Genomic DNA, 57,671 nt, shown 5'->3' with positions numbered 1-57,671 from the left:
CTTCTCGTGGTTCTCGCAAGGAGACTGACGTGTCCATTTCCGAAGCGTTGGCGAATCGGTTGACCGTTCCGTTGATCGCCGCCCCGATGACGGAGGTATCCGGCCCCGACCTGGTCATCGCGGCGTGCCGTGAAGGCGTCGTGGGATCCGTGCCCACCCACAATGCGGCCACCACCGGCGAACTCGACCACTGGCTCACCCGCATCGAGACGGCCCTGAGCGAGGTTCCGAGGGCTGCGCCCTTTGCGCCGAACCTCGTGGTGCACCGATCGAACCGGCGACTGCGCGAAGACCTCGCGTGCCTGGTGGATCACGGCGTAGAACTCGTCATCACCAGTGTCGGGTCCCCCGAGCCCGTCATTGCCCCACTGCGCGCGATCGGATGCCAGGTCTACGCCGACGTCGCGACGTTGCAGCATGCGGAGCGGGCCATCGCCTTGGGCGTGGACGGGTTGGTGCTCCTGACCGCGGGTGCCGGCGGCCAGACGGGCTGGGCAAACCCGTTCTCCTTCGTCCGCGCCGTCCGCGAGCGCTTCGACGGCACCATCGTTCTGGCCGGCGGTATCAGTGACGGCGTGGCGTTGCATGCCGCCCAGGTTCTCGGCGCCGACCTCGGGTACATGGGAACGAAGTTCATCGCCACCGAAGAAAGTCAGGCCGACAACGCCTATCGGCGCGCGCTGGTCGAGGCGAGCCTCGACGACGTCGTGCTCTCGACCCAGGTAGGTGGCATTCCGGCGAGCCTGCTCAAGTGCTGGGTCGATCGGCAGGCCGGAGACGCTGCCGCGGCCGAGCATCCCGCATCCGAGGGTTTCCGCCAGGACCGATTGCTCAGCAACCGCACGGCGTGGAGTGGTGGGCACAGCGTGTCCGGGGTGGACGCGGTCCTCTCGGTCGCCACGCTCATCGAGAAGACCGCCCGGGAATACGAGGAATCCCGCGCCAGATCGGTGGCGCGGGATAGCTCCGCCGTAAAGGCCGTCAGGTAAGCAGTTCTCGCGCCATCAGTTTCCACTCGTGCAGGTGCGGGTCGGTGGCGGGATCGCGCGGATCGAGCGCATAGGTCAGTGCGGCACCCCGCATCGAGGTGTTGAGTTGTTCGCGTACCAACTCGTAGCGCGGGCGTGCGCACAACTCACTGCCGAAGAAGGCGTCGGTCGTTGCTCTCACGAGGTGGCCCAGCCGGCGCTCCTCCGGTAGCAGCGCTTCGCGTAACTTGTCGTTGGCGCGGGAGGCGAGCCACAACTCGGTCGCGGCCCAGAAATACGGCTGGTGGAAGGTGGGCCACATGATCTCGATTGCCCAGTCGATGCGCTCTGTGGGGTCGTGAGGCCAATCTTCGCGATGCCGCATGTCCTCCATCCGCGCCGTCGCGAGATGCTGGACGGCGGCGACGAGCAGCGCTTCGCGGGAGGGAAATTGTTGTAAGAGACGGCCACGGGACACCCCCGCCTCGTGTTGGATCCGCAACGTGGTGGCGGCGGAGTAGCCGTCCCGGAACAACACCGCAACGGCGGCGTCGAGTATCTGCCTGCGTGTGATCGCCCGCCGTTCTTGCTGGGTGCGCTTGACCGAGGCGTCACTGATCGACACCGACATCAGCTCCATCCGTTCGGAGAAAAGCCCTCAACGGGGTTGGCGCCACTACCCACAGTGGTGCCAACCCCGATCGTAAATGACGCCGTTACTCGTAGGTCTCTCCGCGCTCGGCCTTGGCCACCAGTGAGGCGGGCGGCTCGAAGCGAGTGCCGTACCGGGCGGCAAGTACGCGTGCCCGCTCGACGAACGCCGCGATCCCACCCGGGTAGCCGTTGATGTACTGGAGGACGCCGCCGGTCCACGCAGGGAACCCGATCCCGAGCAGGGATCCGACGTTGGCGTCGGCGACCGAGGTCAGGACCCCTTCGTCGAGGCAGCGCACCGTCTCGAGGGACTCCGCGAAAAGCATCCGTTCCTTGAGGTCGTCGAACGGGATCTCGGTGCTCCCCGACTGGAATGCGTCGCGCAGTCCCGGCCACAGGCCCACGCGGCTGCCCGACTCGTCGTACTCGTAGAAGCCGCCACCGGTCGACCGACCTCGACGATCGAGTTCCTCGACCAGCCGGTCGAGGACGGCCTCCGATCCGTGCTCGACCCAGACGCCGCCGTCCGCCTCGACTGCCGCACGGGCTTCCTGACGAATCTTGCGTGGCAGGGTCAACGTCAGCTCGTCGAGCAGCTGCAGCGGGGGTGCGGGATAGCCGGCCTGGGCCCCCGCTTGCTCGATGATCACCGGTTCGATTCCCTCACCGACCGCTGCAGCGGCCTCGTCGAGGAATTTCGTGATCACGCGGCTGGTGAAGAAGCCGCGGCTGTCGTTGACCACGATCGGGGTCTTCTTGATCTGCTGCGCGAAGTCGAACGCCTTCGCCAATGTTGCCGGTGCGGTGTGTGCGCCGACGATGATCTCGACCAACGGCATCCGTTCGACCGGGGAGAAGAAGTGCACACCGATGAAGTCTTCCTTACGGTCGACGCCTTCGGCCAGCGTGGTGATCGGCAGCGTCGACGTATTCGAGCCCAGCACGGCGTCGGGGGCGACGACGTCCTGGATCGACTTGAAGACCGCCTGTTTGACCTCCACACTTTCGAAGACCGCCTCGACGACGAAATCGACATTCGCGAAGTCGGCCGGATTGTCGGTCGCGGTGATACGGGCGAGCAGCGCGGCGGACTTCTCCTCGGTCGTTGTTCCACGAGCGAGGGCCTTGGCCTCCAGCTTTTCGGCGTAGGCCTTCCCTTTTCGCGCCGACTCGATCGAGACGTCCTGTAGCACGACGTCGATTCCCGCCTTGGCCGAGACGTAGGCCACCGCGGCACCCATCATCCCGGCGCCGATCACGCCGACCTTCTGCGCCGCGAACCTGGGATGCCCCTCCGGTCGGCTTCCGCCGGCTTTGATGCTCTGCAGATCGAAAAACTGCGCCTTGATCATGTTCGTCGACACCTGACCGGTGACGAGACCGACGAAGTAGCGTGTCTCGATCTGCGCCGCCGTGTCGAGGTCGACCAACGCACCCTCGGCGGCGGCGGCGAGGATGGCCCGCGGCGCCTCGAGGGGTGCCCCTGCCACGGTGCGGCGCAGGTTCGCCGTCACCGCCGGATTGAGCGCGGTGCCGCCGGGGATCCGGAATCCCTTCCGGTCCCACGGCTGTACACCGCCCTCGGGGTTGTCCTTGATCCACTTCTTGGCGGCGGGAACGAGTTCGTCGGCGCTGGTCACCAGGTCGTCGACGAGGCCGAGCGTCTTCGCGGCCGCGGGGCTCAACGTCTTCCCGGTCAGCAGCAGGCTCGTCAGTGCCTTCTCGAGCCCCAACATCCGAACGGTCCGGGTGATTCCGCCGACACCGGGGAGCAACCCGAGAGTGACTTCGGGCAGTCCGAAGATCACCGATCTCGAATCGACCGCGATGCGGTGGTGGGTGGCCAGGGTGATCTCGAGGCCACCGCCGAGGGCGGCACCGTTGACCGCCGCCACCACCGGACGGCCCAGGGTCTCGAGACGTCGGAACTGGGCCTTGATCCCATTCGCGAAGTCCGTGAACTTGACCGCATCCTGCGCGGTGGCACGGACCAGGTCGTTGAGGTCACCGCCCGCGAAAAAGGTCTTCTTCGCCGACGTGATCACGACACCGGTGACAGAGTCACGCTCGGCCTCGAGCCGGTCGAGTACGTTGCCCATGGACTCGACGTAATGCGAGTTCATGGTGTTGGCGGACTGGGCCGGGTCGTCGAGGGTCAGCAGCACGATTCCGTCCGAATCCTGCGACCACGTGATGGTTGATGTTGCACTCATGTTGTTGCCGTTGCCTTTCAGACTCGCTCGATGATGGCCGCGATACCCATGCCGCCACCGACGCACAGGTTGATCAATGCGCGCCGGTCGCCGCGCCGCTCCAACTCGTCGATCACCGTTCCGACGAGCATCGCGCCGGTCGCTCCCAAGGGGTGGCCCATGGCGATCGCGCCGCCGTTCACGTTGAGTTTCTCGTCCGGAATGGCCAGATCCTTCTGGAATTTCAGGACCACCGACGCAAACGCCTCGTTCAGTTCGAACAGATCGATGTCGTCGACGGTGAGTCCGGCGACATCGAGTGCCTTCAGCGCCACCGGGGTGGGGGCGGTGAGCATGATCGTGGGGTCGGCCCCGGTGACAGCGGTGGCGATAATCCGGGCGCGGGGTGTGAGGCCGAACTGCTTGCCGGCCTTTTCGTTGCCGATCAGGACCAGCGCCGCGCCGTCCACGATGCCGGAACTGTTACCCCCGTGATGGACGTGGTTGATCCGCTCCACCGACGTATACTTCTGCAGCGCAACAGCATCGAAGCCGCCCTGTTCGCCAAGTGCCGCAAAGGAAGGCTTCAGTGAGGCCAGCGATTCGACGGTGGTGCCCGGGCGTCGGTGTTCGTCGTGATCGAGCAGCGGGACACCGTTGAAATCCTTGACCGGAACGACCGACTTGGCGAAGTATCCACCCGACCAGGCGGCCTCGGCGCGGGCCTGCGACCGCGCAGCGTAGGCATCGACGTCTTCGCGGCTGAAACCTTCGATCGTGGCGATCAGGTCCGCACCGATTCCCTGGGGAGCGAAGTGGAGGTCGTATGCGGTCGTCGGGTCGTTGAAGAGGGCACCTCCGTCGCTGCCCAGCGGCACCCGCGACATGGACTCGACGCCACCGGCGATCACCAGGTTCTCGAAGCCCGACCGTACTTTTTGGGCGGCGAGATTCGTCGCCTCGAGTCCGGATGCGCAGAACCGGTTGATCTGCAGTCCGGCCACGGTCAGTGGCAGGCCCGCCACCAGCGCCGCGGCCCGGGCGATATCACCACCTTGTTCGCCGACCGGGGAGACGACACCCAGCACGATGTCGTCGATGTAGCCCGGGTCCAGGTCCGGAAACCGTGCGCGCAGTTCATCGATCAGGCCCACCACGAGGTCGATCGGTTTGACCGAGTGCAGACTTCCGTTCTTGCCCTTACCGCGAGGCGTGCGAATGGCCTCGTATACAAATGCCTCTTCAGACAAGGCAACTCTCCTCGGATCGTGAACGAATCCCCTGGGGACGCGATCTTCGAGATGCGCAGAGCCACAGAGGACGAAGTGAAGAACCTGCGGTCGAACCACTGTCGCCGACCGTTCGCTCACGGTATCGTCGAACCAACATCCAGTCAACCCTGACTGGATGTTGGAGGGTAGGGAGTTCGGATGCTGATCGACGGCAACATAGGCGGATCCATCGACGGGACGGGAGGGGCGAACCTCCACGAGATACACGAGCAAGTGGGACTTGCGGAGCGGGCCGGCTTCGACGGGGTGTGGTCGACCGAAGTCAGTCGCGACCCCTTCCTGCCGCTTCTGCTCGCGGCGGAGAACGCACCCCAACTCCACGTGGGCACCGCGATCGCCGTGGCATTCGCACGCAACCCCATGACTCTCGCCACGGTCGCCAACGACATGCAGTCCTTCAGCTCCGGCAGATTCACGCTCGGACTGGGATCACAGATCAAGCCGCACATCGAGCGCCGGTTCAGTATGCCGTGGTCCGCGCCGGCGCCGAGGATGCGGGAATTCGTCAAGGCACTCCATGCCATCTGGGAGAGCTGGCAAAACCAGACCGCCCTCGACTTCCGCGGGGATTACTACAGCCACACCCTGATGACACCGATGTTCCGACCTCCGCGTAACGAATTCGGGCCTCCCCAAGTGATGATCGCCGCCGTGGGCCCGCAGATGACATCTGTCGCCGCCGAGGTCGCGGACGGGATGCTCGTCCACGGCTTCACCACCGAACGATACCTCCGGGAAGTGACCGTCCCACAGATCAAATCGGCCCTCGCCAAGGCCGGAAAGACCTTCGAGGACTTCACCTTGTCCTATCCCGGACTCGTCGTCACCGGGTCAGATGAACGGCAATTCGAGGAAGCGGCAGCCGCCGTGCGCAAACAGATCGCCTTCTACGGGTCCACACCGGCGTACCGGGCGGTCCTCGACCTCCATGGCTGGGGTGACCTGCAGACCGAGCTCCATCGGCTGTCCAAGCTCGACGACTGGGAATCCATGTCCCGGCTGATCGACGACACCATCCTGCGCACCTTCGCGGTCGTCGGCGAGCCCGACGCGGCCGCCGCCGAGATATCACGCAGGTTCGGCGACATCATCGACCGATTCACCCTGTACACGCCGTACGGCCTCGACGCGGCGACCCAGAGCACGGTTGTCTCCGGAGTGCACAACCGACCCACAACTCCCTGATCCGCGAAGCCGGCGGCCGACCGCCCCCGGCGAGGTCGACGACGTTATCGGCGAGTTCGATTCGAGAAGGCGCACCTCGCCCGCCGGCGAAGTATCGACACGGACACCCCGCGAATCTCTCTAAAGGTGGACCCTAATCCCCAAATGGTGTGAGGAACATGACCGCCCAGTGGGCGAGACTTGGATCACATCAGAAGTGTTCACATGGTTGGGTCATAGTACGGGAGGAAGTAGATGTCGGTCGATCCTTCGGCGATCATCGTCGCAGTCGCCACAGCGCTCGGCGGCGCGATACACGGATCGGAGGCGCCTCCGGCATTGAAAGACTATGGCACCCAACAGGTACAACAGATCACAGATGCCGCACCCGCGATCGGGCAACAGGTGGATGACGCCGTCGAACTACTACCGCCCGAGGCGCAAGGTGCAGCACAGCAGGCAATCACCGATACCGCGGATGCAGTCCAGGATGCGATAGAAACCTACGCCCCACCACCCGAGAGTGCCTCTCCCCCAACTAGCGGCGGCGACACCACGGGCGAAATTCCTGCCACCGAGCCTGAACCCGAACCCGACGGGACAATCACCGAATTCGGTGACACCGTTGGACAATTCGACTCGATGCCACTTGCCGTCTCCGAGATCTCCCACCTGCCCACCGTGTCCGACGCCTCTCCCGGGGCAGCCTCACAGCTGGGGGCGATCGCAGTATTCGTCCCCTGGTTCCAGAAGGCGGGAAGTATCTGCGACGGCATCAAGGCCCCTGTCCTGGCGGCCTTGTACTCGGCGGAGAACAACTTCCGATACGGCGCCTCGGCGCCCGTGTCTCCGGATGGCGCCCGTGGTCCCGGCCAGTTCATGCCCGGCACCTGGGCAAAATACGGGCGCGACGCCGATGGCGACGGAAAGGCGGACGTACTTGCCGTCGGCGACTCGGTCATGGCATCGGGGCATCTGCTCTGCGACATGTACGAGGAGATCGATTCGTGGAAGCAGGCCGGCATCGTCTCAGGTGACGTGCTGGACCTGACGCTCGCCGGATACAATGCCGGCGTGGGAGCGGTCCGCCGATCGGGCGGAATGCCCTCGGGGCTCCCCGACTACGAGAATCAGACAAAGCCCTACGTGGCGAAGATCCGCGCAGCCGAATCCCGGTTCACGTCGATCCTCGATCCTGGGTCCGGCGACTGGGGAGGGGTCGGCGGCAGGATCGTCGAGGCTGCCCTACGTTATCTCGGCCTTCCCTACGTGTGGGGCGGCGGCAACGTGAGCGGGCCCTCCGGTGGCGGTTTCGACTGCTCCGGACTCACCTCGTACGCCGTCCACGCCGCAACAACAGAGAACGTATCCCTACCCCGGACGTCGGAAACTCAGTGGAACATCGGTATCGAGATTCCCCTCGCCGACGCGAGACCCGGTGACCTGCTGTTCGGCAACTGGGGTCAAGCCGGCCCCGGGCACGTGGCGATCTACATCGGCAACGGCAAAATGGTGCACGCGCCCACCACCGGTGACGTGGTTCGCATCGCGCCCGTGTTCGACGGGATGAAGGTTCGGCGAGTGGTGTGAGACAGCATCCACCAGCGCTGTGCGGCGGCCCGACCCGGACGGACACACCAACACCGCACCAGGGACCCTCCGAACCGGGCCCGACCACCACCCTGGGTGTGCCCCTGCCGAAACGCGGAGCCGGCGCGATCATCGCTTCGGTGAGAACGGACGTAGCAGACGATCTCGACGGGCACTGCAACGTCGCACGGGCGCACTGGGAAGGACCGTAACTCATGACGCCCGCCCACCCCACTCAGCGGCCCGGCCGACCCGGCTATGACCTCGACTCCCTCCTCGCCGTCACCGTGAAGGTCTTCAACGACAAGGGTTACGAGGGCACCAGCATGGAGGCCTTAGCCCAGCGGCTGGGAATCACGAAGTCGTCGATCTACCACCACGTGTCGGGCAAGCCCGAACTGCTGGAGCGAGCGTTGTCGCGAGCGCTCAACGCACTCTTCGCCGTCACCACCGAACGGCAAGCCACTAGCGGCCGACACATCGACCGCCTCGAGTATCTCGTCCGGCGCACCGCCGAGATCCTCGTCGCAGAACTGCCCTACGTCACCCTCCTGCTGCGCGTTCGCGGGAACACTCCCGTGGAACGCCGCGCCATCGCCCGCCGACGGGAATTCGATGTCTTTGTGCGTGACCTGGTCGTCGGGGCCGCCGAGGAGGGAGACCTCCGGCCGGGTATCAATCCCGCGCTCACCGGCCGCCTCGTGTTCGGCATGCTCAACTCGCTCATCGAGTGGTACCAACCGCGAACCGAAGGATCATCCGAGGATCTCGCCGACGCAGTCCTACGCCTGACCTTCGAGGGCATGCGTCGTCAGTAGCGGCTGTCCAGATCAGGATCTGCCGCCGCCCCACCCTGCGGTCAACGCTCGGACTTGGCCACAGCACCGAATCGCACTGCGCTAGCATGTGAGTTGGATCACACTAGTTGGAGGTGCGTATGAGCCGCTCGCGGCGGACTTTGCCCCGAACGTGGAACATCCTCTGACCTGCCACAAAGAGGTAGAAGTACATAGAGGATTGAGCCACCGATGGACGAGTCCGACGAAGTCGACCTGCCGAATACTCAGCGTGATCTGAGCCGCGATATCGCTACCGAGTTGGACATGGCCGGGCTCGAGAATGCGGAGGAGGTCGGACGCGGAGGATTCGGGGTGGTCTATCGCTGCACAGAGCGTTCCCTCGATCGAACAGTCGCCGTCAAAGTGCTGACCTCCGATGTCGGACCCGACGACCGCACCCGCTTCGTACGAGAACAACGCGCCATGGGCAAACTCTCCAGCCATCCCCACATCGTCCAAATTCTCCACGTCGGCGTCACCGCGAACGGGTCCCTCTTCCTCGTGATGCCCTACCACGAACACGGTTCTCTCCAAACCCTGCTTCGGCAGAAAGGCCCCCTCCCGTTGCCCGCCGTGCTCGGGATCGGAGTGAAACTGGCCGGGGCTCTGTCGGCCGCTCACCGCGAGGGCATCCTCCACCGTGACATCAAACCTGCCAACATCCTGATCACGGGATACGGCGAGCCGCAACTGACCGACTTCGGCATCGCCCGGATCGGGGGCGATTTCGAAACATCCGCGGGCAGCGTCGTCGGCACCCCGGCCTTCACCGCCCCCGAGGTGCTCAAGGGCCAACCTCCGAGTCCCGCGTCCGATGTATACGGTCTCGGCGCGACACTGTTTTGCCTGATGACTGGACACGCCGCCTTCGAGCGCCGCACCCGGGAAGGTGTGGTTGCACAGTTCGTGCGGGTCACCAACCAACCGATCCCGGACCTGCGTGAGCACGGCATTCCCGACGACGTCTGCACCGCTATCGAACACGCCATGGCGGGCGATCCCGCCGATCGACCAGCATCGGCTGACGCATTCGGAAACGAGCTTCGAACGGTCCAACTCCTGCACGGGCTGCAAATGGACGCGATGGCAATGCCCGCCGATCCGTTCCGAGCCACATCGCCCCCGCCCAGACCGGGCGGGGCTCCCGCGTCGAGGACGCCGGCAGCAATGCCGAACACCCCACCCACCGCCGCCACCAAGTTCCGTCCCCCGACCTCGGCACGGCCGTTGGTCGAGCGCCGACGACTCCTCGAGACCTTGCACGCCGGCGCTGGACGGCGCCTGACAGTGATCCACGCCCCCGCAGGTTTCGGTAAGAGCACCCTGGCCTCCCAATGGCGGCACGCTCTCATAGCCGACGGAATGCCCGTCGCCTGGCTCACCATCGACCGCGATGACAACAACGTCGCCTGGTTTCTGTCCCACCTGGTGAAGGCGATCCACACCGCGCTGCCCACGACCGCGCCCGACCTCGAGCGCATCCTCGAAGATCACTACGAAGATGCCGCGCGATACGTGCTGCCCTCGTTGATCAACGACATCCACGACGGTGGCCGCGCGATCGCCATTGTGATCGACGACTGGCACCGGGTAACCTCTTCCGACACTGTGGCGGCAATGGACTTCCTGCTCGAGAACGGATGTCATCACGTCCAGGTCATCGTCGCGACACGATCCCAATCCGGTCTTCCGCTGAGCCTCATGCGAGTACGCGATGAACTCGTCGAGATCGGGCCGACGGCAATGCGTTTCGACGGCGCGGAATCCAGGGCCTTTCTGGTCGATGTCAACGGACTCACACTCGACGACCAGGAAGTGAGCAGCCTTCGAAGCTCGACCGACGGGTGGGTCGCGGCGCTGCAATTGGCGTCCCTGTCGCTACGCGGGCGCAGCGATCGCATGGACTTCATCGCGCATCTTTCCGGTGGCCACCATGCCATCCACGAATACCTGGTGGAGAACGTCCTGAGCACGCTCGAACCGACGATCCTCGAGTTCCTCCTGTCCACCGCCATCACGGAGAAGATCTGCGGTGACCTCGCCGGCATGCTGACACACGTTCCATCCGGCCAAGAGATGCTCGAGGAAATCGAACGCCGAGACCTGTTTCTGCAAAGCATCGATGACGACAGGGAATGGTTCAGGTATCACCACCTGTTCGCCGATCTCCTCCATCGCCGCCTCGAACGCCTCCATCCGGGCCGTCGTGAAGACCTCCACCGGATCGCAGCGCACTGGTTTGCCGACCACAACATGCTCAGCGAGGCTGTCGACAACGCTCTTGCCGCCGGCGACACCGACCACGCCCTTCGATTGGTCGAGGACGGCGGCATGACACTCATCGAGGACTCGCGGATGACAACCCTCCTCGGCCTGGTCGCGAAACTTCCCCCGAACCTTGCTGTTACAAGTGCCCGACTCCAATTGAACATCGCGTGGGCGAACATACTGATGCAGCGTCCACGACAGATGCGAGCTGCACTCGATCTCTTCGATGCCGCACTCACTAACACCGAGGTAGACGAGGCCGCAATTCACGCCCTTCGGGTCGAAGCCGCCGTTGTCCAAGCATCCGGCAAACTCTTCGCCGATGAGATTGCAGGAGTACAGGACCTCGTCACCGATTGCTTGCACCACCCGGACGCGGTGCGGCCCTTCCTCGCGTCGGGCGCCGGCAGCATCGCTTCCTTCGTGGCCCTCTACACATTCGACTTCGATGCAGCGCGCCGTTGGCAGGACTGGGCCGCCGCATATCACGCGCAAACCAGCGGCCCCTTCAGTGTGATGTACGGATATTGTCTGGCCGGCGCAGCGGCGTACGAACAACTCGACATTCCTGCGGCAGAAAACTACTTCCGATCCGCCGTAGCGATGACCGGGAAATCTGGGGTCCACGCCCATGCAGCTCGACTCGCCGGGGCCCTGCTCGGAGCGCTCCTCTACGAGATGGGCAAGATCGCAGAGGCCGAACAGCTGCTGGACGAAAGCTACAAACTCGGTTCCGAGGGCGGCGGCCTCGTGGAATTCATGCTCGCCACCTACGGCACCGGATCACGGGTCAAAGCCTCACTCCGACATTATGCGGAGGCCGAAAATCGGCTCGACGAGGGCGCCAGAATTGCCGAATCGCTGCGGCTGCCACGTCTGGCCGCACGGATGGTCAACGAGCGGATCCGCGCAGGACTTCCCGTCGGCGACGAGATCCGTTCGCGGTTGACGGGCTTGAACGCCTACCGGCCGCAAGCAGACGGGATCGCCACCATCACATCCGAACTCGACGAAGATTCGTCGATCAGACTCCTGCTCCGCGAAGGTTCCCTCGAGGGAATCGAGCGTGCCAGTGCGCGCGCGAAGGAACTCGTAGTCAGCATCGAAAATCAGGCCAGGCCCCGGGCTCTCATCCGCGCGCAATTGCTGTTGGCGGTGTGCTTGTCCGCCGCAGAGCGGTCCGCGGCGGCGCGGTCCGTGCTGGCTCCGGTCGCAGCGAAATGCACGGAGCTCGGACTAACCCAGATACTGTTGGACGAGGACGCACGCATCGCCAACCTACTGGCCTCGACCTGACAGCACACACGTGGTCGTCCAACCGGAACCATCGACGAGAAGACCGACCACGATCGGCTTCCCTCCGCTCGGAGAACGCTCGCTCGCGCCATCACAAGGCCCAGGCCTTGCGAGATTGAATTCAGTCGCACTCCACCGGTTGCTGGGCGTTCACGGACACGGTAGGCCTGGACTCGCGGTCCGCCTCCATGTTCAAAATGACCACACCGGCCATGATGCATATCAATCCAGCCACTCGTGCGACCGACACGGCATCGCCGAACAGCAGCACTCCCACCACCGCAATAGAGGCGGTGCCAATTGCCGACCACAACGCGTACGAGACACCGAGTGAGAGCGATCTGAGCGCCTTCGACAAGAAGAAGAACGAAAGGAGGTATCCAGCGAGAACCCCGACCGTCGGAAACGGCCGCGTGAACCCGTCAGTCGAGTGAAGACCGGTTGTGGCAAAGATTTCCACGACAACCGCACCCATGAGGTAGAACCAACCCATGGCGCCTACCCTCCAAAATTCATCGCGACGATACCGACGACTGTCAGCGCCAGACCGGCAACCTTGCCCCGTGAGAGGCGTTCTCCATGGAAGAGGACGCCGAGTGCAACCACCGCCGCCGTCCCCAGCGCCGACCACAGCGCGTACACAACGCCGATGTCGATCTGCCTGACCGCATTCGCCAACAGAAAGAACGCACCCCCGTAGAGCACCAACACCGCCGCAGATACCCGAAAACGGGTGAACTCATGCGTGAGCGGCAACATACTCGTAGCCGCAACCTCGAGAACAATCGCTATAACAAGCAACAGCCACGCCATTGACATCGCTTCCCATCCGTCGTGAGGATTTGCCGTACCTTCCACGCAGAACGCCCCTGCGGCTCGTGCTGAAACGGTGGTTCCACAAACTCGCTGTCAAATCGCGCCAGCGATCTGCCGTCGAGGTTCAATCCCAGCGCATCGCCCGTGCCGACTTGCGTAAAAGCGTTAGGCGATCTCGCGGTCCGAATCGAGGGGGTCAGGTGCCGAATCGCCGCTTCGAACGGTGGTCACCGCGCGAATGAACTCCGCTACATGCTCAATTGCCCTGCGCGCCTCGGGCAGAAGATCCGCAGCCACATGAAAGACGTGGAACTGGCCATCCCAGATCTCGAGGGCGACGGGAACCCCGGCATCGGTGAGGCACTCGAACATCAACTGCGCGTCGGGATACAGCATGTCTCTGGATCCGACCTGAAGTAGTACCGGCGGGAGCCCGCGCAGGTCTGCATCGACGGGAGACAACGGCAGTCCCGACACGCCACGAGCGCGGCGCTCCACGCGCTCGGTGAGAGCGGTCAGCGCCACCAGCGCCGAACTGGGAAGGATCGGACATCGTGCAGACGCGGGATGCTGCAACTTGACGGTCGGGTCCAAGTCGGTAAGCGGTGACAATGCGACCAGACCGGCCGGCCGCGGCAGAGCCAGGTCGGCCAGAGCGAGCGCCACCATGAACGCGAGATATCCGCCGGCAGAATCGCCGGCGATGACGATCTGGGTCGGGGAGAATCCTCGTGCCAGCAACCAGCGATAGCCGGCGAGCCCGTCGGCGACGGCGTCCCCTATCGCATGCGTGGGCATCAGTCGGTAGTTGACACTGAGCACGCTGGCATCGGCCGACTGCGAAATCCGAGAAGCAAGACGGCGATGCGTATTGAGGCCACCGGTCAGGAAACCCCCGCCGTGAAGGTAGAGCACCACGCTGTGCAGATCGGCGTTGTGCGCCTGGATCCAATCCGCGTCGCAATCCGTCAAACGCACACGACGATGTCCGACCCCATCGAGCGGGGGTAACACGCGCGCGGCCTGGTCAACCACCCGCGCGGCCCAACGTGCGCTCGGAACGTGCGCCCACACACCGAGCGCCGGTTTGACCGTCACACGCAACGCGTGTGTCAGGAGCCTTGACTGAATACTGTTGCCAGGAAAGAAGCTTGAACGTGTCAAGAAATCCGATTCGGGCAGCGAACCACATGTAGTCCCCATCCTTCGTGTGAGGTTCCCCACACCAACCCCCTCCCCGGGCTGTTCCACCGAGCTGACGGCTGACATCGGAACTCCAAACTTCCAGGGATGAACATGCCGGGATTCGAGGCACATAGACCCAAACGCCGTACCAAGACATCTCTCAAGATATGGCCCACATCACCTGACCGGACTCCCCCCCAGGGGGAAAAACACTCCCCAACAGGGGGATCCTTACTGCACGGAGTTGCAGTCCAGTTCGCGCGCTGATGCACTAGACAGATCGTTCCTCGCGCACTCGGTAGGAATTTCAGACACAAATCCAAGTCTGGCGACAGCCTGCCCGGTTCCGGGCACCGTCCCGGAAACTCGGTCGGGAAGACGCATCTCTCCACGTGTGTCCGGGTATGACATGGAGGTATTAGCGTGATCGACGACTCTGCCATCGAAGACATGAGGATCATCGAGTTCGCGCGCCGATGGCTTCCCTACGGCGGTGGTACAACCGGCGACCTCCTGGTCGAGTTCGGCATGACTCCAGCCTGCTACATCGCGAGACTTGACAGCATCCTGACAGGACCGACAGCCAACCAACTCGACCCCAACTTCCGCGACGACCTCCGTCGTTTCGTGTCCCTACGCGCCTCACGGCCCGCCCCGACGTCCTAGATACGGAGCCCGGCAACGGGACACTCCGCGACGGGGCCGACAGCCGGACCATACTGCCGCACCATGTGCGTCGCTGTCCCGAGACTGATCCGCCGGTGAGCCGACCGCCGCCATCGTTAGCGAGTCCCGCGAAGCGAGTCCCCGACACATTGCTGCGATAGGAGCGAAATACTAACTACACCAATGGTTCCTGTCGTGCACTGGCGTATCGCCACGGACCGCTGAGGTCGTTCTCAACGTCAGGAATCGACGAACCGATCGACCGCAGAACATTGCGGCGGAGAGCGCCTAAGCGCTCTGTGTTACCTCTCGTCGCCCTGCACTGGATGCCGATGAACTCGACCCCGAAAGCTTGACCGCGCACAGTTCGAGCAGACCACGCCTTGTTGCGAATCCGACTCCGTCGAGCGCGCGCGCCATCAGTATGGCCTGGAGACGCCGGTAGAACACTGCGGGGAGCAGTCCGAACTCGGGAAGGATGTGCTCGTCTCCGCCTCCATAGGGCGCCCAGCGCAGGGCGAAGGTAAGCATGGCGGCTTCATCTTGAGTCATGGTCACTCACATTTCGAAAATCAGGTGGACTGCGGAGAACTTGAGCAAACCACTGCTGACAGCGTGTGACAGTCCCCCTCAGGGTTATCTCTGTACCCCGTTCGAGATATGTTCTGAGTCACACAATGAGGTGACTCTAAACATCGCCGCAACTGGCGCGTGAAACCTGCTGCCACACAAAATCTGTGCAGCCGGCCGACTGGGGCTCGGTGGCGTCCGCGACACGTAGAGGTTGGATGCACCAGCGCCCGCGACTGGCGGCCGTCGCGTCCGTTGTGGTGAGCGAATGGTCGGGATTGCCGTAGGTCTCGCCTTCTGGTCAGTACCGCAGGACCCGAGCCCGGGCGTGCGAGTACCGCTCGAGCAGGGCGAGCAACTCCGCGTCGGGAAACCTCATCTCCGGTAACGGGCGAGCCGCAACCAACGCGGCATCGACGGCGATGATTACCGCCCGCAACTCGTCAAGCCTCGCGTACGTAATGTGCGGGGTGTCGAGAGATCCGGTGAGGTACTCGGCAATATCTGCCAACCACAACCGTGGATTCCGATCTGCCCGGCTACCACGGCGTGCGCCGACGATCCGACACCACTCCTCCAACTCGGTACATACATTGGATGTCGCACTGCAGCCCGCAGCATTCGAGCGACCTGTGTGGCGTCGACGTCCGCGTCGATCTCGCCATCCCATCCGTCGATATTCGGCGCGACGGCCCGCTGCAGGATCAGCGCCAACGCGAAATTGGCCAGCCCATCCCCGCGCCGCCACCACCACAACGTTTCCGCAGCCACCGCGTCATCGGAACGGTCAATGCCATCCACGCGAACTGCCGATAACGCACCCAGCCACCGGCTTCGCGGGCCACCCGTGGTCACGACCGGATCGCCCAGGCCGCCACGCTGAGCGCTACCCCGAGCCCGACCATCGTCACACACCCCCACACCATGCTGCCGAAGGTGCGACCCACCATCAGACCCATCGGCGCGACGACCAACACCAACACGGCGCCGCCCAGTATTCGTCCTGGAATTTTCCCGACCACCCGCCCAACATAACAGTCCAGACGGTATGTTTAGGGTGGTCGCATGTGCAATGGGCCGGTGCGTTCATTGGTTGCCGGACAGAGGGAATGCCACCGGACGAGCGTTACGGCACTTCCGCCGAACCAGGCGGGGTGCAGGCGACCCCTTCGCGGTATCGCGCGCCGCGTCGGCTCGGCGCCACACGTCCCCACAGGTCGCGCCGGGGAACCCTGAGGAGGATGCATGGACCTGGTCCCGGAACGGTCATCCGATGACGAACCCCCAAGGCTGACGTCGCGTCAACAGCAGGCAGTCGCCACGACCGCCCGCGATCCACGGCGCAGATTCCGACGCTGACGACCAAGCCCGTACCGATCAGTCGGCGACTTCGACGCTGTCCGCCCACAGTCATCGGAATATGGTCACGGGCAGACGCTGGGACATCGAAGGCCGAGAGGCGGTGAAAAGAAGACCCGACCAGGACCGTGTACACGTTTGGCCAGGAATACCAGCGCTGGCTACGCCGGGTCTGCTCCACCGCAACCGCAGTGGTGGCGCGGGCCGCACGGATGCGTGCAATGCGATGGTGTCGGGCCGCGGGCATGATCCCGGGCAGCAAAAACATCCTCATGTCGTCGACCCGCTGCTCCAGATCGGTGCGGTGGGCGAGACCTGAGACACGGTCTGGACTCCGGTGAACGCGCCGATGACAAATCGTGCGAGGGTCGGCGGATCAATACTCGCGAGGAGGTCGGCCTCGACGATCGCACGAGTCGCCAGGGCTTGGCAGGCGGTAATCCAGTCCCGGTACAGACCGGCGGGGCCGCGATCGTCGGCGCTGAGCTCGAGAGTGATCCGGATGCCGGCGCGCACGACCGGGTCCTCGACGATCTGCCGGGCCATCTCGTGGCGGAGCATCACGCGATCTGCTCGAGCGCCGACACTTCCTGTGTGGCGATGGCCGCGACCGCGGCAATGGAGATCCGGTGTTGTTCGGCGATGATATGCCGAGGCAACTCTTCCTTGGACCGGAACTGGAAATACAGGGCGCCCTTGGTCATCCGGCGGCCTCGGTGATTTCGACGAGGCTGGCGCCCTCGAACCCCGACTTGTCAAACATCTCAACAGCACCGCGCACGATTTGCGCCCTGGTCGCTGCCGCGCGCGCCTGTTTAACCATTGCGCACCTTCCTGTCTGGGAGCGAAACCGATCGGCCGAACCGCAGGGCCTATGAGCTGGGCAAACGCTACCAGCGGAGGACACATCCAACCTTCCTGCGTGTTACCTGACCGAACATATATACCCATCGCACATGAAACAAACCGAGTGCCCCGTTTATTGGTAGAGTGGGCTCCGCCATGGCGGTCGCATGGCGCGCGAATTGCTTGGGGCGCTCGGTCCGATTCGCGTGAGGGGTGGATTGCGGGGGCCGCTCAGTGTGGGCTGAGCGGCACCCGCACCTTGAATCTGACCGCCGACGGCGGTCCGCTTTCTGAAATGCACGTCAGACGTCGCGCCAATCCTACTTTTGGGCAACGCGGCGCTCTACCAGCCTTCTATGCTCAAAGTTCTTTTACCCCAACACGATGGCTTACCGCTCATGGACGAACAACAAGACACCACTTCCCGAACGACGTCCACCCACGCATTCGTCCGAACACCACCACCCCTGTTGTGTGTGATCCGCCGATGCCGCCTGCACCGAGAGGAACCGAGTGCCGACGCCCGAACCTGACGACCAGAAGATCGTCAATCTGAATGCCATGCGTCAGAGGAGACCGACGACCTACTATCCGGATACCTACCGCTGACGTCGCTGCTGTACCGCCGACGCGACCGGATCGCCGCCGACCCACTCGTCTCCGACGTCCTCGCCGCGTACATGCGCGGATCCGGGATCGGGCCGGCCGGGGTCATGGTCATGCTCGGCATCGCCGACGACGGCCGCGCCCGAGACCTGACCGCCGAGCAGCGCGGGCAAATCACCGACGCGATCGCCGCGACGAGCGGGCGATAACCCACGCGAGGGACGTGTCATCTCCGCTGTTCAGATGGCGCTTGTTGTCTGAGGTCAGGACTCGACCGGGACAACCGGTCGAGGCGGGCGTGGAAAGGGAACCGACCGGGGACGTCGTCGCGCACCGACTCGATCACCGCGTCCTCGCCGTCGATGCTCACGATGACGAACTCGAGGTGGCGTCGCTATGCACCTTGCCGCGGTACCGGCCCAGTCCTTCCGTCAGGGGACCTGTCATCACTGCAGGTCAAAACCCCATTCTGCCGGATCGATCGTCGGTCGGACGAATCGCCGTCACCCCGTGGGCCGCGTATCGGCGGCCCGTACCCTTGCCCCATGTCCGCTGATCCCGGCAGCATCCGCGCCGACGCCGAAAAGGCGCTGCCAAACTTGGCCGCCGGTGACATCTCGACAGATCCGCACACCATTACGGCGCCGGCCCGCACCGGAACGGAGATCGAGTTGCGGATCCACACCTCCATCGCACCGTTCGACGTCGCAGCCGAGGAGTGGTTCCCTGCGGCAGCCGGGTTCGCCGTCACGGTGATCGTGCACCCCGTCGACGCGGCGACGGGCCAGCCACGCTATCTGGCGCCGGGACTACGAGGCCTGCCTGCGAGCCCAGGGCGCCGACCACTTCGAAGTGCGCTACCACGCCGACAACAGGTTCCGGCAGTTCCGACTCACCGAAGCCGCGCTCACCCTCCTGATCGCCGCGGCGTTCCTCGTCCCCGCGCGATGGGGGCTGCGCCGCCTCCGCCCGTGATCCGGGATCACGTCGATCGCCACGCCGGTTGATTCCGTGGATCAGACTCGAAACGGTTGCCGAGGGACTGCCCGTCATGTCCTGAGCGCCGCCGCTCCCGGTGAACAGCGGCACGCGATGCTGGCCTTCCTGCCTGGCCCGTCCATAGAGTCGGCATATGAGATGTGCGTTCGAAGGAGGAAACCTCGATGGGCAATATCTCCACGTCGACGAACGAGAAATAGGTCCGTGTCGAGGCCATCAGATGTGCTCCCCTGACCAGCCCGCCGCCCAGATCCGCAGCCATGGGCGCTGCGTGTACATGCGGACTGAACGAGCCGCCCAGTGGAATGGGACGTCCTGGGTCGTCTTTACGCACTACGGAGACTGGGCGAACTACGAGCACAGTAGTGACCGCCGCTGACCGTCACCGATCAACGATCGCTGACCGGTCACCGCTCCTTGCCGGAAGTCATACCCGTCTGCCGGACTCGAACCGGCGGATCTGCCAGACAGTGGACTGACCCGCGGACACAATGGAGAGGTGAGCGAGGACCGAGTCCAATGAGCGGGGACAGGCTGCTCGCGTGGTCCGAATATTCAGCCATCGAGCCAGCTCACTGGCTCGCACCGTTTTCATATCCGCACCTCGACCGATAGGAACGACGATGATGTCGTCTGTACTGAGTGTCAACGTGTTCACCGCCCCGGAGAAGGAGATGGTGGGTGATCGTGCTCGGCCGTTCGGTCCACCGCCCGCTTTCGACCCGAGCACTTCCACACTGATCTTCGGTGAAGAAGATGCCGTGCTCGTGGACACCCTCGCCACTGTCGCCGAGGCCGAGGCGCTGGCGGATTGGGTTGCGCTGCATCACCGCAACCTCACCACGATCTATATCACGCACGGCCATTTCGATCACTACGCCGGCCTGAGTGTGCTGTTGCAACGCTTTCCCGACGCGCGGGCGATCACCACGCCGAAGTCGTGGGAACTGATGCGCGCGCAATCCCATCTGATGCCTCTTTTCCGCAAGCGCTGGCCGGGGCAGCTACCTGCTGGAATCGTGCTTCCCGAAGCCTACGACGACGAGGTTTTCACCTTGGAGGGCCACGAGTTGCGCATCATCGAACAAGGACGCACCGACGCTGTGGACACCACGTCGTTGCACGTGCCCTCGATCGATCTTGTTGTCGGCGGTGACGTCTCCTACAACCAATGCCACATGTACGTCGGCGACACCACTCCGGAAAGCCGTGCGAACTGGATTGCCGCGTTGGACCGGCTGGCGGCGCTGAAACCCAAGATTGCCGTCGCTGGCCACAAAAAGCCGGGGGCCCCCGACACACCGCAGGCCATCGAAGAGTCGAAGCGCTACCTCACCGACTTCGGCCGTCTTCAGGAATCGGCCTCCAGCTATCGCGAGCTCTACGACGCAATGACCGAACTGTATCCCGACTGGGTCAGCCACCAGGCGTGGCTGATGTTCGGCTTCCAATGATTCTTCGCCCCGAGAACAAGTGTGTGTCCGCCCGGCGCCCGGCACGAAACCGCGGGTGAACCGCTATCCCGAGGAGCTGTCGAGAAGGCTACGACCTCCCGCCACTTCCCCTGTTCTGACAAGTTCCTCGTACCCGCGACCTGATCCACATTGCCCGCGGTACGTCGCCGCAATGGGCTCTCACACGTGGCAGATGCAGAACGGCCCCTGTGGAATTCTCTTACGCTGCCGCGCCCTTCGTTGAAATTGATCCCGGTTTGGCGAGTCACACCGACGAGTGTGCTGGCTGCGATGTTCGTTTCCCCTTGGGCGATCAAATCCCAATACCGTGTGTCGCGGCCGCGGTTCCGCGACAGTCTCGACGCTTCCTGCGCTACCTTCGGTGCCAGCTCTGCGGCGATACGCGCAGCGGACTCACGCACCGCCACCTGGATCGACTCATCCCTGCCGCGTTCGGCCTTCCTGCTCCTCAGCGCACGCCGGGACTCCCACGCCCCTGCCCTGGTCTTGCTCAGCCGCAGCCGGCGCCGAGCCCTGGGCTTCACTAACGGGCCGTCCGCCGAACCTGGGAATCCCGCTGTTCGATCCACCGATGTGCACATGACCAAACTGGCGACTAATCTCGGCCGCTGCTGATGATGCGCTCTCGGTCGGGTGCGGTGGTGCGCGACGCGACAATCCGGGCGCTGATGCGGGTTCGACCCCTCCGCAGGTCGCGGCTCATCTTCAGGGCGTCCTCCCGCCCCGCAGCCGGTCATCTACTATTCTGCCGACAAATTCGACGACCGCTACCGACATCGCCACGCCACAGCTGGGAACGCGCACTCATCGGGGTCCGCGGCCTACCCGGAGCACGAATACCGCTGCTGCGCCTACACGGCGGTCGCCGGTCCAGTTGAGGCCCGATCGCCGATGTCGTCGCCGCGGCGTCGATGGTGATACCCGATCGAAACAGTGCAGCGACCTGTTACGGAACCCCGCCACCGACAGATCCGAGTGGCGAATTCCCACCACTCCACGGGACTTACCCCTTGGGGCACCCCGACAAACAACCCGGGGTGGTTAATCGAGCGCTGACTCCACGTGCGCAAGTACCTCGGGAAACCGAAACACGAGCGCATCGACAAGACGGTGCACCTCATACAACTCGCCCCGCACAACGGTCACCTCCGCACGCAACCGGTCCCGGAGACCGCGCCTGCCGGCCTTCTGGGTGTTCTCGACGAGCGCCTGCGCGTTCTCGATATTCCGCGAGACTTCGGGCCGTCCTTCCACGCTCATCAAGTGCCGCAGCCGGTTGCGGATCGTGGCCGCGGCCATCCGGCCGCCGGACTCGTCGCACAGCAGTACCGAGCTGTCCGGGAACCGGCCGCGCACATCGTCGAGATACCAGCGCAACACCAGATCCAGCCCGTCCAGCATTGGCACCCAGCGCGGTCGCGGCCCGGATCCCTTGGCGCCCTTACCGAAGCGCACATGCAGCTTGCCGAACGTGCCACGCCCGAAGTGGACGTCGCCGCGGTCGAGCATCACTACCTCCTCGGCGCGCATTCCGGCGTGATACAGCGTGCGGAACAACGCGTAATCCCGGGCGGCCGGGCCGTACTTGCGCGCGGTCGCAATCCGTTGCTTGAGGAACTCGAAGAACGCCGCCACCCGCTCCGGTGTCGGCGACGCCTCCGCAGCCGGCGAGTCGTCGCTGACGTGGCGGGCGGCGTTGAACTCATCCAGCGGACAGGCCAGCCGCACCCCGAACGCCGCTTCGATCTCCGCGGCCTTGCGAACCTCGAGGAACCGGTGAAACCCCTTGAACACCTGCAGATAGTTCCGACGCGTCGACACCGCTCGACCCGAGCTGGCCAGCTCGCCCACCACCCGGTCGACATCGGCGGCGGTCACCTCCCACACCGGCCGACCCAGCCCCGCGAGCATCCGCTCCAGCACACCCATGTCGTTGGCGATCGTCGATGCCGCGAATCCACGCACGGTCCACGACGCGACGAACGCCTCCACGCATTCGGCCTGGAACCGCTGCGGATCTCGCGTCGCCACGACCGGCGCGACCTCGCCCGGGATCACCCGCAGTCGCCCGCCACCCACCTCACACCTGGGATTTCATGGCAATACCTTAACTTGCGGGCTTACACGTCGAAGATCAACGACACGCCGATCAGTGGGAAAACCTCAGGCAGCAGCACGAAACTCCGGAAAGGAACCTGTGCGCGTTCCATATCCCTCACCACCGTCGCCCGCCCAGATTCCGAGGATGTCGCGTTCACCGCCCACGGTGACGCCGATCGCGACATACATCGGCCGGTTCGTGACCTGCCCGTCCCGGATCTTGACGTGCACAGCGTCGATGAACATAACCGGATACACCCCCGGTCGAGTGGCCTGTTCTGCCACTCGGTCATTTCCCCAACAACTTTGTCGGTGATGCGGGAGATGGTGTCCTTCGATACCGTCGCTCCGTAGATGTCCTGAAAGTGCGCGGAGACCTCTCCGGTGGTCAATCCCTGTGCTGTCAAGGACAATACGATCTCATCGATACCTGAGAGGCGACGCTGACGCTTCTTGACGATCTGCGGTGCGAACGAGGAATCGATATCCCGCGGGACTTCGATCTCCACCGGCCCGATCTCGGTGAGGACGGTCTTCGAACGGGTGCCGTTACGGGAGTTGCCGCTGCCGCGGCGCTGAGTCGTGCTTCTCGTAGCCGAGATGTTCGGTCATCTCCGCGTCCAGCGCGGTTTCGAGGACGTTCTTGGTGAGCTGGTTGAGGAGCCCGTTCGGGCCCATCAGCTCCACGCCCTGCTCCTTGGCCTGTGCCAGGAACTGCTCGGCCAACTGCTTCTGATCCACCTCGGTCGCTGCCATGGGATCTAGTGTTTCGGTCATCATCGATCCTTCCCGCCAAGCTGGGCTCGGCGTGTCGAACCAAGAATCAGATCAACCGTTATTCAGACAGTCCCCGGCAACCCCCTCAGTTTCCAACTTGTCGAGAATCGATCGATATTCGACGGTTATGGGGTGTCGTCTCGGGTGAGGCCGCTGAGGGCTGGGTAGGCGTTTCCTGCGGTCTGTTCCAGTCGGGTGGCGAGGCCATGTGCGGCGTGTAGGAGCGAGGGAAGGTATTGGGACAGGTCGTCGCGTAACGCGTAGCTGACGATGCCGACGGCGGCCTTCACCAGTCCGTTGACTTGCACGGGGACGGCGATCGATGTTGAGCCCCAGTGATATTCCTGGTGGCTTTCGGCGTATCCGCGCTGCCGGATTTGGGCGAGCTGGCGGGAGAGTGCGCGGCGGTCGGTGATGGTCTCCGCGGAATAGCTGGTCAGCGGCATCGCGAGTATGGCGTCGATGAAGGATTCGTCGCTGAAGGCGAGCAACGCTTTGCCTACGCCGGTCGCGTGGAGCGGGATTCTGGCTCCGATGCGGCTTTGCACGGGTACGGATTCTTCCGATGTCAGCTTTTCGACGTAGATGGCGTCGGTGCCGTCGCAGACGGCGAGCTGCACTGTCTCCCGGCAGTCGTACTGGAGGTTGAGGAGAAACGGCATGGCCGTTTCGCGGAGTCGGCCGTGAACGGGGGTGAGGAGCCCCATTTCCCAAAGTTTCACCCCGAGGCCGTACCGACCTGAGTGGTCGCGGTCGAGGAATCGGCCGTCCTCGAGTTCGCCGGCGAGGCGGTACACCGTGGCGACGGGAAGACCCGCGCGGCGGGCGAGTTGGCTGAGCGTCAGTAGCGGGTGTTCGACGTCGAAGGCGGCCAGGACGGCGAGGGCCCTGGCCGTGACGGACTTCGCGTTGCTCTTGTACGGTTCGGCGCTCATCGGTGCTCACTGTTCGTGTGTGGCTGAGTTTCGGGCGGTGCGGCGGTCGAATGACGATCGTCCGAGGAGTTGTTCAAGATGCCGACGAGAGTGCGCGCAACACTTCTCAGTTCGGGCACCAAGGCTTCGGTGGTGACCAGGGGCTTGGGGGCGCCGCTGGGCGGGGGTACGGCTGCCGAGAGAGCCATTGGCGGCCGGCCTTCGGCGTCGAGTCCGACTGCGTATTCCACGGTTCCGTCGGGCCGACCCAGCCGGGCCCAGCCCTGCCGGTGAAGGACGGTGAGGGTTTCCTCGAGTCGGTCGAACTGCATTCGCGTCATCGGGAGCGAGCTCCGCACGGCCGGGGTCAGTGACGTCATGATCACCTGTCCGGCGGCGCAGTCCTGCAGCGGCAGCGTCAAGCCCGGGCCGCCGCCGGCGGAGCTGCCGCCGTGTGCGAGGACTTCTTCGACGCACAACGCGTTCTGACCGTTGTAGACGAAGACCCGGATCATGGCTCCGGAGCGAGCGGCGAGACGAACGAGTAGCGGGCGGGTGCCCATGCCGATCACATCGTGGGTGGGGGCCAGGATGCCGAGCTCCCAGATCTTCGGGCCGATGCTGTACCGGCCATCGCCGCCGCGCTCGACCGCGGCCATGGCCTCGAGCCGGTCGAGCAGACGGAACGTGGTGGCCACCGGCAGACCCGTGCGACGCGAGATCTGGGACAGCGTCATGCGCCGATGGGTGATGTCGAAGGACATCAGAACAGCGAAGGCGCGTTCGGTCACCGACTTTCTGGGTGCACCCGGTGGTGACGCCGTCATGAGGTCCTCCTCGCTGCCCATCCGGGTCTTGGGCTCAACTCGCACCCTAGACGGCTTTCCACTGTGTGAAAAGACTAGAAGACATTCCTTGATACACGGTGCTCTGACCTGCGCGTGTTCAGGTTTCTTTTCGTTCAGTGAAAAGCTTTCTGGTGGCCTGCGTCACAGACGGCACACACTGTGATCCACGTTCCGGGCACCGAGCCCTTTGGCATGGAGGAGAAGTTATGACGACCACCGAGAGCGAGCGGAACTCGATTCCCACGTCGCAGCAGCCGGCACCGGATGCGCGCCATTTCCCGGACCCGTACGAGATCACCACCCCGGAGGGGGCGGAGGGCTGGGAGGAGATGTACGCCTACCACAACCGGTTCCTGGGCTCGCGGCGCGCGGAGGACTCGGCGAAGACCTGGTTCCGCAATTCGTTGCACTACCCGGAGGTCTCGTACCCGTTCGACCAGGCGATGGTCGATGGCGCCTTCACCGGCACGGGGGTGACGAACACCCGCGTCTTCGCGTTGCCGCCGGCCAAGGGCCTGGATGTGCGGATCGTCAACGGGTACACCTACATGTCCACCCTGCCCAGCCCGGATTCCGGCGAGCAGGCCCGCCGCGCGGAGGAATTCGCCGAGCGCGCCGGGTATTACTTCCAGAACTGGGACACCCTCTACGCCGAATGGGAGGGCCGCGTCACCGACGCGATCCGTGGTGTGCACGCACTCGAGGTCCCCGCGCTGTCGGAGTTCGAGCCGATCGAGCGTGTCCTCGAGGACCGTGGTCCCACCCAGGGCAACCAATTACTGGCGGCGTATCACCGTCTCCTCGAGTACGGCGACCAGATCTGGACGCTGCACTCGGAGTTCCTGAACCTCGGCTACGCCGCGTACCTGCAGTTCCTCACCCTGTGTAAGGAACACTTCCCGGAGATCGACGACCAGACGATCTCCCGGATGGTCAGCGGTGTCGACGTGTTGCTCTTCCGCCCGGACGACGAACTGCGGGCCCTGGCACGCAAGGCCGAGGAACTCGGGGTCGGGGACATCGTTCGGGCCGCCACCACCGAAAAGGACTTGACCGACGGGCTCGGCGGCACCGACGCCGGCAAGGCGTGGCTCGCCGCCCTGGAGGAGAGCAAGGACCCGTGGTTCTACTTCTCCTACGGGTCGGGGATGTACCACTCGCACCGCAGTTGGATCGACGACCTGAGCTTGCCGATTCAGGCCATCGGTGACTACCTCGACCGCCTGCGAAAAGGCGAGGACCTCACCCGCCCCTTGGAAAGGCTGCAGGCCGAGCGTGATTCGGTGGTCAAGCACTACCGCTGCCTGCTCGACGAGGAAGACCTGCCCGGCTTCGACGAGGCACTGGGGTTGTCGCGGACCGTGTTCCCCTACGTGGAAAACCACAACTTCTACGTCGAGCACTGGTTCCTCACCAACTTCTGGAACAAGACCCGCGACTTCAGCAGGCTCCTGCAGAAATGGGGCTTTTGGGACGACGTGGAGGACATCTTCTTCCTCCGCCGCGCCGAGGTCGAAGAAGCGATCGTGGACCTGCAGATGGCCTGGGGTGCCGGCGGTAAGCCGCAGGGCGGCTTCCATTGGCCGCAGATCATCGAGCGCCGCAAGGAAATCTACGCCGCGCTCGACGCATGGAACCCGCCCCCTGCCCTCGGCCCGGTCCCGCAGGAGGTGAGCGAGCCGCTGACCATCATGCTCTGGGGCATCACCCCGGAAACAGTCGAACGCTGGCTGACCGCCCAGGACGGCGGCGGAAGTAGCAACACCCTGTCGGGCTTCGCGGGTTCGCCCGGCGTCGCCGAGGGCCCCGCCCGCGTCGTGCTGCGCCCGGACCAGCTCGACACCGTCCAGGAAGGCGAGATCCTCGTCGCCCCGGTCACCAGCCCGAGTTGGACTCCGGTGTTCGGCCGGATCCGCGGAGCGGTCAGCGACATCGGCGGCATCATGTGCCACGCCGCGATCGTCTCCCGCGAATACGAGCTGCCCGCGGTCGTCGGCACCGGTTTCGGCACCTCGACCATCAAGACGGGCCAGTTGATCCGCGTCGACGGCAACACCGGCACCGTCACCATCCTCGACGAGGCCACCGACGCCTCCTGATCGACTCTCGGCGGCCACCACCGAAGCACGTGAAAAGGAACAAGACCGTGGGTAAGTACACGAAGAAATTCAACGAGGTCCGCTCCACCGACCGCCCCCTGGTGGGCGGCAAATGCGCCAGCCTCGGCGAGATGGTCCAGGCCGGGCTTCCGGTACCAGACGGATTCGCCGTCACGATCGATGCGTACGAGGACTTCAGGGACGACTCGGATCTGCGCACCGAACTGAGAAGCCTGGTCTTCGGCGTCGACCCGGACAGCTCGAAGTCACTGCAGGACGCCCACGATCAGGCTGTGGCCCTGGTCCTCGAGAGGAACCTGCCGGCCGCGATCGAGGGCGAGATCCGCGAGGCGTATCTCGCCCTGTCCCGGGAAACCGCCCGTCGCCGCGGCACCGGGGACACCGACCGCATCCCGGTGGCCGTGCGATCCTCATCCGTCGACGAGGACGGGGACGCGGCCAGCTTCGCCGGCCAGCAGGAAACCTATCTCTGGGTGGTCGGCGCCGACGACGTGATCGCGAAGGTCCGCGAGTGCTGGGCGAGCCTGTACACCCCGCAGGCCATCGCCTACCGCGCTGGGATGTCCGAAACGGATGCCGCCGAGGCGTCGAAGATCTCGGTCGGCGTGCAGCTGATGGCCGACGCCGACGTCGCGGGGGTGACGTTCACGGTCAGCCCGCGCACCGGCGACCGGTCCGTGATCGCCATCAACGCGAGCTGGGGACTCGGACAATCCGTGGTCTCCGGGGAGGTGACGCCGGACGAGTACTGGCTGACGAAGATCGGGCCCGCCCTCACCAGCAGCCGGATCGCGTCGAAGGAACACGAATACGTGCCCGCCCCGGACGGCACCGGTGTCATCTTCCGGGAGGTCGACGAGGCCCGCCGCGAGGTCTCCTGCCTCAGCGACAGCGAACTGATGCAGCTCGCCGAGATCGGGTTGCGGGTGGAGGAACACTACGGCTGTCCCCAGGACATCGAGTGGGCCCTCGAGCGTGACGGCGACGGCACCAGCCGGGTCATGCTGCTGCAGTCCCGCCCGGAAACCAACTGGAAAAAGCGCAAGGAAGAAAAGAGCAAGCGCACCTCGAGCGCCACATCCAACCTGCTCGGGTTCGTATCCGCCGCAGCGAAGGGACAGACCCGATGAGCACCGACACCACCCCGAGCTGGCAGGACATCCTCGACCTGGTCACCCAGCTCGACGACGGCAACTACGACACCGCCGCCGTCGAATTCGGAGACGTCTCCGTCCGCCTCTCCCGGGGCGGCGATCTCCCCGCACCCGCCGCAGCCCCGGCGACACCGACAGCGTCGACCGGACCCCTGCCCGCGCCGGCGCAACCCGTTGCCGCGTCGGCGCCCAGCGCGCCCGCACCGGTAGAGGTCGAACAAACTCCGGCACCACCCACACCGGAGGGAACCACCGTCCCCGCACCCATGATCGGCGTCTTCTACCGGTGCCCCTCCCCGGGCGCACCCCCCTTCGTCGAACCGGGCGAGCGCGTCGAACCCGACACCACCATCGGCATCATCGAGGTGATGAAGCTGATGAACCCGGTCACGGCCGGAGTGTCCGGCACCCTGACCGAGATCCTCGTCAAGGACAACGAGCAGGTCGAATACGGGCAGCCGCTCGCCGTCGTCACCGAGGCAGGCACGCCATGACCACAAGTGACACGACGAAGAAGCCGGTGGTACTGATCGCCAACCGCGGCGAGATCGCCGTGCGGATCGCCGCCGCCGCCCGCCGCATCGGCGCCAGCCCGGTCCTGGCGGCCAGCACCGCCGACATCGGCTCACGGGCCGCGCAACTGGCGGACCGGGTCATCGTCATCGGCCCCGCCCAGGCCGGTCAGTCGTACCTGCGGCCGGAGTACGTGGCCGAGGCCGCAGTGCACGCCGGCGCCGACGTCGTCCACCCCGGCTACGGATTCCTCAGCGAGCAACCCGAACTCGCCGAACTCCTCGAAGCCGAGAACATCGCCTTCGCCGGCCCGCGCCCCGAGACCCTCCGCGCCGTCGGCGACAAGAGCAGCGCCCGCAAGGTGGCCGTCGCCGCCGGTGTTCCGGTCGCACCCGCGACCGAGATCGACGACGTGAACAACGTGGTGCCGCTCGCCGAATCCATCGGCTACCCCCTGCTGATCAAAGCGGTGCACGGCGGCGGTGGCCGCGGCATCCGCCTGGTCACCGGCCCCGAGGACCTCGCACGGCTGGCCCCGCAGGCCGCCGCCGAGGCCCAGGCCGCGTTCGGAAACGGCGCGCTCTACCTCGAGCGCTTCTACCCGGCGGCCCGGCACGTGGAGGTGCAGGTGTTCGGTGACGGGCAGGGCGGCGCGCAGATCTTCGGGGACCGGGACTGCTCCGTGCAGCGCCGGCATCAGAAACTCATCGAAGAATGCCCCGCCTGGGGCCTCACCGAAAGCCGGCGCACCGTACTGCACGACTCCTCCCGCGCACTGGTCCAGGCCCTGCGCTACCGCGGCGCCGGCACCGTCGAGTTCCTCGTCGACACCGAATCCGAGGACGTCGTCTTCCTGGAAATGAACGCCCGCATCCAGGTCGAACACCCCGTGACCGAGGAGGCCTACGGAATCGACCTGGTCGCAGCCCAGCTTCGCCTGGCCCTCGGGCAGGACCCGCAGCTGCCCGACGTTCCCCCGGTGCCGCCGGCCGCCGTCATCGAGTTGCGGATCAACGCCGAGGATCCCGGCAACGACTTCCGGCCCAACCCGGGCGTCATCGACCACGTGTCCTGGCCCACCGGGCCCGGTGTACGGGTAGACACCCACATCTACGACGGCTACTCGTTCCCACCGTTCTACGACAGCCTGATGGCCAAGCTGATCGTCCGCGCCGACACCCGCGACGCCGCTGTGGCGGCCGTACAGGCGGCCGCGCACTCGGTGACCGTCGAGGGCGTCACGACAACACTGCCGCTGCACGCATTCGTGCTCTCACATCCCGATTTCGTTCACGGCGGTGTCAGCACCTCGTGGTTCGGGCCGATCTGGGAGCAGCACCAAGCCCAGCGAAAGGAAGCACTCCGATGACCACCCTCGTCCCCGACCCGACCGCTGCCCGCCCGACCACCGCAGCAGGGCGCCGGAAGCCGATCCGTCTGGTGGACACCAGCCTGCGCGATGGAAACCAGAGCCTGTGGGGCGCCACCGGTTTGACCACCGGGATGGTCGAGGCCGTGGGCCCGTTGCTCGATCAGGTCGGCTACGAGGCCATCGACTTCACCAGCTCCACCAACCTGTCGATGGGCGTGAAGTGGCACAACGAGAACCCGTGGGAACGGATCTCCCGCATGCGGGCCGTCATGCCCAACACCCCACTGTCCGCCATCACCACCGGCATGCGGTTCATGTCCTGGGAGAAGGCGTCCGAGACCGTCATGCGGATGGCGCTGCGCCTGATGGCCCACCATGGACTGCGCCGTCTGCAGATCGCCGAACCGATGAACGACGTCGAATCCCTGCTCCGGGTCGCCCAGTGGGCGAAGGAAGAGGGGATCGAGCAGATCGTCGCGGCGGTGACGTTCACCGAGAGCCCCGTGCACACCGACGAGAGCTACAGCCGAAACATCAAGGCCTACACCGCCAGCAGCTACGTCGATTCGGTCTACGTCAAAGACCCGGGTGGGTTGCTGACCGTCGAACGGACCCGGCAACTGATCCCCGGCGTCCGCGACGCCGCCGGTGAGAAGACCCTGGAACTGCACAGTCACTGCACCACCGGCGCGGCGTCACACCTGTACCTGGTGGCGGCCGAGCTCGGCGTGGACGTCCTGCACACCGGTCTCGGTCCGCTCTCCAACGGCACCGCCCAGCCCGGACTCGAGAACCTGGTCGGCAACCTCGACGCCCTCGGCATCCCGGTGCAGGCCGACCGTGACGCCGCCGCCGCGGCCGCGGACATCCTCTACTCGATCGCCAAATCCCAGAACCTGCCCGCCGGGGCGCCGACCGAGTACGACCTGAGCTTCCACGTCCATCAGGTGCCGGGCGGGATGATGGGCACCCTCAAACGCCAGCTCGGTGAACTGCGGATGCTCGAGCAGTTGCCCGCCGTCATCGAGGAGACCGGCCGCGTGCGCGCCGACCTGGGCTACCCCATCATGGTCACCCCGTTCAGCCAGTTCGTCGGCAGCCAGGCGCTGATGAATGTGCTCGCCGCCCAGTCCGGGCAAGAGCGCTACAGCCGAATCCCCGACGAAGTGGTGCGGTTCGTGCTGGGCCACTTCGGCACTCCCGAAGGCGAGATCGCACCCGAGGTCCTCGAGAAGGTGTCGGCGCTGCCCCGCGCCCGCGAACTCGACAAGAAGGTGCCCGAACCCACCCTGGCGGAACTGCACGAGGAATACGCCCGCCGCTTCGGACGACAATTGCCCGAGGAGGAACTGCTGCTGCGGATGGTGCTTCCCCAGGACCAGGTCGATTCCATGCTCGCCGCCGGACCGGCTCCGCGCTGGTCCCCGGCCGGCACCACCCGGCGCAGCGCCCCGGTCACCACCATCACCGAGTTCATCCGCGCCGCCCACGAACTGCCCCGCTGGAAGTACCTCGCCGTCAACCGCGGCACCGAACGAGTCGAACTGCGCCGCAACACCACCGGAGGCACCGAATGAACCGCGACGAACTCCTCACCCGGCTCGCCGATGTCCGCGGCGTCATGTTCGATATCGACGGCTGCCTCGTCATCTCCGACGGCCCCAGCGGAAAGGGCGGACGGGCACTGCCCGGTGCCCCTGAGGCCATCGATCTGATCCGCCGCACCGGCCGGAGCATGGCCGTGTTCACGAACGGCTCCATGCAGACACCCCACGAGATCGCCGAATCGCTGCGCTCCCTCGATCTGGACGTCCGCGACGAGGAAGTCCTCACCCCGGCGGTCGTGGCCGCCGAAACCATGCAGACCCTGCATCCGGGACGGCCCCTACTCGTCTTCGGTGGGCCCGGAGTCCAACACGACTTCCTCACCCGCGGCCTCGACGTCGTCGACCTCGATCGCGCCCTGGCCGGGGAACCGACGAACGCCGCCGCAGTCGTCATCGGATGGGACGTCGAGTTCGGCCGGAACAAGCTGCAGATCGCCGCCGAAGCCGTCCTCGCCGGCGCCCCGATCTACTGCACCTCCGACGCACGCTCCTTCGCCTCCGAACACCGCCTGAACGTCGGAGTATCCGGCTTCATCGCCGCGGGTCTGAGCCACGTCACCCAGCGCCCCTACCGCATACTCGGCAAACCCGCCCCCGAGGCATTCGAGGTCCTGACCCGACGCCTGCAGGTCGCTCCCGAGCAGATGCTGATCATCGGCGACGACCTCACCCTCGAATGCGCGATGGCACGCCGCGGCGGTGCACTGGGCGCCCTGGTGACCACCGGAACACATTCGGCGGCCGACGCGGATCAGGCACCGCCCGAGCACCAACCCGACCTCATCATCAGCAACCTCGGCGAGTTGCTGGAACTGCTCGCGGCGGCACCTGAGCGCGCCCCCTCCCGGCTCGGATAGACAAGGACCAACGATGTCAGTTCTCAGCGAGCCCACCGCCGGCCGGCCCGTCACGTGGCAGCCCACCGTTCGACAACAACAACAGTCCCGACTCTGGGACTTCATGACCTGGGTCGGTGAGCACCGGCACGTTCACCTGACCGACTATCGCGCTCTCTGGCAGTGGTCCGTGCACGACCTGTCCGCCTTCTGGGACTCGGTCCGCGAATACTTCGGGGTCCTCGGCGACGGATTCGACGAACCCGCCCTGGCCGAGGACCGGATGCCCGGAGCCTGCTGGTATCCGAACGCGACACTGAACTTCGCCGAAAACGTCCTGCGGCACGCCCAGGACCCCGCCCTCGCCGGCACCACCGCGCTGTTGACCGTGACCGAGGAGAACGCCGTCACCGAACTCACCTGGCGGCAACTCGACGCCCAGGTCGCCTCCCTGGCCGGTCACCTGCGACGGCTCGGTGTCGAACCGGGAGACCGCGTCGCGGCGGTACTGCCGAACCTGCCCGAGGCCATCATCGGACTGCTGGCGACCGCGAGCATCGGTGCGATCTGGACCATCAACTCACCCGACCTGTCCGCGGCCGCCACACTCGACCGCCTGCGCCAGCTCGAACCGAAGATCCTGATCGGAGTGGACGGCTACCGCTTCAACGGAAAGGACTTCGACCGGCGCGAGCACCTGACAGCGGTGGAAGCCGGCCTGCCCGGCGTCCGGCACACCATCGTCGTCCGCAACGCGTATCCGGCAGCGCCCGAACCGGACTGCGCCCGACTCGACTTCGCGGCCCTGGTCAACGATACCGCCGCCGCCGACTACCACCGCGTCGCGTTCGATCATCCGCTGTGGATCCTGTTCTCCTCCGGCACCACCGGCGCCCCCAAGGGCATCGTCCACGGACACGGCGGCATCACCTTGGAGGCCTTGAAGGGCACCGGCCTGAACCAGGACATGGGCCCCGGCGACCTCTACTACGTCGCCGCCAACACCTCCTGGATGGTCTGGAACACCCTGGTCAACAACCTGATGTCCGGAGCATCGGTCGTCACCTACGCCGGCTCACCGATGTTCGGCCGCAAAGACCGCCAGTTCGAAATCATCGCGCTGACCGGCGCCACCATGTTCGCCACCGGCGCCGCCTACCTGTCCGTGGTGGAAAAATCCGGCCTGCAACCCCACGCGGACTGGGATCTGTCCCGCCTGCGCGCGATCCTCTCCACCGGATCCCCGCTCCCGGACTCCACCTGGCGGTGGGTGCACGAACACGTCAAACCCGATGTGCACCTCGGCTCCGATTCCGGTGGCACCGACATCTGCAGCGGCTTCATCGGATCCAACCCCCTCGAGCCGGTGCACCTCGGAGAGTTGCAAGGCCCCCTGCTCGGCGTCGCCGTCGAGGCGTGGTCGGAGACCGGCGACCGGGTTGTCGGCGACGTCGGGGAAATGATCATCACCCGCCCGATGCCCTCGATGCCGGTGTTCTTCTGGGGCGACACCGACGGTGCCAAGTACCGCAGCTCGTATTTCGAGAAGTTCCCCGGCGTGTGGACCCACGGAGACTGGATCACCGAAACGACCGACGGCGCGTTCGTGGTGCACGGCCGCTCCGATGCCACCCTCAACCGGGGCGGAGTCCGGCTCGGCAGCGCCGACATCTACGCCGCACTCCAGCACGTTCCGGAAGTGTCGGACTCCTTGGTGATCGGTCTCGAACAGCCGAACGGCGGCTACTACATGCCGTTGTTCGTGACCTTAACTCCAGGCCAGACGTTGTCCGCCGAACTCGACGCCAGAATCCGCGCCACCATTCGGGAACACACCTCGCCGCGGCACGTCCCGGACGAAATCATCACCGCACCCGCCATCCCGATCACCCACGCCAACAAAAAGATCGAGGTACCGATCAAGAAACTCTTCGCCGGCCACAACCCGGCCACCGCCGTCAACCGCGGGTCGCTGGCCAACCCCGAGGCCATCGACTGGTACATCGATCAAGCCCACACGTTCCGCGCCGCCCAAGAAACCACCCGCACCCAAGCACCTGCGGCCGGCGGCGAGTCGAACACACAACTTCCCGAGGAGGTAAACGCACGATGAGCACCAAATACGAGTACGGCATCGACTTCGACAAGATCGACGCCATCGACATCCACACCCACGTCGAGATCGACGGCTGCGGCCACCGGTCCCTCGACGACGAACTGATGGCCGCGTCGGAGAAATACTTCAAGTCCGGCGAGGAACGCACCCCGTCCATCGACGCGATCGCCGACCACTACCGCTCGCGCAACATGGCCGCGGTCGTGTTCACCGTCGACGCGGCCTCGGCCAGCGGACACGCCGCCAACTCGGTCGAGGAAATCGCCGAGGGCGCGGCCCGCCACAACGACGTGCTGATCCCGTTCGGGTCCGTCGACCCCTGGCAGGGCAAGGCCGCCGTGCGGCGCGTGCACCGGCTCGTCGACGAATACGGTGTGAAGGGGTTCAAGTTCCACCCCAGCATGCAGGGATTCGAACCGAACGACCGGCAGTTCTACCCGCTCTACGAGGCCATCACCGAGGCCGGGGTCCCCGCCCTGTTCCACACCGGTCAGACCGGGATCGGCGCCGGACTGCCCGGCGGCCACGGCATCAAACTGCGCTACTCCGACCCGATGCTGCTCGACGACGTCGCCGCCGACTTCCCCGACCTCACCGTGATCATGGCCCACCCGTCGGTGCCGTGGGTCGACTCGCAGATCTCCATCGCCACCCACAAGGCCAACGTCTTCATCGACCTGTCCGGGTGGTCGCCGAAGTACTTCCCGCCGCAGCTGGTCAAGGCCGCCAACAGCATGCTCCGCAACAAGGTGCTGTTCGGCTCCGACTTCCCCGTCATCCAGGTCGACCGCTGGATGAAGGACTTCGAGAACCTCGACATCAAACCCGAGGTTGCGCCCCTGATCTTCAAGCAGAACGCGCTCCGCGTCCTCGGCATCAAACACTGAATCGCCTTACCGCTGCTGCCGCAGGACTAGCACTAGCGGACAACACTCAACGGCACAACACGCTAACTTTCCAGGGAACGTTCGGCACTGGCCGTCTCGCACCCGGATGGTCCCGTCTGCGTAGCGGACGGCCTTGATCGCTTGGAGTACACCGTGTTCGCGGATCGATTCGGTGAGTTCGGCGAGCTTGACCGGGTCGACGGTGTCGCGGGTGTTGGGTTCGATCTCGGCCTCGACCGGGTTCAGGTAAACCAGTTCCGCGTCTGCGGCGGTAGCGATTTCGGTGGTGTTTGCGGTCATGGTGTTCTCTCTCCTAGGGTGAGAGGAGAACACCGGGCAGGTACCAGCTGTCCGGTGTTTCCTTTTTCTCCGTGGGGCTTTCGGCGATGTCAGGCGGTCCGGAGCACCCGCGTCGGCGAGGCTGTGAACAGGTCGGTGTTGATCTGCGCGACCAGCTCACGAGCGACCAGTTCGAGGATCGGTCGCGGGTCGCTCTCCCATCCGGCGAGGATGACGGCCCGACCCCGGATCGGGATGTCGGTGCCTGCCCCGTAGCGGGCGACGATCGCGCGGGCCGCGTCGTTCTCGGGCTGGCGGGGGTCGAAGCGGTGGTTGGCACCGGCGAACAGGCAGGCCACACCGGGGCGGCCGTTGCCGCCGATCGGGTAGGCGGCGAGGCGATAGTCGCGAACGGCGTCCAGTGCCGCGCCGCGCCCATCGGCGATCCGGCGGCTGGTCCAGAAGTCGTCCACACGCATGTCGGTGACCTGCAAGGTTCCGTCGGTTTCGATGGTGATGCCGGTGATGGTGTCGATGCTACGGGTCATGGGGTTCCTCCTTCGGTGATGAGGGTTTGGGGTCAGGCGGTGAGGCCGAAATCGGCCGGGTTCACCGGCCGGTGGGCGGCGAGGATGCGCGGGTCGGCCGGTTCGAGGTCGAAGACCATGCCGAGAAGGACGGTGCGGGTGTCGGTGTCGAGGTCGTCGAATCCCGGATCGCCGGGGATGGCGAGTTCGGCGTAGATCACGCGTGCGACGTCGAACGGGTCGAAGACGGAATCGAGAATGATGGTGTTGCTCAACGGAATGCCTCCCGTGCTCGGATCAGGCACCTGCGGCCCCTGATCGTTCTTTTTGCGCCTGCTGGCAAGGGAGGTTCGGATCGGCGGTATCAGGACGGGGTGCAACCCCTGGGCCGAGAAAGTTTCTCCTGGGAGCGAAGCGAGTACGGGGGAGAAAGTTTCTCGGAGCCTTGTGCCGGCGCAGCCGCCAGGGGTTGTTCCCCGGCCGCCGTCGATCAGAATCGGAAGGCCAGCAGGACAAAAGAACGATTGCTCTTCAACAGAGCGGAGCGCAGCGGAGCATCCTCTCGGAGGACACCGCAGGTGGCCTGGTAACCGCCGAAGGCGGGTACATCGGGATCGGAACTCGCCCCGTTGAATTGGCCAGCGGCTTGCTGGCCGTTTAATCAGTCGTGCAGGGTGCGGCGTCGCACCTGGCGGCGAGCGTGCCGGGCCATGAGGTGCGCCTTGTTCTTTTCGCTGCGGAAGATCTCGCGGTTCACGGCCTGCTCGATCAATCCAGGCTCGTCGAGCACACGCCGCGCGGCGAGGCGCATCAACTCAGCGCGATCGGAGCCGACCCGTGCTGCCAGCGCGTCGAGCTTGTCCCGTAGCGGGGGGTCGAAGTGCACATTCGCCCTGGCTGGATAGATTTCGGGTCGGAGGTCTCGCAGTGGGGCGATGGTCTCCAGGTCCGTGGTGAGGTCACCGGGCTCGTCGAGTAGGCGCCGTAGGGCGACTCTGAGCAGTGCGGTGTTGAGCTTGTCCCCGTATCGGCCGGCGAGTCTCCAGATTTGCTGCTTGCTGGAAGGGTTGACCATGACGTTGACCCAGTCGGACAGTCCGGTGCGATCGGCCTCGCGGAGCATCGGGTGCTTGTAGCGACCGGGGGTTTCGTGGAATCGGTGCAGCGCGATCCGCATGAGTGCGCTGACCGTGGTGTCGTACTCGGCGGCCAGCGCCGAGAACTTCTGCGCGGTATCCGGTTCCAACTTGATCTTGAGCATGACCAGCGGGATCGCCCGCAACGCTTCCGAGAGTCGACGCTGTTCGGCGAGGCCGTTGCCGACGGCTTTGGGTTGGGTGACAAGTCGCCGCAGGCAACACGTATAAGCGCCCCGAAACGGCGCGGCCCGATTCCCTCGGCCATGTCCTCTAGCCTGCGTTTGGTCTCAGGGTCGAAGCGAAGCGCGATGGGATCGCCCACGGGGATCCGACCTGGCCTCGTCTCCGTCATTCCTCGATCTTCTCGTCCGCCTGTGCGCATGGTTGTGCCCCGACATCGGGGGCTTGGGTGACGCCGGGGCACAGGGGGGATGTTCAGAAGCAAAATTGGGGGGATGCTCCAGAACGACCTGACCTGAGTCTACGGCCCGCCCCCGACAGGCGATCACGTGGCCACGAATCGCAGTCAGACGGATTTGGGAGGAGTGAACCAGCGGTCCGCTTGTGGTTGCGCCCCATCACAGGGCGGGGTTCGCACTGGCTGCCCGCAAGTCCGGCAGTAGTGAGAACGATGCCCGCTCATGCCGGTTGCTACCGCGGCATCACAGCCGTTCTCACCGACACGACGCTAGGCCGACGGTTCGACGTCCTGTCGTGGGGGTCGATTGTCGAGAAATCGCAGAAGCTCGATCCAGGGCATTTCGAACGCATCCGCCAAGGCCTCTATGTGGTTGATGTTCATGTCAATCCTGGCGAGCTCGAGACGCTGCAGGGTGGAGCGGCCGACACCCGCCCGTCCCGCGAGGTCGTCCTGAGACCATCCTCGCGCATTACGCAGGGTGCGGAGCTGCACGGCGATGTTGTTACGTATCGCCTCAACTTCCGGCGCGACGATGAGGCCACGGTGCTCCTTTCGATTCCCCGCTACTTCGGAGGCGCTACTCGAACCTCATCCCTTCGAGGACCGCGGGTCATTCCCGGGAGCGATTGTGTCTTGTGCACGAATCGTTCCGTCTTTTCCACGGACCTGCATCTCGCCCCCGCCGTCTTTGCCGAGTATCTCTCGTGCACGGCTGATGCCCTCTGCTTGAGTTCCTGTCACTGCGCTCGCCCGGTTGGAACCCGGCTTGCGCACTTCCCAGGAAGAGTCATCGCGTCGCTGGACAACTCGTTTGTTCGGTCCCGCCATTGTTATCTCCATCGCTCGTGGTACGTAATACGCAGTTCCGCCAGCGCGACAATTACGCTGGTGGAGAAGTTTGAAGCTTCGGAAGCAGGGAAACGACACGTCGTCGGACGCGATCGTCCGGCTGCACACCACTCGCAGTCGTACCTGGATCGGCTTGCGGAGTTCTCGCCGTCGCGGCCCGGAAGAGCTGGCTCGGCACCCTGCATTCGTTGATGAGGATGTCCTGTTCGATCCCTTCCTCACCGAGGATCTCAATCGCCTTCGGCAGCAGGGAGGGCTGTTCGAGGATCTGCACCTGACCCGGCTCACTGCGCCGCCAACCTCGCATCGAAACAGTTGTCATGGCGTTTCGGTAGGAGATGTCATTGAGTTTCCCCAGTTTTCGTGCACGGAACAGCAACGCCTGCATACTCACGCCCCACTGTTCCTTCAACTTGCCGAGCAATACCCACACATTGCCGCTCATGCTGGCGGGGAGCAGGTCGATAACCTCCTCGGCTGGCATCAGCAATTCGGACGCGAATCGGTTCGCTTGTTCCTCGACGATGCGACCTCCAGGCTCCGCGTCGGCATGCATCACAAGATGACCGAGTTCGTGGGCAACATCGAACCTTTGACGGTAGTAATCCCTCTTTGAGGGGTTGAGGACGACGACCGGCCGCAGGTGGCTGTCGAACGAGTACGCGTCGACGGCAGCGGTCTGCACAGGACTGAATACCACGAGGACACCGTGATTTTCGAGCAGTCGGACGACGTGCCCGGCCGGACCACCGCCCATACCCCACTTCTCCCGAACGAAGCGGGCGGCCCGTTCCGGACCGTCCCCGTCGGCATCATCGAGGTCCACTGGAAACACGGGCACGTCCAAGGTCGGGAACTCGACATACCGCTCCAGGCTCGTTGCGATATCGACCGCTAACTGCCCGTATGCCCGAGCTTGGTCTCGAGCGACCTGTGTAGTTGCACGTAACGATCTGAAATGCGGTGTGCTGGTGGGGACCGCAATCTCCTCTTGCCGCACCGCGAAAAAGGCAGGTTCGAGACCGAGCGCCAGAGTGAGTTCGGCGACCGTCGATGCGGTAGGCCGTTTGGTTCCAGACTCCCAGCCCGCCACCGCGGTCGGGCTCTTGCCGATCGCCTGCGCCAGTTCGCTCTTGCGCATCGCGGCGAGCTGGCGGGCAAGGATCAATCGGGAGCCGTCGAACAGTGCAGCTGCGTCTGCCGCCGACATGCCACCGGTCATTGCCGATCACTGGCCTTCGGTAGCGTCGAAGCCACTTTGCGGAGGCGGACCGGAGCGTCGGGAACACCGTCCGGTCCCGACGGCGTAGGCACGCTCGGACGCTGTCCGCCCTGGGTGGGAGGAAGGGTCAGCAGGTTCTCGTACCAGTACCAGGCCTGCCCACCACCACTATTGAAGCGAGTCCGCCCGAAGACCAGCTCGCGTCTCCCGCTGACGGCGTCCAGCGTGTGGGCCACCATGAATGTGGTCAGACTCGGCGCGGTCTGATCTGACTCGGCCAGCTCCGTATCGACGACGTCGAAGAGCGCGAGAGGCTGTTCGGTGGCTGGGGGAAGTTGCAAGGCCACTTGCTGCTTGGCCGGACTTCTCCTGGGCCACGGCAGTATGTCGATCTTGCCGAACTCGCAGGAGGCGAGGAGGAACTGTAGGTCACCGAGAGCCCAACCCGGGCTACCGTCCCGGTTGACCCGCCGCACGAGATCCGCGGGCAACACCGGCATGGATGTACGGTCCTTGTCCGTCAGCTCGACGCGCACCAGGTCAAGCCCAACGTTCTCATCGACTCCGGCTTGCAGCGCGTAGCGACCGCAGGAGAACACACGGTCGAGACGGTCCCGGAAGAGGGTGAACCGGAGAGAACCGAGCAGAGCGGTGTCATACCCCGCATCCTCGGAGTAGTCGTCCAGAGCTCGGCGCACCGCAGAGTCATAGGCCCACCGAACGCCGTCGAGTACCCCCGCAGTCCGCAGCCGAGGAATGATCTACAGTTTCTCACTCACACGGGCAACTATACATGACTTCCCAGTAATCACCGTGTCGAAATGAACCAAACCACGGATTATTCGTTCTATCCATCAACTAGGTTCTATCGGGAAGAGGTGGAGTGCGACTCTGGGGCGGGAGGGAACGACCGATCGGGTTCGCGACATAAATTGGGCCCTACTGACTCATTCGTGGGTGGTTCTGCCGGGTAATTGGGGTGGGTGGCCGCCGAGTCCGAGCATGGCCAGGGCGATGAGGGCATCGGGACTACGGAAGCCGAACGCGACGCGGGTGATGAGTCTGATCTTGGTGTTGACCGATTCGATCCGCCCGTTCGACAGGCCGTGTTCGATCGCGGCGAGGATCGATTCCTTGTGGGTCACGATGCTCTTCTGCAGCGCGACGAACTCGGGAATCCGGCATCGACGGGCCCAGCCGATCCACCGATCCAGCGCGACGACCGCGTCCTCGTGGCGCAGCTGGAACACCAACCGCAATGATTCTTTGAGCAGGTAGGCGCGGTGCAGGACGGGGTCCTCGAGTTCGATCAGCCGCAGCGTCACCGCCTGCTTGCCGGTCAGGTTCTCCGGATTCTTCAGCAGCGCCCACCGACTGTTCTTGACCACGGTGGCCTGCTCGCGGTGCGGATCGGGAGCGTTTCCGGTACCGGCCGATGGCCGACCTCGCGTACCGAACGTTTTGCGTGGCATGGCTTTCGCCCGGGCCCGGTTCCAAGAGCCTCTGCGGACCTTGTCGACCGCGGCGGTGGCCCAGGCCACCACATGAAACGGATCCGCGCACCGGATCGCGCCTGGGCAGCGTTCGGTGACGGCCTTCGCGATCCAGGGCGCCGCGTCGGCGGTGACATGGGTGATCTGCGCGCACCGTTCGGGTCCGAGCAGGTCGAAGAATCCGCGCAACGTATCGGCGTTGCGGCCCTCCGCCGCCCACACCAGCCGGCCCGAATCGTGATCGACGACCACAGTCAGGTACTTGTGGCCCTTTTTGTAGGAGATCTCGTCGATCCCGATCCGCCGCAGCCCCGCGAAACGATCGAAGGTCCGCTCGGTGTCCGCCCACACCCGATCGACGATCGATCCGACCGTGCGCCAGGCGACCTGCATCAGCTCGCACACCGCGGCCTTCGAGCAGTGCGTGGTCAGCCACGCGATCGTCTCGTCGAACCGCGTCGTATGTCCGGCTCCGTGTCGAGCCCAGGGCACATGCGCGACGACCACCCCGTGCTCCCGGCACACCACACGCGGCGCCCGCGCCTCGACGACCACCGTGGTCAGCCCGGCATCGAGGGCCCGCCACCGCCGGCGTCCCGCCCCGCCGTCATAGCCCGGGCACCGAAGCCGGCACACCCCGCACCGTGACCGGGCACGCAGCGTGGGCCGCACGGAGACCACGACGCACCCCGTGGCATCGTCGAACTCGACACCGTCCACGACCGTCTTTTCGACACCGAGGATCCGAAACCATATCCTGTTGTTGCGCACGCCGTTTTCCACATCTGTAGCGACCTGACCTTAGACAAGCCAGAACGCTACGGGGACAACGGCGTGCGCCCCGATACGGCCCTCACGTCACCCACAGATCGGTCAGTAGAGCCATAAATTGCCCGATAGGCGGCCTGGGCGTCCTACGGCCGCTCTCCGAGGACGTTGCTTGCCTCCTCCATTGCAAACACCCAGTCCGCCGTAGGGGTCGAGCGCAGCTCGATAAGTTCGAGTATTCGCATGAGATCGTCGCCGAGATTACGGGAGAAGATCGGCTCATGATGCGCAATCCGATTTCGCAGCTTCCGTATCGCCTCAAGATCGTCATAAATTCGGCGGCGGAGCTGCTCAGCAGTCATCCCCGAAGCATTCGGAAACAGCGTGAGGATCTGGTGATTCCAAATGCGCACATCGTGACGCGCAGTGAACATGCCCTGCCAGAAAGCGAACTTGAGCTCTGCGATCACCTTCCCTGTCGTCGGCTCTCGACGCCGCGTCTCGCGTAGGTCGCGCTGCGGATTAAACGGCCGCCCATTTGGGGAGGGAAGGCTCTGTTCGAACGTGTTGTCCCACGGCCACTGCGGGCCGTAGACAGTCGAGAGCGCATCCGAGACAGCGTTGCGCGTGGACACTTCAGCAAAGTGTGAGGGAAGCATCAGTGCAGCCGATATACGTGCATTCCACCCGTACAGATCGACTGCCTTCGTCGTGTCGCCTCCGGTAGCCGCGACGTAGGTGCTTGAGCGCGGAGCACTCAGTACCCTCCTGATCGCTGCTTCATTCGTTGGCTTGGCAAACGGCATTGAGAGAACGTACACTCATCGCTACGAGTCGTGGGACTTGCGGGCTTCGGCCTCCCCCCGCGGACACAGGAATTAGAAAATAGGACCCCGCGCTGCGGGGTCCTATTTTCGTTGTGGGAGCCTACCTCGGCTCCCGAGCACATAGCCGAGACCGGCCGGGCCGGTCGAGTCACCATCCAAGATTCATGAGTCCCGCTTCGCACGCCTTGCCCGGCCACTGACCAGCTCAGCGGCTTGGGTCGTGATGCTGTCCCGCCGCTGTTACCGAGCGTTGCCTGCAAGTGGCCTGGCTCGGGCCGCGGTGTCGTTGCAGCGAACTAAGGTCGCTCCATGCCCTCGACCTTCCAAGCGCTCGCAGTCGCTCTGCTCGCGCTCTTGCCCGGCGCGCTGTACGAGCTGGCCCGCGAACAGAGAGCCGGGAGATGGGGTCTGCGTGGAGCAGATCAGATATTCCGGCTCCTCGGATTCTCGGTCGCGTTCCAGGTCCTCATCGCCCCGCTGACGTACTGGCTCTACAGCCACTACATCGTCACCGGGCACGGTATCGAGGCCCATTCCTGCGACCGAGGAACGTATCGCACCGCACTACAGGATCTGATTCGCTCCGTACGTTCGATGCGCTGGAGCTGGCCGCATGTGGGGCAGGTTGGGAGCTCGTCTGCTCCTGGTTCTGAACGAGAGCTCACACTGAACGAGAGTTCTCTATCTGGGACGTCGTGGTGCGCACGGGCGCACGTTGTCCGTTCTCAAAGACATTCGAATCAGAACCAAACGACAATACTGTAAAGCGCTGTATAACAATCCATCTCCCGGTTTTGCGACACGCCCGGATCCTCCGTTCAGGTCCCGGAATTTCCGGGTGCGTCCCCTGCAGGTCACTCCATCGATCGAAGCTTCATTTACTCCTGCTGTGACTGATGGGGCTCATGATTCCTGTGAGAAACCTGAACGGCATGGTTTACGTTGCAGGGAGCGACTGGGCCCGCCGCTGACCGAAAGTCCCCTCACAGGAACCGGATGTCAGATGGCCAGAGTGATGAAGTACCTGAAATCGCCGCGTCCAAAACGGCCTTCACCTGCAAAAATGTTGATCGTGGCATCGTTGGCTTCGGTACTGTTCGCGACCGGCGGAGGGATCGCCGCGGCGCAACCCACCACCACACCGACCCCCACGCCGAGCACGACCACCACCACACCGCCGGCACCGACACCCACAGATTCCTCGGCGCAGCGTGCTGCGCCGAGCAGCACCGTTCCTTCGTCTCCATCGGCAACCACGTCGGAAACGGCACCCCCGATTGAATCGACCCCCGAGTCCTCGTCCACACCCGAGGCACCAACATCGCCGCCTTCAGCGAGCGGCCAAGTCGACAGTGGCGCGCCGACAACGACACCCGCCGAGTCCTCCGCCCCGAGCGTAACCTCCGCGCCACCGGCGGACGGGACGAAGATCCCCTACACAGGCAAGCCGACCGAGAACCCCAACGCGACCCTGGTCCCGGGCAAGATGCGGTCGGACCGAGAAGAGCTGCCCGAGGGGTTCACCAAGGAAGAAGCCGACAAGGCCGAGATGAAGGAGGCGGAGCTACAGAAACAAGCTCTCGGCCTCCGGGCCGCGGTGGCACCCGGCTGCCAGGTCTATTGGCCGTCGGATTTCCAGGTCTGCGGCGCCATCCGCGACAAGTACAACTCACTCGGCGCACAGTTCAGTTTCCTGGGCTTTCCCACCACCAACGAACTCACGAACCCCGACGGATTTGGACGTAGATCCGTATTCTTGTTGACTGAACTACGACACGCGTCTTAGCAGTTCACGACTGGTATTCGACGTTTGTGCGTATGGTCTGATTCGTGTCGGCAGCCGAAGAGGTTCCACGAGATTTGGCCAGATTGACAGTCCCTTCGACAGGTTCGTTGAGCGCGACCGGTGACCCTTGGCAGCCGTTGGTGATGATCGACCCGACAGGCGCAGCAGTGGAACCGGTGACCGCGTACTTCCGAGACTTACAGGCCCGAGATTGTGCGCCGACGACGGTGCGGTCGTATGGAATGGATCTGCTGCGGTGGTTCCGATTCCTCTGGTCGATCGATGTCGCATGGAACGCTGCAACGCGCGTCGAGGCCTGCGACTACTCAACATGGATGATATTGGGAGGCAAACCGATTCGACCTCACTGGCGTCACCCGGACGACGTCCCCGCACTGGGCAGTGCGAAGAGGAAGCCGTACTCCCCAGCGGTGAGAGCGCATAGTGAAACGGTGGTGCGGTGCTTCTACGACTTCCACCTCGACACTGGTGACGGCCCGATCATCAACCCGTTCCCACTTGCTCGATCCTCACGCCGTCAGCGGGTGCACGCACACCACAATCCGATGGACTCCTACCGCAACGAACGAACGGGGCTCTATCGCTCGAAGGTCCCCGCACGCATTCCACGGGCAGTGCCCGATGACGAGTTCAACGACATCTTCGCTGCATTGCCCTCGCATCGAGACCGCGCATTGGTCGCGTTCTACGTGTCCACCGGAGCACGAGCGTCGGAGTTGCTGTCGGCAACTGCCGGTGGTGTCGACCCAGGTCAGCAGTTGATCACAGTGGTGCGCAAAGGTACCCGGGCCGAGCAGCAGTTGCCGGCTTCGACCGATGCGTTCGTGTGGTTGCGGTTGTATCAGCTCGAGATGCAGTCGCTGATTCCGAAGGGGCGACGTCAGCCACTGTGGTGGACATCGCGAACACCGTTGCGACCATTGAACTATCACGCTGCGCACCGCATGTTCGAGCGCGCCGCACAACGCGCAGGCAGCTCGGCAACCCTGCACGCTCTACGGCATACAGCGGCGTATCGGATGGCCGAAGATCCACAGTTGCCGCTGACCGACGTCCAGTACGTCCTCGGCCACGCCCAGTTGGCGTCGACGCAGATCTACCTCACCCCACGGACCGAGGATGTGATCCGCAGAGTGCTACTTCATCACGCCGAGCAGACACGGCGCGTGCTCGAGCGGAAAACTCCACCACTCGCTCCCGGATACAGGCCCGAGTCGCTCGATGTGCTGTTCGGGACGGCTGTCCGATGACTGCAATCACCGATTTCGCGACTGAAACTGGGATTGTCGTGGATGAGACCACCCGAAGGACACGTAGGAAGTGGTCGGTTCCGGGCCGAGTCGTCGACGAGCCGTGGTGTGCCACGGAGCTCGACAGGGCGCAGGCGTGGACATTGCTGACGAGCAGCCCGTTCGTGTTCGAGGACTACAACAAACAGTGCGACCGTCGACGCGGGCTCGGACACGTGCTGGACTGGCTCGACGAACAAACCGGTCGAACTTGGCAGGACCGTTGGCGTTCCAGCAACATCGAGAACGCCGGAAATCAGTGGCGCAGCACCCTTGGACGCTGGCTCGAGCAACGCGATCTCGGTGGCAGATACCAGCTCGAAGTGATGGTTCGTGCAGTATCGACGCTGATCGCGGCCGACCTCGTCCGACCATCGCTGGCCTGGTTGATCGTGAGTAAGATGCGCATCAGCATCGTCACCGATGTGCCTCGTGGTCGCGCCGACATCGACTTCGACAGGCTCGACGCACTCTGCGCGTCCGATCCGATGATCTCCACGACGGCGGCGAATCGGTGCCGATATCGCGCTGTGCTGATCATCGCAGCCAAGGGCGGAACGATCAGCGATATCACCGTCGGTGATGTCGTCGAGCTACTGGACACCGAAGCGGGGTTGATCGGTTACGGCATCGGGGCCACCCGAGTGTTCTACCGCCTGCTGCACACCCTCGGAACCTTCGGAAAGGACGCTCCGGAGTCGTTGCGCGAATTGCGTAGTCCCGGCCAACGCAGTCCCGCCGAGCTGATCGATCGCTACCACATCGAGTGCACACCGATCCGCGATCTGCTGGTCGAATACCTCCGCGAGCGCCAACCGGTCCTCGACTACGGCAGCCTGACGGGGCTGGCGCGGATGCTGGGGAAACTGTTCTGGGCGGATCTGGAGAAACACCATCCTGGGATCGACTCATTGCGCCTGTCGGCCGAGGTCGCCGACGCTTGGAAACAGCGATTGCACAGCACAGGCTCTGCCACCGCCGAGGGCGCCATCGACGAGTCAGCTGGTACGCGAATCGGTTACCACGAATGCCTGACACCGGTCCGCGCCTTCTACCTTGACCTCGCACAATGGGCGTTGGAAGATCCAGCACGATGGGGCCCATGGGTTGCCCCGTGCCCGATCCGGGCAGGTGAAATCGATCGACGAAAAGCCACGCTGCGCCGAAAATCCCGGATGGACGCCAGAACGAGGGCACGGCTACCCGTGCTCCCAGCCTTGGTGCGCAGCGTCGATACACGCCGGCGTGAGGCATCGGAATTGCTGGATGCAGCCCTCACCGCGCAGCCAGGTGAAACGTTCACCGCCGCGGGACAGACGCTGGTCAGATCGCTCACCAGAGAATCGACGCCCGGGAAGGTCTGGGCTCACGACCCCGATACCGGGATACGTCGCGATATCAACCGTGAAGAGAGTCAATCGTTTTGGGCGTTCGCAGCAGTGGAGGTTTTGCGTTCGACGGGTGTGCGCATCGAGGAACTGACCGAGCTATCGCATCACAGTCTGATCCAGTACCGACTACCCTCCACCGGGGAACTCGTCCCTCTGCTGCAGATCGCACCGTCGAAAACCGATGCCGAACGACTACTGCTCGTCAGTCCCGAACTCGCCGACGTGCTCTCCGCAGTCATCTCGAGGATCCGCGGCACCACTGGCGCTGTTCCACTGGTACCCGCCTTCGACCTGCACGAACGGACCTGGCTACCTCCCGCGCCCCTGTTGTTCCAACGCCATATTGGATCCGAGAACCAAGCGATCGGCCCCCGGGCGATCCGAGACATGCTCACCACAGCCCTTGCTGCGACCGGTCTCGTCGACCACGCCACCGGTGATCCGCTTCGGTTCACTCCGCACGACTTCCGTCGTGTCTTCATCACCGATGCCATTCTCAACGGCCTACCGCCGCACATCGCCCAAGTCGTCGCAGGCCATCGCGATATCAACGTCACGATGGGCTACAAAAACCCTCGGGAATTGCATCAGACGGGAGCATTTCCGCAGGTCGCCTGCTGAATGCTCTGCGGTAACAGTTCCTCGGTAGGAAATGACACGCCGTCTGAGCTGCACCGCTTGCTCAATGCGCCCGTTTAATGCAAGATCCATGGCTTGAAGGGTCGCGGCAGATCGGGCTTGGGAGGCGACGGTGCGGCGTGGTGACCTAGCGGGTGCAGCGCACCTGGAGCTGGTGTCCGGTGTGGTGCAACTGCGTCCGGAGGACGCCATGGTGGAGGCGATGCTGCGCGGCTGGCGGTCGCAGCAGGCCGCGCGGGGCCTGCAGGAGGAGACGATCGCGCCTCGGGAACGGTTAGTGCACCGGTTCATCTCGTTCACCAACGAGTACCCGTGGCGGTGGGGCCCGGCGCATGTGGATGAGTGGACGCAGTCGCTGACCGGTGAACTGCATCTTGCGCCGTCGACCATCCGGGGTTACCAGACGGATCTGCGCTTGTTCAGCGAGTACCTTTGCGACGCCCGGTACGGATGGACTGCGGTATGCGAGGAGGAGTTCGGCCATGGTGAGCATCCGGTGCCGATCTGCCACGAGTGGAACACGATCGCGCACCTGAACGACTACGAGGGCAGTCCGGAGGCCCGGCCTTTCAGCCGCGACGAGCTGCAACGTTTCCTCGATTACGCGGATGATCAGGTCGACCGCGCGGTGCGGGCGAAACGCAAGGGTGCTTTGGCGGCCTACCGGGACGCCACCTTGTTCAAGGTCGTCTACGGCTGGGGGCTACGGCGCAACGAGACGGCGAAGCTGGATCTGGTCGACTGGGGCCGCAATCCCGCGGCACCGGAATTCGGCCGGTTCGGGATGCTGCACGTGCGTTACGGCAAGGCGGTGCGCGGGCAGCCGCCGCGGCGGCGCAACGTGCCCTCGGTGATGGGGTGGGCGGTCGACGCGGTGTCCGACTATGTCGAGAACATCCGGCCCCGGTTCGGATGCGAGGATCATCCCGCGTTGTGGGTGACCGAACGCGGCGGGCGAGTGAACCCGGCGGAGATCAACGCCCGGTTCGTGGCCTACCGGGATGCGCTGGGATTGACGAAAGCACTTACTCCACACAGTCTTCGACACTCGTGGGTCACTCATCTCACCGAGGACGGAGTTGACCGCCGGTTCATTCAGGAAGCTGTCGGGCACCGGTGTGACACCTCGACGGCACTCTACACGCACGTGTCCGGCGACTTCATGAACACCGCCCTGCGCAGGGCGCTCACCGCGGCCTTCGACGAGAATCGAGACCCGCACCCGAAGGAGACGTAAATGGCACGCAAACTGGACTATCGGTGGAATCTGCGCCAGGTGATGGCCTCCCGCGATATGTTCGCCACCACCGACCTGATCGAACCGTTGGCGCAGCGCGGGATCCGGTTGTCGTCCAGCCAGGTCTATCGGCTGGTCGTTGAGCGCCCAGAGCGGCTGAGCCTGAAAGTCCTGATGGCGCTGCTGGATATCCTCGACTGCACAATGGACGACCTGATCGAGCCGATCGCAGCGGCCGGTACTGCCCGCAGGAAACGTGCCGCCGGCGGCGAGGAAGCCGGCGTCGGTGACCTGCGCCCCAAACGCGCCCGCGTCAGCCGGACCGACGGCTGACCGATGGCTTCCGCGACGGCGGCTGAGGTGCTAGCCGACCCCATCAGGGTGATTGTCGAGTCGGTCCTGGCCCGCGACCCGACCCTGGGTCACGGTGTGGTCGTCGAGATCGCCGAGCGCATCGCGGGCAGCCGCCGGGCCAAACGCCGCCGACTCGCCCAGGCCCTCCTCGACAACCCAGCCCTGTTGGCCGACGGCCGTTCCCCAGCGCCACGAGTCGTCGCAGACCTGCTCATCGCCCTGCGCGCCGCCGGCGCCCGAACCGTGTCGCCGCCGGTCTGCGCCGAGTGCGGCAAGCAGCTGCGGACCATTCAACGCCGCGGCCAGGACTGGTACTGCGGCGTCTGCGGTCCTCCGCCGCCAGAGCCGTGTGGATCCTGCGGCCAACTCCGGCGGGTCTCCTGCCGGGACCGCGAAGGAATGCCCCGCTGCGTTCGATGCCCACCCGACGACGGCGATCCACTCGACGTGATCGTGGACGTCGTCACCGGCGTCGACGCGGCCCTGTCCGCTCAGGTGGTGGCCCAGGCGGTGCGGACCGCCGTTCCTCGAAGCAGCCAACGACGAGCTTTGGCCTGGGCACTGCAGGAGCGGCCCGAACTGCTGACCGGCGCCGGGGCCGAGGCTCCCGTGCCCGCCGTGCTGCGCCTGCTCGACCTCCTCTGCGACGCCGGCGCCACAACCATCGTCCACCCGGCCTGTCCGGGCTGCGACAGGGTCATCCACCTGCACCGGCCAATAGACGGAAAGTGGCTCTGCCGCAACTGCACTGCGAAGTCCCGCGCCCAACCCTGCGCACGCTGCGGAACCGTTCGCGAGGCGGCCACCCGCGACGAGCGCGGCAGACCCCTGTGTCCGCACTGCCTGACCACCGATCCGGCCAACCACGAGGACTGCGCCAGCTGCGGGCGCCGCCGCCCGGTCAGCGTCCGCACCCCGGAGGGGCCGCTCTGCCAGAACTGTCGGCCGCTTCCGACGAGAACGTGCTCGATCTGCGGACGGTCGGCACCCTGCGAGATCTCCATGATCACCTCCCAACCTTGGTGCAGGGCTTGCCAACTTCGCTGGGCCACCTGCCGCGACTGCGGACAGACCAGGCCGATCCGCGGCGGCACCCTCGACGAACCCCTCTGCGCCACCTGCGCCTGCCCTGACCCCACGATCCTGCGAACGTGTCCCACCTGCGGCGACCCCAACCGAGTCCGCTCCGGACGATCCTGTCAGCGCTGCAACCTCCGACGTCGGCTGCGCGGGTTGCTGATTTCCGACACCGGAGACATCCGTCCCGAACTGCAGCAGTTCCACGACATCCTCGCCGGCCACGAACGCCCGGCCACCGTGCTGCGTTGGCTGAACTACAACAAGGGGTCCACCGCCCTGCGGCAGCTCGCGACGGACGCGCGACCACTGACCCACGATCTCCTCGACGAACTGCCCGACGGCAAGCCCCTCGAGCATCTGCGCAGCGTCCTCGTCTCCACGGGCGCGTTACCGCCCCGAGACGAGAACATGGTTCGGCTCGAGCAATGGATCACCACCACGGTCGCCGAAAGATCCGACCCGGACCAGCAGCAGGTGCTACACCGATACGCCGTCTGGCATGTTCTGCGTCGGCTCCGCGGTCGGCTGCGTGACGCCGACACCACCCACGGACAGGCCGCCTCCGCCCAACGAATCATCAACGCCGCCATTGCCTTCCTGGACTCGCTCACCGACCAGGGCCTCACCCTGGCCACCGTCGGGCAGGGCGACCTGGACGCCTGGATGGTGAGCGCGAAACCCAGCCACCGCAACGGCGCGGGAAATTTCATCCGCTGGGCGCGACGACAGAAGCTGACCAGTCTGGACCTGCCGGCCAACCGCTGGTCGGGGCCGTCCGGCGTCATCGACACCGAAACGCGGTGGCAGCAGGCCCGCTGGCTCCTGCACGACGACACCGTCGAGCCGGAAGACCGCGTCGCCGGACTACTCGTCCTGCTCTACGCCCAATGGCCGGCCGTGATCAGCCGCCTCACCCTCGACCACGTCGACACCAACGACGACCGGACCCTGCTCCGCCTCGGCCCGGAGCCAGTGGTGGTTCCGGACCCCCTCGCTGGCCTCATCCGCCAGGTCGTCGGAACCCGACGAGGCCACGCCGTCATCGGTGACCAGGGAACGTCGGCCTGGCTTTTCCCTGGTGGCCGGCCAGGACGTCCAATCAGCGCCGAACGACTGGCCGAACGGCTCCGCCAACTCGGCATCCGTTCCGGACAATCCCGCTCGGCCGCACTGTTTCAGCTCGCCACCGACCTGCCCGCCGCATTGCTCGCCCGCATGCTCGGAATCCACCTTGGCGTCGCCGTCGCCTGGCAACGAGCCAGCAGCGGCGACTGGGCCACCTACGCCGCGGAGATCAGCCGTCGAGCACCCGCAAACGGCAGGCATTCAGACAGTTCCAATATCTGACGTCGCCAGAGGCCATCTACCCCCACGAGGCCATCGAAGCGCACCACGCGTTTCTGGCACGCCGCCGGTCGCTGCGCCCGACCGAGGAATACCGAGTACCAACCGATGCAGAATGGACCGAATTCCTCGGCCATTTCGAGCGTCGCACCGTCTCGACCGGAACATGCGGACGAGCATTCGGAACACCGTGTATCCACGAGCACGCATGCATTCGCTGCTCGATGCTCTGGCCCGACCCCGCCCAACGTCAACGCCTCGCGGACATCCGCGACAATCTCCACGCCCGCATCGCCGAAGCCGAACGAGAAGGGTGGCTCGGCGAGGTCGAAGGACTCCGCATCAGTCTCCTCGGCGCCAACGACAAACTCTCCCAAATCGACCGCAGAAGCCCCGCCAACACCAACGTCGAACTCGGTATGCCTACCATGGCGAAAGACGTCTAGACCCATGTTGCGGAGTCGAGTTGACGGGGCTGCCGAGTTCAGAGAATTTGTCAACGGTCCGATCTACTGGTCCGCTGCTAGCGGTGCGCACCCGGTAGTCAACCACTTCTTTGCCGCGTGGCAACGCAACAACTGGGAAACCGGCCCCTCGGATATCCCACTTCGGACGAGATCGTCAACCCCGACGGATTCGGTCGCCGGCAGGAGTTCCAAAACACCGCCGCCATCTACTGGAACGCCAACCAAGCCTGGGCGGTGCGTGGCGCCATCCGTGATAGATGGAACGTCGTCAATGCTGAGCGCCCCGATAGCCTCCTCGGATATCCCCTTTCCGACGAGGTCGTCCTCCCCGACGGACAAGGCCGCATGAACCGCTTTCAACGCGGCGTCATCTATTTTTCGCCTACGACGGGAGCGTGGGATGTTTCCGGGGCCATCGAACAGATGTGGGCCGGCGAAGGCTATGAGGCAGGAGCTTGGGGATATCCGACTGGCGCTCAGTATCAAGAGGGGCAGTACATCAAGCAGCCGTTCCAACACGGAACCATTGCCTATACGGCCGAGGTCCCTGTGTCGGCGTGCGAGCCTGACGCGGCATGCTTCTGGACAGGCACGTACTACACGGGCAATAGGTATATAGCGACAGGCTGGAGCGGTTGCCAGCCCACTGTTGCCCCTCTCAGATCGAGCATCAACAACACCGGCTACGTGTTCGAGTTGTTCTCGGGACCCAATTGCACCGGGAAGAGGGCATACGCGGGCTCGCCCTACCACGGCTTCGCAGCCCAATCAATGAACGCATGCTTTACGTGCCGACCGTCGAACTAGGGTGCTGGGCGGGTGTTCTCTAGCGAGAGATTGCGATGGTGATCGCGCGGTTGTCGATCGACGTGTCGACCGCGATCTCGGGTGTGCTGCTTCGGGTTCCGACGAAGGATTGCGCCACAGTGTCGCTGCTTGGGTAGCTGAGAACCTCGACTACTGCCGATGCGTCGCTGTCGGGCGTGAGGCGCATCGGCAGGCCGGGGCCCTCGCCGGCTTGATTCGAGTCCACCGAGGTCAGGTCGAGCTGCAAAATGCACGATCCTGAAATCTGCACGGCACCGTCTGTTCCTCGAAGAAGCGGCATTTGTACGAAGCGGGCGGACCAGCCCATCGATCCGTCGCCACCCAGACGAAAAGTGACGATCTCGCCGTTCGGGGTCCGCTCGAGATCGATCGAGTCCAGCGATGGTCGAGTCGGTGAAGGGGGAAAAGATTCACCAGGCGACACCGGCACCAACCCAGTGGGGACCGGCGGAGGATTGCCGACGAGGAGCTGCCCGGAGAACGACTCGAACTGTTGACACTGTCCATCCCGTGTCGTCTCACCGGCACCGGGGCTCGGGGGGGTCTCGTCCGGCGCTCCGCACGCGGTCGACAACCCCAGAACGGGAAGGCACAGGGCGAGGGCTGCCACAACTACTTTGCTTCGCTTAGCTTTGAGCACGTTGCAATCCTTCGTGGTCAGCGGTCGCCAGGGAATATCGCCTCATCAGCTCTATCGTCCCACTATCCGATTCCGTTCCAGAGCATGTCCGGCGGCCGCAACCCATCCGCCCCTCCCACCGCTCGGCACGTCCATGCCGCTGACGTCGCCGCTGTTCCGCCCACGCGACCGGATCGCAGCCGACCTACTCGCCTCCGGCGTCCTCACCGCTCACATGCGCGGATTCGGGATCGAACCAACCGGGGTCACAACGCCATTACGCCCACAGCGTCGTACCGATCCCACCCATATCCACCTACACACCGCACCAGGGTCCCCAGAATGAACATCAGAAAGTTCGGCAGTGGATTGCGGAGGGAGCGCGTAGTGGTGTTCGAGAGATTCTCCGATCAAGCCCGTCAGGTGGTCGTCCTCGCCGCCGGAGCCGCCCGCACCCACCACCAGAACTCCGTCGGCACCGAACACCTGCTGGTCGGGATCTTCGAGGCCGGCGGCCCCGGAGCGGCAGCGCTGACCTCATGGGGTGTCACCGCGCTGGCACTCGAGAGCAAGCTCGAGGGTGTCAGCGCACCGGCGGGCTCCGCACCGGCCGCGGGACACATCCCGTTCACTCCGAAGACGAAGAAGGTCCTCGAGGGCAGCCTGCGCCAGACCGCCCTGCTCGGGCACGAGGAGATCGGCACCGACCACCTCCTCCTGGCCCTGCTCGACGACCCCGCCTCCACCGGCGCCCAGATCCTCACCGACCTCACACCCCTCAACATCAGCGAGATGCGCCAGCACCTCCAGCACGAACTCGCCCAGCAACCCACTCCCGGCCCCGCCCACCGCATCCCCATCCGGCTCAGCGACGACGAATACACCCACGCCCACGACGCCGCCCGCACCGCCGGCCAGAACCTCGAAACCTGGATCCACGACCGCATCACCGACGCCCTCAACCAATCCGAATAGCAGCAGGTTCAGTCGGGGGGTGAAGAACAACTCCACCCCGATGAAGAACCACGCCACCAACGCCGCCACCGGCAAGAACGCACACACCAACGGCACAGCGAACTGCCGGGCGGGCCGCCACGGAACCATCACCAACCCGAACACCAGCAAGGCCGGTGCCACCTCGTCCACACCACCCATCATCGGCCGTGCCGATGATGAAACACCCCGGGACGTGTCATCTTCCCAGGTCAGAACGTTCACCCAGGGCGCGGTTCTTGCCGTCCATCCACGCGATCACATCGAACACCCGCAGTGCCGAAATCTCCTCGCGACGAGTGGTCCGACTACACCACACCCGCCCCACAATCATTCAGCGAGAGTTTCCAAACATTCTGCGGCACTTAACTTCCGAGTGTACTTTGCTGACGCAAGGCTATGCTCACGACGGTGATGGTGACGATGTCCGTGGACAGCAGGGCGGCACGGGCGATGCGGCGCCGGTCTCCTACCGCGGCATAGTCACGCTGGATTCCGGACAAGGCGCGCACGATCTCCTGCCCGGTCGAGGACTCGTGGCCGATGCGGTGGTGGTGATGGGCGATCGCGCCCCCCAATTGGTCAAGGTGGCCGGCGCATACTCCCGAATGCGGTCCGGAGCGATGATGTCGGCGGCATCGACGAGGTAGGCCCCGTAGGCCCGGCTGTGCGAGTGGCAGCCGGTCGGAGGTGGGCACGGAAAACGTAACGCAACTCGGTGTGACTCCGATCACATGTAAGCGTGGTTGTCGGAACAGCCACGCGGCTGCCGCGGCGGCCCAGCACCCAGACGACGAAAGCAGAATTCTGATGGCGACACCCCCTACCCCGACGATTTCCGTATCCACATCCCGCACACTGCGGCGGCCCAGCGTGATGAGCACCGCCGAGATCAAGTCGAGAATCGAAGCCATGTACGCCGACGACCGCCGACCCGACACTCCGACTGCGCGCTGACACGCGTGGCGCTTTGTTTCTGCTGCGTACGCCCGAACTGGATCTGCTTACACTCGAAACTGGATCGATCACTCGGCCTCGAACGCCACCCGCCCCCTCCCCTACATCCCCAAATCCACTGCCAGAAAACGACAATGGGAAACCCAGCAAGACGGAACCGAACCGGCGGACCACGATCCCCGCCGCCCCCGGAATGCTGAGGCCACCGCACGCCATGACCCCGGGAGCGTGTCGCGGGGGCCGGACCCTCTAGCCTGGCGGGTCCGAACACGCAGAGCATGAGGAAAGAAGAGCATGGCCACCGACTACGACGCACCGAGAGTCACCGACTCCGACGAGACGGACACCTCGCTCGAACAACTGACCGCCAGCAGGAAAGACACCCAGTCCCCCGTCGTCGACGTCGAGGACACCGACACCGCAGAGTCGTTCGAGCTGCCCGGCGCCGACCTGTCCGGTGAAGAATTCACCGTCCGCGTCATCCCGAAACAATCGGACGAATTCACCTGCACCAGTTGCTTCCTGGTCCATCACCGCAGCCGCCTCGCCCATGATGCGCAGCTGATCTGCCGAGACTGCGCCTAAAGACCATCGACACATCCGAAAACCTCGGACGTCTCCACACAGAAGGCGGTGCACCCCTCCTGACGTCACCTACCTGACCGGAGACACCACCACCGTGTGTCACTGCATCGCACACACTCGGTCCGAAGGGCCGGCGGTACCATCACCACGCCCGCGATAACGAATAGTGCAGTGACGGGGCGGTAGCTCAGTCGGTTAGAGCCGTGGACTCATAATCCATTGGTCGCGGGTTCGAGCCCCGCCCGCCCCACCGCCTTCACCGACCATCCGGTGTTCCCCGCTCGCTCTCCGTGTCGATGATGTCGGCAGGGCGTTGTGGTGAAGTCCGAGCCCAGGACACGTCGGGCTCGTCCACCATCGCCGGCCCACGATCACGGTGATGCCGGCGATCACCGCCTTCGGCGTCTCGCCGGTCGGGACATACCCCGGCGGGGCAAGGTATCTGCGGATTCGCACACCGTTGTGGGGTCCCGTTTCGCGTGTTCGGAGCGATATCCTGGTAGGACGTTTTCGTGAGGTGAGCGCCG

General features: G+C 64.7%; 54 protein-coding genes, 1 tRNA gene and 3 pseudogenes. 31 read left to right on the top strand and 27 right to left on the bottom strand.

Annotated features, from left to right (window positions below):
• Positions 1–29 precede the first annotated feature (29 nt).
• On the top strand, positions 30–989 hold the full coding sequence (locus tag ACFWAY_RS25350) for an NAD(P)H-dependent flavin oxidoreductase (RefSeq protein WP_378512593.1): 960 nt from the start codon (positions 30–32) through the stop codon (positions 987–989).
• On the opposite strand, the gene ACFWAY_RS25345 is transcribed toward ACFWAY_RS25350, so the two are convergent.
• The 3 genes from ACFWAY_RS25345 to ACFWAY_RS25335 form a co-directional block, all read right to left on the bottom strand.
• The gene (locus ACFWAY_RS25345; protein ID WP_009472347.1) at positions 982–1,608 is read right to left on the bottom strand and encodes a TetR/AcrR family transcriptional regulator; all 627 of its coding nucleotides are present in this window, start codon (positions 1,606–1,608) and stop codon (positions 982–984) included. The genes ACFWAY_RS25350 and ACFWAY_RS25345 overlap by 8 nt on opposite strands.
• 76 nt (positions 1,609–1,684) lie before the next feature.
• Positions 1,685–3,835, bottom strand: coding sequence for a 3-hydroxyacyl-CoA dehydrogenase NAD-binding domain-containing protein (locus ACFWAY_RS25340; RefSeq protein WP_378512592.1), 2,151 nt, complete (start codon positions 3,833–3,835; stop codon positions 1,685–1,687).
• Between the two features lie 17 nt (positions 3,836–3,852).
• Positions 3,853–5,064, bottom strand: a complete 1,212-nt coding sequence (locus ACFWAY_RS25335; RefSeq protein ID WP_378512591.1) for an acetyl-CoA C-acetyltransferase — start codon at positions 5,062–5,064, stop codon at positions 3,853–3,855.
• A 180-nt stretch (positions 5,065–5,244) separates the two neighbouring features.
• On the opposite strand from ACFWAY_RS25335, the gene ACFWAY_RS25330 reads away from it, so the two are divergent.
• The 4 genes from ACFWAY_RS25330 (at position 5,245) to ACFWAY_RS25315 (ending at position 12,263) form a co-directional block, all read left to right on the top strand.
• Positions 5,245–6,291 carry an LLM class F420-dependent oxidoreductase gene (locus ACFWAY_RS25330; RefSeq protein WP_378512590.1) on the top strand — a complete coding sequence of 349 codons (1,047 nt, stop codon included), beginning with the start codon at positions 5,245–5,247 and terminating at the stop codon, positions 6,289–6,291.
• Positions 6,292–6,525: 234 nt separating this feature from the next.
• Positions 6,526–7,860, top strand: a complete 1,335-nt coding sequence (locus ACFWAY_RS25325; RefSeq protein WP_378512589.1) for an NlpC/P60 family protein — start codon at positions 6,526–6,528, stop codon at positions 7,858–7,860.
• 215 nt (positions 7,861–8,075) lie between these two features.
• On the top strand, positions 8,076–8,678 hold the full coding sequence (locus ACFWAY_RS25320) for a TetR/AcrR family transcriptional regulator (RefSeq protein ID WP_378512588.1): 603 nt from the start codon (positions 8,076–8,078) through the stop codon (positions 8,676–8,678).
• A 210-nt stretch (positions 8,679–8,888) separates the two neighbouring features.
• Positions 8,889–12,263 carry a protein kinase gene (locus ACFWAY_RS25315; protein ID WP_378512587.1) on the top strand — a complete coding sequence of 1,125 codons (3,375 nt, stop codon included), beginning with the start codon at positions 8,889–8,891 and terminating at the stop codon, positions 12,261–12,263.
• A 121-nt stretch (positions 12,264–12,384) separates the two neighbouring features.
• Here ACFWAY_RS25315 and ACFWAY_RS25310 read toward each other — a convergent pair whose 3' ends face one another.
• From ACFWAY_RS25310 to ACFWAY_RS25300, 3 genes are all read right to left on the bottom strand, one after another.
• Positions 12,385–12,756 carry a DMT family transporter gene (locus tag ACFWAY_RS25310; RefSeq protein ID WP_378512586.1) on the bottom strand — a complete coding sequence of 124 codons (372 nt, stop codon included), beginning with the start codon at positions 12,754–12,756 and terminating at the stop codon, positions 12,385–12,387.
• 5 nt (positions 12,757–12,761) lie between these two features.
• Positions 12,762–13,082, bottom strand: coding sequence for a DMT family transporter (locus tag ACFWAY_RS25305; RefSeq protein ID WP_378512585.1), 321 nt, complete (start codon positions 13,080–13,082; stop codon positions 12,762–12,764).
• Between the two features lie 162 nt (positions 13,083–13,244).
• A complete protein-coding gene (locus ACFWAY_RS25300; protein WP_378512584.1) occupies positions 13,245–14,348 on the bottom strand; it encodes an alpha/beta hydrolase in 1,104 nt (367 codons plus the stop codon).
• Between the two features lie 339 nt (positions 14,349–14,687).
• Between ACFWAY_RS25300 and ACFWAY_RS25295 the strand changes: the two genes are divergently transcribed.
• Positions 14,688–14,930, top strand: a complete 243-nt coding sequence (locus tag ACFWAY_RS25295) for a DUF3263 domain-containing protein (protein WP_378512583.1) — start codon at positions 14,688–14,690, stop codon at positions 14,928–14,930.
• A 288-nt stretch (positions 14,931–15,218) separates the two neighbouring features.
• On the opposite strand, the gene ACFWAY_RS25290 is transcribed toward ACFWAY_RS25295, so the two are convergent.
• The 4 genes and pseudogenes from ACFWAY_RS25290 to ACFWAY_RS25275 form a co-directional block, all read right to left on the bottom strand.
• Positions 15,219–15,482, bottom strand: coding sequence for a hypothetical protein (locus ACFWAY_RS25290; RefSeq protein WP_378512582.1), 264 nt, complete (start codon positions 15,480–15,482; stop codon positions 15,219–15,221).
• Between the two features lie 319 nt (positions 15,483–15,801).
• Positions 15,802–16,011 (bottom strand): hypothetical protein, encoded by a 210-nt coding sequence (locus tag ACFWAY_RS25285; protein ID WP_378512581.1) that lies wholly within the window; start codon positions 16,009–16,011, stop codon positions 15,802–15,804.
• A 340-nt stretch (positions 16,012–16,351) separates the two neighbouring features.
• The gene (locus tag ACFWAY_RS25280; RefSeq protein WP_378512580.1) at positions 16,352–16,522 is read right to left on the bottom strand and encodes a hypothetical protein; all 171 of its coding nucleotides are present in this window, start codon (positions 16,520–16,522) and stop codon (positions 16,352–16,354) included.
• 530 nt (positions 16,523–17,052) lie between these two features.
• Positions 17,053–17,682 (bottom strand): annotated as a pseudogene (locus ACFWAY_RS25275) (ScbR family autoregulator-binding transcription factor); the annotation flags it as partial.
• A gap of 703 nt (positions 17,683–18,385) precedes the next feature.
• Here ACFWAY_RS25275 and ACFWAY_RS25270 point away from each other — a divergent pair.
• The 3 genes from ACFWAY_RS25270 (at position 18,386) to ACFWAY_RS25260 (ending at position 20,764) form a co-directional block, all read left to right on the top strand.
• Positions 18,386–18,520 (top strand): hypothetical protein, encoded by a 135-nt coding sequence (locus ACFWAY_RS25270; protein WP_378512579.1) that lies wholly within the window; start codon positions 18,386–18,388, stop codon positions 18,518–18,520.
• Between the two features lie 336 nt (positions 18,521–18,856).
• Positions 18,857–19,318 (top strand): hypothetical protein, encoded by a 462-nt coding sequence (locus tag ACFWAY_RS25265; protein ID WP_378512578.1) that lies wholly within the window; start codon positions 18,857–18,859, stop codon positions 19,316–19,318.
• A 618-nt stretch (positions 19,319–19,936) separates the two neighbouring features.
• Positions 19,937–20,764 (top strand): MBL fold metallo-hydrolase, encoded by an 828-nt coding sequence (locus tag ACFWAY_RS25260; protein WP_378512577.1) that lies wholly within the window; start codon positions 19,937–19,939, stop codon positions 20,762–20,764.
• A gap of 1,062 nt (positions 20,765–21,826) precedes the next feature.
• On the opposite strand, the gene ACFWAY_RS25255 is transcribed toward ACFWAY_RS25260, so the two are convergent.
• The 4 genes and pseudogenes from ACFWAY_RS25255 to ACFWAY_RS25240 form a co-directional block, all read right to left on the bottom strand.
• A complete protein-coding gene (locus ACFWAY_RS25255) occupies positions 21,827–22,864 on the bottom strand; it encodes a tyrosine-type recombinase/integrase (RefSeq protein ID WP_378512576.1) in 1,038 nt (345 codons plus the stop codon).
• A gap of 132 nt (positions 22,865–22,996) precedes the next feature.
• A pseudogene (locus ACFWAY_RS25250) lies at positions 22,997–23,662 on the bottom strand (transposase); the annotation flags it as partial.
• 125 nt (positions 23,663–23,787) lie between these two features.
• Complete coding sequence (locus ACFWAY_RS25245; protein WP_378512575.1) at positions 23,788–24,597, bottom strand: IclR family transcriptional regulator; 810 nt, start codon at positions 24,595–24,597, stop codon at positions 23,788–23,790.
• Positions 24,594–25,403, bottom strand: a complete 810-nt coding sequence (locus ACFWAY_RS25240; protein WP_378512574.1) for an IclR family transcriptional regulator — start codon at positions 25,401–25,403, stop codon at positions 24,594–24,596. The genes ACFWAY_RS25245 and ACFWAY_RS25240 overlap by 4 nt, the downstream gene beginning before the upstream one ends.
• Positions 25,404–25,630: 227 nt before the next feature.
• On the opposite strand from ACFWAY_RS25240, the gene ACFWAY_RS25235 reads away from it, so the two are divergent.
• From ACFWAY_RS25235 to couO, 8 genes are read left to right on the top strand one after another with little or no spacing between them, the layout of a single operon-like run.
• Positions 25,631–27,523 (top strand): PEP-utilizing enzyme, encoded by a 1,893-nt coding sequence (locus tag ACFWAY_RS25235; protein WP_378512573.1) that lies wholly within the window; start codon positions 25,631–25,633, stop codon positions 27,521–27,523.
• Between the two features lie 47 nt (positions 27,524–27,570).
• A complete protein-coding gene (locus ACFWAY_RS25230; protein ID WP_378512572.1) occupies positions 27,571–28,674 on the top strand; it encodes a PEP/pyruvate-binding domain-containing protein in 1,104 nt (367 codons plus the stop codon).
• Complete coding sequence (locus tag ACFWAY_RS25225; RefSeq protein ID WP_378512571.1) at positions 28,671–29,192, top strand: acetyl-CoA carboxylase biotin carboxyl carrier protein; 522 nt, start codon at positions 28,671–28,673, stop codon at positions 29,190–29,192. The genes ACFWAY_RS25230 and ACFWAY_RS25225 overlap by 4 nt, the downstream gene beginning before the upstream one ends.
• On the top strand, positions 29,189–30,580 hold the full coding sequence (locus ACFWAY_RS25220) for a biotin carboxylase N-terminal domain-containing protein (RefSeq protein WP_378512570.1): 1,392 nt from the start codon (positions 29,189–29,191) through the stop codon (positions 30,578–30,580). Before ACFWAY_RS25225 ends, ACFWAY_RS25220 begins: the two co-directional genes overlap by 4 nt.
• Complete coding sequence (locus ACFWAY_RS25215) at positions 30,577–32,160, top strand: hypothetical protein (RefSeq protein WP_378512569.1); 1,584 nt, start codon at positions 30,577–30,579, stop codon at positions 32,158–32,160. The genes ACFWAY_RS25220 and ACFWAY_RS25215 overlap by 4 nt, the downstream gene beginning before the upstream one ends.
• Positions 32,157–33,047 (top strand): HAD-IIA family hydrolase, encoded by an 891-nt coding sequence (locus ACFWAY_RS25210; RefSeq protein ID WP_378512568.1) that lies wholly within the window; start codon positions 32,157–32,159, stop codon positions 33,045–33,047. The genes ACFWAY_RS25215 and ACFWAY_RS25210 overlap by 4 nt, the downstream gene beginning before the upstream one ends.
• A gap of 13 nt (positions 33,048–33,060) precedes the next feature.
• Positions 33,061–35,139, top strand: coding sequence for an acetoacetate--CoA ligase (locus tag ACFWAY_RS25205; protein WP_378512567.1), 2,079 nt, complete (start codon positions 33,061–33,063; stop codon positions 35,137–35,139).
• Complete coding sequence (gene couO / locus ACFWAY_RS25200; RefSeq protein ID WP_378512566.1) at positions 35,136–36,029, top strand: 4-hydroxyphenyl-beta-ketoacyl-CoA hydrolase; 894 nt, start codon at positions 35,136–35,138, stop codon at positions 36,027–36,029. The genes ACFWAY_RS25205 and couO overlap by 4 nt, the downstream gene beginning before the upstream one ends.
• 6 nt (positions 36,030–36,035) lie before the next feature.
• Here couO and ACFWAY_RS25195 read toward each other — a convergent pair whose 3' ends face one another.
• The 10 genes from ACFWAY_RS25195 to ACFWAY_RS25150 all read right to left on the bottom strand — a co-directional run bounded on the left by ACFWAY_RS25195 (position 36,036) and on the right by ACFWAY_RS25150 (position 43,533).
• Positions 36,036–36,329, bottom strand: a complete 294-nt coding sequence (locus tag ACFWAY_RS25195) for a ParB N-terminal domain-containing protein (RefSeq protein ID WP_378512565.1) — start codon at positions 36,327–36,329, stop codon at positions 36,036–36,038.
• Between the two features lie 89 nt (positions 36,330–36,418).
• The gene (locus ACFWAY_RS25190) at positions 36,419–36,856 is read right to left on the bottom strand and encodes a hypothetical protein (protein WP_378512564.1); all 438 of its coding nucleotides are present in this window, start codon (positions 36,854–36,856) and stop codon (positions 36,419–36,421) included.
• Between the two features lie 32 nt (positions 36,857–36,888).
• Complete coding sequence (locus ACFWAY_RS25185) at positions 36,889–37,110, bottom strand: hypothetical protein (protein WP_378512563.1); 222 nt, start codon at positions 37,108–37,110, stop codon at positions 36,889–36,891.
• Between the two features lie 386 nt (positions 37,111–37,496).
• Positions 37,497–38,096, bottom strand: a complete 600-nt coding sequence (locus tag ACFWAY_RS25180) for a CopG family transcriptional regulator (protein ID WP_378512562.1) — start codon at positions 38,094–38,096, stop codon at positions 37,497–37,499.
• A gap of 566 nt (positions 38,097–38,662) precedes the next feature.
• Positions 38,663–38,887 carry a helix-turn-helix domain-containing protein gene (locus ACFWAY_RS25175; protein ID WP_378512561.1) on the bottom strand — a complete coding sequence of 75 codons (225 nt, stop codon included), beginning with the start codon at positions 38,885–38,887 and terminating at the stop codon, positions 38,663–38,665.
• 96 nt (positions 38,888–38,983) lie between these two features.
• Complete coding sequence (locus ACFWAY_RS25170; RefSeq protein WP_378512560.1) at positions 38,984–39,223, bottom strand: DUF2188 domain-containing protein; 240 nt, start codon at positions 39,221–39,223, stop codon at positions 38,984–38,986.
• 52 nt (positions 39,224–39,275) lie between these two features.
• Positions 39,276–40,466: an XRE family transcriptional regulator gene (locus tag ACFWAY_RS25165; protein WP_378512559.1), complete on the bottom strand. Its 1,191-nt coding sequence runs from the start codon at positions 40,464–40,466 to the stop codon at positions 39,276–39,278.
• Positions 40,463–41,164 (bottom strand): hypothetical protein, encoded by a 702-nt coding sequence (locus ACFWAY_RS25160; RefSeq protein WP_378512558.1) that lies wholly within the window; start codon positions 41,162–41,164, stop codon positions 40,463–40,465. Before ACFWAY_RS25160 ends, ACFWAY_RS25165 begins: the two co-directional genes overlap by 4 nt.
• 249 nt (positions 41,165–41,413) lie before the next feature.
• Positions 41,414–42,730 carry an ISL3 family transposase gene (locus ACFWAY_RS25155; RefSeq protein WP_378512557.1) on the bottom strand — a complete coding sequence of 439 codons (1,317 nt, stop codon included), beginning with the start codon at positions 42,728–42,730 and terminating at the stop codon, positions 41,414–41,416.
• Between the two features lie 143 nt (positions 42,731–42,873).
• Positions 42,874–43,533, bottom strand: coding sequence for a hypothetical protein (locus ACFWAY_RS25150; RefSeq protein WP_378512556.1), 660 nt, complete (start codon positions 43,531–43,533; stop codon positions 42,874–42,876).
• 330 nt (positions 43,534–43,863) lie between these two features.
• Here ACFWAY_RS25150 and ACFWAY_RS25145 point away from each other — a divergent pair, with 330 nt between their 5' ends.
• The gene (locus tag ACFWAY_RS25145) at positions 43,864–44,319 is read left to right on the top strand and encodes a DUF6338 family protein (RefSeq protein ID WP_378512555.1); all 456 of its coding nucleotides are present in this window, start codon (positions 43,864–43,866) and stop codon (positions 44,317–44,319) included.
• A gap of 234 nt (positions 44,320–44,553) precedes the next feature.
• On the opposite strand, the gene ACFWAY_RS25140 is transcribed toward ACFWAY_RS25145, so the two are convergent.
• On the bottom strand, positions 44,554–44,859 hold the full coding sequence (locus ACFWAY_RS25140) for a hypothetical protein (protein ID WP_378512554.1): 306 nt from the start codon (positions 44,857–44,859) through the stop codon (positions 44,554–44,556).
• A gap of 181 nt (positions 44,860–45,040) precedes the next feature.
• Between ACFWAY_RS25140 and ACFWAY_RS25135 the strand changes: the two genes are divergently transcribed.
• From ACFWAY_RS25135 to ACFWAY_RS25095, 9 genes and pseudogenes are all read left to right on the top strand, one after another.
• Positions 45,041–45,340, top strand: a complete 300-nt coding sequence (locus ACFWAY_RS25135; RefSeq protein WP_378512553.1) for an LGFP repeat-containing protein — start codon at positions 45,041–45,043, stop codon at positions 45,338–45,340.
• A 431-nt stretch (positions 45,341–45,771) separates the two neighbouring features.
• Positions 45,772–46,611 (top strand): tyrosine-type recombinase/integrase, encoded by an 840-nt coding sequence (locus ACFWAY_RS25130; RefSeq protein WP_378512552.1) that lies wholly within the window; start codon positions 45,772–45,774, stop codon positions 46,609–46,611.
• Positions 46,612–46,649: 38 nt separating this feature from the next.
• The gene (locus tag ACFWAY_RS25125) at positions 46,650–48,662 is read left to right on the top strand and encodes a tyrosine-type recombinase/integrase (protein WP_378512551.1); all 2,013 of its coding nucleotides are present in this window, start codon (positions 46,650–46,652) and stop codon (positions 48,660–48,662) included.
• Positions 48,663–48,870: 208 nt separating this feature from the next.
• A complete protein-coding gene (locus ACFWAY_RS25120) occupies positions 48,871–49,917 on the top strand; it encodes a tyrosine-type recombinase/integrase (RefSeq protein WP_378512627.1) in 1,047 nt (348 codons plus the stop codon).
• Positions 49,918–50,250, top strand: coding sequence for a helix-turn-helix domain-containing protein (locus ACFWAY_RS25115; RefSeq protein ID WP_378512550.1), 333 nt, complete (start codon positions 49,918–49,920; stop codon positions 50,248–50,250).
• Positions 50,251–50,253: 3 nt separating this feature from the next.
• The gene (locus ACFWAY_RS25110; protein WP_378512549.1) at positions 50,254–52,698 is read left to right on the top strand and encodes a hypothetical protein; all 2,445 of its coding nucleotides are present in this window, start codon (positions 50,254–50,256) and stop codon (positions 52,696–52,698) included.
• Positions 52,699–52,919: 221 nt separating this feature from the next.
• Positions 52,920–53,141: a hypothetical protein gene (locus tag ACFWAY_RS25105; protein ID WP_378512548.1), complete on the top strand. Its 222-nt coding sequence runs from the start codon at positions 52,920–52,922 to the stop codon at positions 53,139–53,141.
• A gap of 4 nt (positions 53,142–53,145) precedes the next feature.
• Positions 53,146–53,229: pseudogene (locus ACFWAY_RS25100) on the top strand (hypothetical protein); the annotation flags it as partial.
• Between the two features lie 29 nt (positions 53,230–53,258).
• Positions 53,259–53,969, top strand: a complete 711-nt coding sequence (locus tag ACFWAY_RS25095) for a peptidase inhibitor family I36 protein (protein ID WP_378512547.1) — start codon at positions 53,259–53,261, stop codon at positions 53,967–53,969.
• Between the two features lie 19 nt (positions 53,970–53,988).
• On the opposite strand, the gene ACFWAY_RS25090 is transcribed toward ACFWAY_RS25095, so the two are convergent.
• Positions 53,989–54,420: a hypothetical protein gene (locus ACFWAY_RS25090; RefSeq protein WP_378458807.1), complete on the bottom strand. Its 432-nt coding sequence runs from the start codon at positions 54,418–54,420 to the stop codon at positions 53,989–53,991.
• Between the two features lie 531 nt (positions 54,421–54,951).
• Here ACFWAY_RS25090 and ACFWAY_RS25085 point away from each other — a divergent pair.
• Entirely contained in the window at positions 54,952–55,584 is a 633-nt protein-coding gene (locus ACFWAY_RS25085; RefSeq protein WP_378512546.1) for a Clp protease N-terminal domain-containing protein, read from the top strand.
• Between the two features lie 383 nt (positions 55,585–55,967).
• On the opposite strand, the gene ACFWAY_RS25080 is transcribed toward ACFWAY_RS25085, so the two are convergent.
• Positions 55,968–56,180, bottom strand: coding sequence for a hypothetical protein (locus tag ACFWAY_RS25080; protein ID WP_378512545.1), 213 nt, complete (start codon positions 56,178–56,180; stop codon positions 55,968–55,970).
• A 232-nt stretch (positions 56,181–56,412) separates the two neighbouring features.
• Between ACFWAY_RS25080 and ACFWAY_RS25075 the strand changes: the two genes are divergently transcribed.
• From ACFWAY_RS25075 to ACFWAY_RS25065, 3 genes are all read left to right on the top strand, one after another.
• Positions 56,413–56,559 carry a hypothetical protein gene (locus ACFWAY_RS25075; RefSeq protein WP_378459228.1) on the top strand — a complete coding sequence of 49 codons (147 nt, stop codon included), beginning with the start codon at positions 56,413–56,415 and terminating at the stop codon, positions 56,557–56,559.
• A gap of 294 nt (positions 56,560–56,853) precedes the next feature.
• A complete protein-coding gene (locus ACFWAY_RS25070; protein ID WP_378512544.1) occupies positions 56,854–57,144 on the top strand; it encodes a DUF4193 domain-containing protein in 291 nt (96 codons plus the stop codon).
• A 176-nt stretch (positions 57,145–57,320) separates the two neighbouring features.
• Positions 57,321–57,394 (top strand) — tRNA-Ile (locus ACFWAY_RS25065).
• Positions 57,395–57,671 lie beyond the last annotated feature (277 nt).

This window comes from Rhodococcus sp. NPDC059968, from assembly GCF_042738615.1.
GTDB lineage: Bacteria > Actinomycetota > Actinomycetes > Mycobacteriales > Mycobacteriaceae > Rhodococcus_F.
Note: the sequence above shows the minus strand (reverse complement) of the source record. Positions and strands in the feature narration are given on the sequence as shown.

Excerpts from the sequence above, each read along its gene's own strand:
- ACFWAY_RS25165 (WP_378512559.1), bottom strand. The coding sequence starts at position 40,466 with ATGACCGGTGGCATGTCGGCGGCAGACGCAGCTGCACTGTTCGACGGC.
- ACFWAY_RS25170 (WP_378512560.1), bottom strand. The coding sequence starts at position 39,223 with ATGGCGGGACCGAACAAACGAGTTGTCCAGCGACGCGATGACTCTTCC.
- ACFWAY_RS25345 (WP_009472347.1), bottom strand. The coding sequence starts at position 1,608 with ATGGAGCTGATGTCGGTGTCGATCAGTGACGCCTCGGTCAAGCGCACC.
- ACFWAY_RS25195 (WP_378512565.1), bottom strand. The coding sequence starts at position 36,329 with ATGACCGCAAACACCACCGAAATCGCTACCGCCGCAGACGCGGAACTG.
- ACFWAY_RS25220 (WP_378512570.1), top strand. The coding sequence starts at position 29,189 with ATGACCACAAGTGACACGACGAAGAAGCCGGTGGTACTGATCGCCAAC.
- ACFWAY_RS25115 (WP_378512550.1), top strand. The coding sequence starts at position 49,918 with ATGGCACGCAAACTGGACTATCGGTGGAATCTGCGCCAGGTGATGGCC.
- ACFWAY_RS25270 (WP_378512579.1), top strand. The coding sequence starts at position 18,386 with ATGCGCGGATCCGGGATCGGGCCGGCCGGGGTCATGGTCATGCTCGGC.
- ACFWAY_RS25315 (WP_378512587.1), top strand. The coding sequence starts at position 8,889 with ATGGACGAGTCCGACGAAGTCGACCTGCCGAATACTCAGCGTGATCTG.
- ACFWAY_RS25110 (WP_378512549.1), top strand. The coding sequence starts at position 50,254 with ATGGCTTCCGCGACGGCGGCTGAGGTGCTAGCCGACCCCATCAGGGTG.
- ACFWAY_RS25310 (WP_378512586.1), bottom strand. The coding sequence starts at position 12,756 with ATGGGTTGGTTCTACCTCATGGGTGCGGTTGTCGTGGAAATCTTTGCC.
- ACFWAY_RS25135 (WP_378512553.1), top strand. The coding sequence starts at position 45,041 with ATGCGGTCGGACCGAGAAGAGCTGCCCGAGGGGTTCACCAAGGAAGAA.
- ACFWAY_RS25190 (WP_378512564.1), bottom strand. The coding sequence starts at position 36,856 with ATGACCCGTAGCATCGACACCATCACCGGCATCACCATCGAAACCGAC.
- ACFWAY_RS25330 (WP_378512590.1), top strand. The coding sequence starts at position 5,245 with ATGCTGATCGACGGCAACATAGGCGGATCCATCGACGGGACGGGAGGG.
- ACFWAY_RS25180 (WP_378512562.1), bottom strand. The coding sequence starts at position 38,096 with ATGCTCAAGATCAAGTTGGAACCGGATACCGCGCAGAAGTTCTCGGCG.
- couO (WP_378512566.1), top strand. The coding sequence starts at position 35,136 with ATGAGCACCAAATACGAGTACGGCATCGACTTCGACAAGATCGACGCC.
- ACFWAY_RS25325 (WP_378512589.1), top strand. The coding sequence starts at position 6,526 with ATGTCGGTCGATCCTTCGGCGATCATCGTCGCAGTCGCCACAGCGCTC.
- ACFWAY_RS25150 (WP_378512556.1), bottom strand. The coding sequence starts at position 43,533 with ATGCCGTTTGCCAAGCCAACGAATGAAGCAGCGATCAGGAGGGTACTG.
- ACFWAY_RS25105 (WP_378512548.1), top strand. The coding sequence starts at position 52,920 with ATGCTCTGGCCCGACCCCGCCCAACGTCAACGCCTCGCGGACATCCGC.
- ACFWAY_RS25260 (WP_378512577.1), top strand. The coding sequence starts at position 19,937 with ATGTCGTCTGTACTGAGTGTCAACGTGTTCACCGCCCCGGAGAAGGAG.
- ACFWAY_RS25235 (WP_378512573.1), top strand. The coding sequence starts at position 25,631 with ATGACGACCACCGAGAGCGAGCGGAACTCGATTCCCACGTCGCAGCAG.
- ACFWAY_RS25245 (WP_378512575.1), bottom strand. The coding sequence starts at position 24,597 with ATGAGCGCCGAACCGTACAAGAGCAACGCGAAGTCCGTCACGGCCAGG.
- ACFWAY_RS25320 (WP_378512588.1), top strand. The coding sequence starts at position 8,076 with ATGACGCCCGCCCACCCCACTCAGCGGCCCGGCCGACCCGGCTATGAC.
- ACFWAY_RS25305 (WP_378512585.1), bottom strand. The coding sequence starts at position 13,082 with ATGTCAATGGCGTGGCTGTTGCTTGTTATAGCGATTGTTCTCGAGGTT.
- ACFWAY_RS25225 (WP_378512571.1), top strand. The coding sequence starts at position 28,671 with ATGAGCACCGACACCACCCCGAGCTGGCAGGACATCCTCGACCTGGTC.
- ACFWAY_RS25145 (WP_378512555.1), top strand. The coding sequence starts at position 43,864 with ATGCCCTCGACCTTCCAAGCGCTCGCAGTCGCTCTGCTCGCGCTCTTG.
- ACFWAY_RS25205 (WP_378512567.1), top strand. The coding sequence starts at position 33,061 with ATGTCAGTTCTCAGCGAGCCCACCGCCGGCCGGCCCGTCACGTGGCAG.
- ACFWAY_RS25070 (WP_378512544.1), top strand. The coding sequence starts at position 56,854 with ATGGCCACCGACTACGACGCACCGAGAGTCACCGACTCCGACGAGACG.
- ACFWAY_RS25340 (WP_378512592.1), bottom strand. The coding sequence starts at position 3,835 with ATGAGTGCAACATCAACCATCACGTGGTCGCAGGATTCGGACGGAATC.
- ACFWAY_RS25300 (WP_378512584.1), bottom strand. The coding sequence starts at position 14,348 with ATGTCAGCCGTCAGCTCGGTGGAACAGCCCGGGGAGGGGGTTGGTGTG.
- ACFWAY_RS25075 (WP_378459228.1), top strand. The coding sequence starts at position 56,413 with ATGGCGACACCCCCTACCCCGACGATTTCCGTATCCACATCCCGCACA.
- ACFWAY_RS25240 (WP_378512574.1), bottom strand. The coding sequence starts at position 25,403 with ATGACGGCGTCACCACCGGGTGCACCCAGAAAGTCGGTGACCGAACGC.
- ACFWAY_RS25290 (WP_378512582.1), bottom strand. The coding sequence starts at position 15,482 with ATGACTCAAGATGAAGCCGCCATGCTTACCTTCGCCCTGCGCTGGGCG.
- ACFWAY_RS25210 (WP_378512568.1), top strand. The coding sequence starts at position 32,157 with ATGAACCGCGACGAACTCCTCACCCGGCTCGCCGATGTCCGCGGCGTC.
- ACFWAY_RS25120 (WP_378512627.1), top strand. The coding sequence starts at position 48,871 with ATGGTGGAGGCGATGCTGCGCGGCTGGCGGTCGCAGCAGGCCGCGCGG.
- ACFWAY_RS25215 (WP_378512569.1), top strand. The coding sequence starts at position 30,577 with ATGACCACCCTCGTCCCCGACCCGACCGCTGCCCGCCCGACCACCGCA.
- ACFWAY_RS25265 (WP_378512578.1), top strand. The coding sequence starts at position 18,857 with ATGTCCGCTGATCCCGGCAGCATCCGCGCCGACGCCGAAAAGGCGCTG.
- ACFWAY_RS25085 (WP_378512546.1), top strand. The coding sequence starts at position 54,952 with ATGAACATCAGAAAGTTCGGCAGTGGATTGCGGAGGGAGCGCGTAGTG.